This is a genomic window from Sphingobium chungbukense, from assembly GCF_001005725.1.
Taxonomy (GTDB): Bacteria; Pseudomonadota; Alphaproteobacteria; order Sphingomonadales; family Sphingomonadaceae; genus Sphingobium; species Sphingobium chungbukense.
On the sequence record NZ_LBIC01000001.1, the window covers coordinates 1 to 56670 of the forward strand.

Here is a 56670-nt window from a genome sequence, read left to right on the forward strand (position 1 = left end):
CGGCCGCGCCATGCCGCTTGCCCGCATGCTGGGCACGTCGCGCCTCGCCATGGCCAATCCCGACAGCGTGCCCGCGGGGAAATATGGCAAGGCGGCGCTGACCGCGCTCGGCATCTGGCCCTCGGTCGCGAACCGGCTGGCGCTGGGCGACAATGTCCGTTCGGCCCTGGCGCTGGTGGAACGCGGCGAGGCGCGGCTGGGCATCGTCTATGCGACCGATGCCCGGGCGTCGAAGGATGTGGTGGTGGCGGGAAGCTTTCCACCCGGCAGCCACGAACCGATCCGCTATCCCGTCGCGCGAATCGCCAAGAGCCCGAATCCCGACGCGGAAGGCTTCCGCCGCTTCCTGCTGTCCCATGCCGGGCAGAACATTCTCGCCCGCTACGGTTTCAGCCGGCCCTGAGGCCTCCCATTACTTCTGACAGGCGATGATGGCGTCGATCACCGACAGCGTTTCCTGCGGATCGCGCACCCGCACCGTGTCCAGCCCCAGCTCCTTTGCCGGATAGTCATTGCCGCCGGGAAAGATCGCATCGCCGATGAACAGCATCGCCTCCAGCGCGATTCCACTCGCATCGCGCAGTTTTTGAGGCCATAGGCCTTGTCCACCCCTCGCGCGTGATGTCGATGGAGGTCGCCCCGCCCATGTTGATCGACAGGCCCGGCAGGCGTTGGCGTAAATCGGCCTGGATCACCCTGCGCTTGGCGAAGTCGGGGTCCCAGACCTCCTTGGCATGGATCGGCGCCTGCTGGCCAAGGGCGGAAAAGGTGATCTGGCTTCCCCGGTCCTCGATCCGCTCGCCCCACACCTCTTCGGGCACGAAGCCGGTCGCTTCCAGCGAGGCGTCGAACGCCGTGAAGATCGCCTGCTTCTGCGCATCGTCGAACAGTTCGGCATAGACCGGCGCCCATTGCCCGTCGCGATGGGTGTAAAGCTTCGTCCCCGTGGTCGGCATCAGCCACAGTCGCGAACGGTCCGCCCGTTCCGGCAGGCGGCTCGCCACCTGCTTGTCGAATTGCGGCCAGTCGCCCCCCGAAATCACCGCGACATGCGCGACATGCAACAGGCCGGCCAACGCTTGGCCCATCGCTTCGCCCAAGGGCTGCTTGCTCTCGGCCAGGGTGCCGTCGAGGTCGAAGGCGATCAATTCTTTCATGTGGAGCGGCTCACTATCGGAAGGTCGTGGCTTTGCCCTGTGCGTCGGCGCAATGCAACGCTCATCACGAAGGCTGGTCTTTTCCTTCATCCTGTCCGAAAGAAGGGCCATGATCCTGTCCTCCGAAGAATGGGGTATCGTCCTGTTGTCGCTTCGGGTCAGCCTGGTCGCGGTCGGCCTGATGCTGCCCGTCGCCTTCGCCCTCGCCTGGCTGCTGGCCCGCGCCCGCTTCCCCGGCAAGCTGCTGATCGATGCGCTGGTGCACCTACCGCTGGTGGTGCCGCCGGTCGTCACCGGTTGGCTGCTACTGCTGCTCTTCGGCGCCAACGGGCCGATTGGCGGGCTGCTCGAACGGACATTGGGGATCAGCCTCATGTTCCGCTGGACCGGCGCCGCGCTGGCCGCCGCGATCATGGCGATGCCGCTGATGGTGCGTGCCATGCGGCTGTCGATCGAGGGCATCGATCACAGGCTGGAACTCGCCGCCCGCACCCTCGGCGCCGGGCGCTGGCGCGTCTTCCTCACCATTTCCCTGCCGCTGGCGCTGCCCGGCCTATTGGCGGGCCTGGTGTTGGGCTTCGCCCGCTCGATCGGGGAATTCGGCGCGACCATCACCTTCGTTTCCGACGTACCGGGCGAAACCCGCACCCTGCCGATCGCCATCTATTCCGCGTTGCAGATGCCAGGCGCCGAAACCGCCGTGACGCGGCTTGCCATCTTGTCGGTCATCCTGTCGCTGGCCGCGCTGGTGGCATCGGAAATGCTGGCCCGCCGCGCCGCAGGGGGCCGCACCAACCATGTCCTTTGACATCGATCTGGACCATCGCATCGGCGATCGCCGGATCATGCTCCAATGCCGCAGCGACGCGGGCCTGGTCGCGCTCTACGCTCCGTCGGGCGCGGGCAAGACCAGCATCCTCAACATGGTGGCGGGCATAATCACTCCCGACCAGGGCCGGATCGCCGTCGCGGGCGAGACGCTGTTCGACAGCGAAGCGGGCATCGACCTGCCCCCGGAGCGCCGCCGCGCAGGCTATATCTTCCAGGACGGACGCCTGTTTCCACATATGCGCGTGCGCGCCAACCTGCTCTACGGCCACCATGGCGAACCGCCCATGCCGTTCGAGTCCGTGCTCGGATTCCTCGGCATCGGCCATCTGCTCGACCGCTGGCCCGCGACGCTGTCCGGTGGCGAGGCGCAGCGCGTGGCGATCGGCCGGGCGTTGCTGTCGGGCCCGAATTTCCTGCTGATGGACGAACCGCTCTCCTCGCTCGATCCGTCGCGGCGCGAGGACATCCTCTCTGTCATCGAACGGATGAAGCACGACCTTGCCATGCCGATCCTCTATGTCAGCCACGACCGCGCGGAGGTCGAGCGGCTGGCCGACCGGATCATCCCATTATGAGCGGCAGGCCCACCTTCGCCAGCGCACCATCGAGATAGGCAAGGAAGGCCTTCCGCCGCACGGGCGCCCGCGCACGCAGCCAGGCCAGCGCCACCACCGCCCGCCACTCCGCCACCTGGACGAAATGGCCGGGCATGATGCGGCGATAATGCTCCACATATTGGCGCGCCGCCCAGTCCCGCGCCCGGTTGGTCAGCCAGTCCTGCGGCCCCTCGCCAAAGCGCATCAGCATCTCGGTCCGCATGATGTCCGGCGTGGCTGGCCCCCGCGCAGCCTTCGACCAGTCGATGGCGACCGGCCCGATCCGCGCCATCAGGATGTTGCGGATATGGAAATCGCCATGCAGCAGCCGGTCACCGTCGGACAAGCCGTCCAGCAGGCCGAGCGCCGCCTGCTGGACGGCCGGATCGGCGGGACCATGGAGGATATCCGTCCGCAACACCTCCCGCAGCGATCGCAGCCCCGGCGCCGGACAGTCGTGAATCCGCCGGTGGAATGCCGCCATGTCGCGCAACAATGCGCCGCTGCGCAAGGGACGCATGCGCATCCGCCGCATCATCGTCGGCCCCTCGATCTCCGGATAGAGGATCGCCCGCCCGGCCCGCAGCCGCAGTTGCTCGACCGGCCGCGCGACCGCGAGCCCGCAATCCGCCGCCAGCGTCGCCGCGGCGAATTCGCGGTCGATCATCTCCTCCGACACGGCGGCGTGGAAGATCTTGACGACATGGCGTTCGGCCGCGCGATAGACCCGCGCGCTGGCGCCCGATGCCAGAACCGAAAGATTGTCTTCCAGAAATTCGGAAAGGATCGACCGCACCCTCAGCGCGCGGCGGTTCGCACGGAATGGAGGTCATGGACCACCGCCTCGCGCCGGAGCGGCGCCCGGGCGGGCGGTCTGCGCGTCAACCGCTCGACCGCATTTTCGACCAGCATCGCCAGCCCCTCTTCGCTGAGCAGCCCGCCCCGGATCAGGCAGCGGTCGATAAGTACCCGGCGGAAGGCCGAATAAAGCGCCATGTCCGGCGCCCCCGGCGCCGGCCAGAATTCGTCGAGCGACCTTTTGTGCACCACGCCCGGCACCTTGTAGACCGCATGGCCCAGCACGACGACGGGCTTGCCCGCATTGAGCGCCAGCGTACCCACGGTGCTGTTGACCGTCACCACCCCCAACGACTTGCCGACCAGCTCGGCAATGTCCCAATCCGCAAGGTAGAAGACCCGGTCGCCCACGCCATAATGCGCCGCCAGCCGCCGCGTCAGCCGCCCCCAGGCGACCAGCCCCGGATCGAGCGGATGCCGCTTCACCACCAGCGCGGTGTTGGCCGGGGCGTGCGAGGCAAAGCTCTTGATCACGAAACGCAGCGCCGCCCGCATCGTGCCGAACGGCGAATGGACGCGGATCTGATAATCGGAATCGAGCTGAAGCGGCAAAGTGAAATAGGGCCGGTCCGCGACCTGTTCCCATTCCGCGCGGGACTTGCGGCGCTCGGCTTGGCGCAGGTTCAGCTTCTTGAACCAGCCCACCGTCTCCCACAGGAAGCTGTTGGGCCGGTGCGTCTTGTAGAAGGGAAAGGCCGGCCGCATCAGCGCCGACGCCATGCCGTTGCGCCCGGTGTTGAAGGCGCGCCGGCGGAAGGTGGAGGGGATTTGCGGTTCCCGCCCATTCTCCTCGGGCGGCAATTCCTTCGCCTGTTCCAGATACCATTCGGGGTCCAGCGGCAGGGTGGAATTGCCGTTCACCCCGTCTTCCTGCAACGTCAGGAAATCCGGGCGGATATAGCCTTCCTCCACCACATGGACGCGCAGGCCGCGCAAGCGCGCCATCTTGTGGGCGGACGCATGATAGGGGCGGCAGTCGCCGTAGAGGATCAGGTCGGTGACGCCATGGTTGACGATATGATCGTCGAAGAAGATCGGCCAGTTGCGGAAGGTCCCGCGATAGTCGGTCGCCCCCTCGCCCGGCCAGTCGACCTTGTCGCCGCCGTTGATGTTGATGCGCAGCGCCCGGTGCCCCCGCGCCCTCAGCGCATCGGCCAGCATCGCGAAATAGGGGCCGTGCGGTCCCTGAAGGAAAAGGAAGGTCTTGGACTGCGCGTCAACCATGAAGATACTCGGCGGACAAAGTCATAAATCTCTGCAACTTCCCCTGTAAGGTCCGCAGTCGGATCAACCATGACACCGGCGACGGCGCCCCGCTTGCCAAACGCTCCACCATGATTTCAGGTCCGCAAGGCAGGCGCGTAACCGGGTCCAGATAGCGTGGATAGAGAATCAACGCCCCGGCCACAAGCTGATCCAGGCTGAGTTGACGGCCCCGCCGCTCATTGGGTTCCGCCAGATCCCTGGTCAGCCCCCATCCGGCATAGAAGGGCATGCCATGCACCGTCACCGGCCGGTCGCGCATCAGCGCCTCGAACCCGGTCAGTGACGAGAGCACATGCACCTCGTCCACCGCCTGCACCAGCGCCATGAGCGGCGATCCGGTGTCGATGCCATCAGCATGGGCCAGCACCACGGCATCGCTCAGATGCCCCTTGCGCAAACCCGCCTGCACGTCGGGATGCGGACGATAGACGATCCAGGCATCGGGTTCGGCGGCGCGCACCCGCTTCAGCAGGTCAAGATTGCCCGCCACCCCGGCACCGCCATATTCGACCGACAGATCATCCTCCACCTGGCCCACGGCCAGCACCGTCCGGCGGCCCTGGGGCAGGTCGATCATACGCCCGGCGTCCTGGCCGTATTTCGTGACGGCCGAGGCCCGGATCGCCGCGCGCAGCCGCGCAGCCCGCGCCTCCAGCTCGGGAGAAAAGACATGGGTCGCGAGCAACGTCTCCATGTCGCTGGGGGAACGCGCGTCATAATAAATGCCCGACCGGTCGACCACCACCGACCCCGGCGGATGCAGCGCAGCGCCCAGCCCCCTGGACCTCAGGAAACCATCCTCGACGCGGGCGATGATGCCGCCGCCCTGGGCCAGAATATCGGCGGGCGCGCGCGAGGGCCAGACCGCCAGCGCGCCGCCCCGCTTCCTCGCCCGCCGCAAACCCCTCTCCGGCGGCAGGAAAGGGGGCGAACTTGTCCCGTCCCAGAGGAAATGGCGGATCGCCTCGCGCTTCCAGAAGGCCATGCCGCTGGCCGCCGCCAGGCCGCGATTGCCGTCCAGATGCCGCCGCCAGTCGGCGAGCTGGGCGACAGCCTGCGCCGCGTCGGCCTCGGCCCCATGGAAACAGTCGCGATAGCGGGCGGCGCCGATCGCCGCACGGGCGGCCTCCCGCAATCGTTCCGACGCAATCCTTTGCCCGTCCGGTCCAAAGACCGGCACGCCGAGCAGCCCGGCGATGATCGCCAGTTCATCGTCCGGCGTGGCATGAACCGACCGCGCGCCCGCGATCACCGTCCACAGATCGGTGGGATCGGGCAGGACGGTTCCGGCAACGCAGCCCCGCCCGCTACCGCGCACGACGCCGATCTCCGGCGGCGACAGGCCATCCAGAACCCCCTGTGGAACCGCCATGCCTTCCCGCACGACCAATTGGATATGATCCGGACGATGCCCCCAGAAAGTACCGCCGACGCGCGCCTGCGCCACGGCTTCGAGCAGCGCGTCGGGCACGGGCACCACCGCCTCGCCCTCCGGCCGCCAGGCGCTGATCGCCGCCGCCGCGGGCGTCACCCCCGGAAAGGGTGGAGAACGCAGAAAAGGTTGCGCATTCGTCAAAGCCGTTCCTGCCCCCGTCAGGCCCGCCGCGCAGGGAGCGAAGCGTCGACCATCCAAAAAACGCAATCCATACAAACGCTTCTGCGCACCCAACGAAAAGACGTCAAGCGAATGCCGAAGCCGTCAATTCCTCCAGCATGTCGCCTATGATGTCGAAATAGGCTTCCCATGTCGGCGCCCGCCAGGCCGCGATCCGCGCCAGTTGCGCGGCCCGCTCCGGCGAATCCGGCCTGCTGTAGGCCTCGATGGCGCGCAACCAGCCGAGGCCATCCAACGGATCAAGATAGTCCGGCGCATCGCCGCCGACCTCCCGATGCGCGACGATATCGCTGCAAATCACCGGCACGCCTGCCGATAAAGTCTCGATCACCGGCATGCCATAGCCCTCCTCGAAGGATGGCATCAGCATCGCCCGCGCCCCCGCGACCAGAGCGTTCATCTGATTATCGGGCACGCTGCCCGCCTCGATCACATGGCCGCGCAGGATTTCGGCACGCTCCAGCATGTCGACGACATTCTCATTCTCCCAGCCGCGCCGCCCGATCAGCACCAGCACCGGCGTCCGGTCGCCCAGCCTTTCGACCAGCCGCCGCCAGACATTCAGCAGCAGCAGATGATTCTTCCGCGGCTCGATGGTGGAGATATAGACGAAATAGGGTCGGTCGGGCACGTCATGACCGCCCTCCACCACCATGTCCGGCGCATCGGCGCCGAAATGCGCCACCCGGATCACGCGTCCATTCAGGCCGCGCGTCAGATGTGGCGCCAGTGCGTCGACCGTCGCCTGGCTGTTGCCGATGATACCGTCGGCATAGCGGTCGATCGTCCGCACCCGCTTCAAATGCTCCTCCGCCCCCTGAGGCCGGGCGAATTCGGGGTGGGTGAGCGGGATCACATCATGCACCAGCGTGACGAAACGCGCGCCCTCGGCCCGCAGGATCGCGCTGACCTGATCGGCATCGTCCAGATGATGGGGCGACACCTGCAAATAGATGCGCGGCCCTTCCGCCACCGGCACCGGACGAGGACGCAAGGCGATCAGATGGCGGATTACCGCCGCCTTGCTCTCCTTTTCATCCACCGGCCCCGTGTTGCGCCAGCGCGCCGCCGTGAAGGCCAGGAACTGGCGCACGGCCGCATCCTTCAGCCGCCCATAATAGCCGCCCGCCGGATGCACGGCGGCGAAGGCCAGCCGATCCGGCATCCGTTCCAGCAATTCGCGGGCATAGGTGAACTCGACCCGGTCGATCCCGGTCGGCGCGGCATGGAAGCTGCGCGAGAGCAGCCGCGAAATGTCGAGGATGACCTCCGCCGGTCGTTTGCCACCGGCAAAGCGCCGGCTTTCCCGCTTCGAACGCAGCGCCAGCCGCGCACCGGGAGCCTTGAAGGGCTTGAGCGCCATGTCAGAGCGCTTTCATCGGGATTGGCCGCATCAGAACTGGGCGCGAATCTCTTCGGCCAGCGCCTGCAAGGCCGCAGGGTCAGCGAAATCGCCCTGCGCATGGGCGACGAAGCCGCGCGGCTGTCCCTCCCAGCGCGGCACGATATGGAAATGCAGGTGGAACACGGTCTGCCCGGCGGGCGCGCCGTTGAACTGCGCGACATGGATGCCGTCGGGGTCCAGCGCCTTGCGCGTGGCATTGGCGACCTTCTTCACCGTCGCCATGAGTTGCGCCAGCACCTCATCCTCGGCCTCCAGGATGTTGCGCGCCTTCGACCATTTGGAAATGACCAGGCTATGCCCCTTGGACTGCGGCTGGATGTCGAGGAAGGCATAGGTATGCTCGTCCTCATAGAGCTTGGTCGAAGGGATTTTTCCCTGAAGGATCAGGGCAAAGACATTGCCCTCGTCATAGGTGCCGTCGAGGCTCATCGCACGTCCTTAAGCCAGATAATGCGCACTGGTCTTAGCGGCGACTTCCTCCGCCGTCACGCCCGGAGCGAGTTCGATGAGCTTGAACGGGCTGTCATGGTCGGGCCGCTGGAAGACGGCAAGGTCGGTGACGATCATGTCGACCACATTCTTGCCGGTCAGCGGCAGGGTGCAGGCCGGGATGAACTTGGGGCTGCCGTCCTTGGACGTATGTTCCATGACGACGATGATCTTCTTGACGCCCGCGACCAGGTCCATCGCGCCGCCCATGCCCTTGATCATCTTGCCGGGGATCATCCAGTTGGCGATGTCGCCATTTTCCGATACTTCCATCGCGCCCAGAACGGTCAGGTCGATATGCCCGCCCCGGATCATCGCGAAGCTGTCGGCACTGGAGAAATAGACCGACTGCGGCAATTCGCTGATCGTCTGCTTGCCCGCGTTGATAAGGTCGGCATCCTCCTCCCCCTCATAGGGGAAAGGGCCGATGCCCAGCATGCCATTCTCCGACTGGAGCGTCACCTCCACACCTGCCGGAATATGATTGGCCACCAGCGTCGGTATGCCGATGCCCAGGTTCACATAGAAACCGTCCTGCAATTCCTTCGCCGCGCGCGCGGCCATCTCATCGCGTGTCCAGGGCATATCAATTCTCCCCATTGGCGGGCGCGGTCCACCTTTTGTCCGCAGGAAAAACCTCATCGAAGCCGCCCTTGAGACCGCTTCCATAAACCGGATTGGGCAGGACGAACCAGCCATTGCCCCACATTTGCGCAATCGCCGGTTGCATCGTCGCGGCACGCCGCGCCGTCACCGACTGCCCACCATTGAACAGGTCGGAAAAGTCGCCCAGCTGGTCGCCGCCCATCGCAACGACGCAATATTTCGCCGCGATCACGGCCCGGCGCCCATCCTTGCGCGAACCCGTGGCATCATCGCCGCTCAGGAACAGCGTTTCCCCATGCACCGCATCGCCCAGCCCGGCCGCCTTGATGGCGCGGATGGTCGGCCCGGCATTCGCGGCGGCGCGGTTGGTGTTGAAGACCACCGTCACGCCCATCTCCCGCAACGCCCGCACCATCCGATCCGCGCCTGGAACCGGCGCAACCGCGTCCTCGCCGGTCTTTTCCCACGCGTCCCAGGCTGCCGCGTCGAAACCCCGCCCCGTCCGCGCGGCATGATATTCATAGCCGATGTTCAGCATCACCGTCTCATCGACATCGAAGACGGCGGCGAAGGGCTTTGTCCCGCAAGGCTCGAATCGCGGATCGTCGAGACTCGTCTCCTGGGCCAGCACGACGCTGTCCACCGGACGCGCCTTCACCTTCGCTGCGACATTCGCCAGCAATGCCCGATAGGCCTGGATCGAAAGCGCCGAAGCCTCCCCCGACCCGTAAAGATACTGCATCCCGGCAGGAGGCACCTCCGGCGCGACCGGAACCGCGGCGGGCCGTTCAGCCGAACAGCCTGCCAACATCACGAAAACCGCCAAGCCGATACTTCCCCTTCCATATGCAGAAGGGGTCAGGAGAGGGCATGTCACGTCAAACCGCCTCCCTCTGGCGAACGGTGCGGAATTCGATTTTCTTGTCATAGGGTGCGCCGACGATCATGCGCTTGACGTAGATGCCGGGCAGGTGGATGGCATCGGGATCGAGGCTACCGGTCGGCACCACTTGCTCGACTTCCGCGACGCAGACCTTCGCCGCCGTCGCCATGGGCTGGTTGAAGTTGCGCGCCGTCTTGCGGAAGATCAGATTGCCGCTCTCATCGGCCTTCCAGCCCTTGATGATCGCCACATCGGCGAAAATCCCGCGCTCCAATATATAATCCTGCCCGTCGAAGCTCTTGACCTCCTTGCCCTCGGCCACGGCGGTCCCGACGCCCGTCCTGGTATAGAAGCCCGGAATCCCGGCGCCGCCCGCCCGGCACCGCTCCGCCAGCGTCCCCTGCGGACAGAATTCCACCTCCAGCTCGCCCGCCAGATATTGCCGCTCGAACTCCTTATTCTCCCCGACATAGGAGGAGATCATCTTCTTCACCTGCCGTGTGCGCAGCAGCTTGCCCAAGCCTTCGCCGTCAATCCCGGCATTGTTGGAGGCGATGGTCAGATCCCTGACCCCCGAATCCCGGATCGCGTCGATCAGCCGCTCAGGGATGCCGCACAGCCCGAAACCGCCCGCGCACAACTGCATCCCGTCGAAGAGAAGACCCTCCAACGCGCTCGCAGCATCGGGAAAGAGCTTGTTTGCCATCGCTAGTCCTCCTGTCGGGGAATCCGCCCAAGGAATAGGAGGAAGCCGTCAAGCGGTCAATTTGCTGCGACAGCGAAAGTCGCAACCCAGGCGAGCGAATGCAACATGGCTCCCGCGCAGGCAGGAGCATGTCGACTTGGAAAAATCAGATCAAACCAGCCAGCGGGCTCGACGGATCGGCATACATGCGCTTGCCCATGCGCCCGGCGCGATAGGCCATGCGTCCCGCCTCCACCCCCGCCTTCATCGCGGCGGCCATCAGCACCGGGTCCTTCGCCTCGGCAATCGCCGTGTTCATGAGCACGCCCGTGCAACCCAGCTCCATCGCCTGCGCCGCCTCCGACGCCGTCCCCACGCCCGCATCGACCAGCACGGGCAATTTCGTGCCCTCGACGATCAGGCGGATGGTCACGCGATTCTGGATGCCCAGTCCCGACCCGATCGGCGCGCCCAGCGGCATGATCGCCACCGCGCCCGCATCCTCCAACCGCTTCGCCGCGATCGGATCGTCGACGCAATAGACCATCGGCTTGAAGCCTTCCTTGGCCAGGATCTCCGTCGCCCGCAGCGTCTCCACCATGTCGGGATAGAGCGTCCGCGCCTCGCCCAGCACCTCCAGCTTGACGAGGTCCCAGCCGCCCGCCTCGCGCGCCAGGCGCAGCGTGCGGATCGCCTCCTCACCCGTATAACAGCCCGCCGTATTGGGCAGATAGGTGATCTTCTTCGGGTCGATGAAGTCGGTCAGCATCGGCGCCTTGGGGTCCGACACGTTGACGCGCCGTACCGCGACGGTGACGATCTCCGCCCCTGACGCCGCGACCGCCGCCGCATTCTGCTCGAAATCCTTGTACTTGCCGGTGCCGACGATCAGGCGCGAACGGAAGGTCTGGCCCGCGACGGTCCAGCCGTCGTCATCCGCCGTCCAGTCGCCGCCGCCCACGAAATGCACGATTTCCAGCTCATCGCCGTCCTCGACGCACACATCGGCCAGGGTCGAGCGCGGCACCACCTCCAGATTGCGCTCCACCGCGACCTTTTCCGGCACGAAGCCCAGCTCGCTCGCCAGCTCCGCCAGCGTCAGCCCGGCGCGCACGCGGCGGTGCTCGCCGTTGATATGGATGGAAACGGTTCCGTCGACGCTCAATGCTCTGTCCTGTCAAACAAGGTGTCTCGACTTGGCGCGACACGAAGGGCTAAAGATCAGCGCGCATATAGGGGCGTCCATGCTCCGCTCGCAACCATAAGGGGGACCGTCATGGCCGAAACGCGCAAAATCTATGTCCTGAACGGTCCCAACCTCAACATGCTGGGCACCCGCGAACCGGAAATCTACGGCTATGACACGCTGGACGACATTGCCGAACGCATGGAGGACGCCGCCAATCGCGCCCATGTCGAGATCGATTTCCGCCAGTCCAACCATGAAGGACATCTGGTCGACTGGATTCAGGAAGCCCATGTCGAAGGCGCCCATGCGATCCTGATCAATCCCGGCGCCCTCACCCACACCTCCGTCGCACTGCACGATGCGATCAAGGGCGTCGCCGTGCCGGTGATCGAAATCCACCTGTCCAACCCGCATACGCGCGAGCCTTTCCGCCACAAAAGCTATGTCGGCATGGCGGCGAAGGGAACCATCGCGGGCTTCGGCGCGATGTCCTACATGCTGGCGCTGGAAGCGGCGCTCGAACTGTAGCTCATCGCTCAAAAGTTGCGCTTCGCCTGAAATGCGCATAGGCGCGAGCGTCAGAAACGCAATTACCGTCCAGGGACATGACATGAACGACAAGGCTGAAAAGGGCGCAATGCAAGTGGACGTACAATTGGTGCGCGATCTCGCCGCCCTTCTCGATGACACCAACCTGACGGAAATCGAAGTCGAGGACGGCGATCGCAAGATCCGCGTCGCGCGCAAGGTCGGCGGTGCCGCCGTGGCCTATGCACCCGCGCCCGTTGCCGCAGCGCCGGTCGCTGCGCCTGCCCCGGTCGCTGCCGCTGCCCCGGCCGAAGCTGCCACGCCCGCCATTTCCGCCAACGCGATCCGCTCGCCCATCGTCGGCACCGCCTATCTGGCGGCCGAGCCGGGCGCCGCACCCTATGCCGCCGTCGGTTCGACCGTGAAGGCGGGCGACACCGTGCTGATCGTCGAGGCGATGAAGGTGATGAACGCCATAACCGCGCCCAATGCCGGCACGGTCAAGGCCATATTGGTCGATAACGGCCAGCCGGTCGAATATGACCAGCCGCTGATCGTCATCGAATAAGGCGCGCCCATGGCCATCGAAAAGCTGCTGATCGCGAACCGGGGCGAAATCGCGCTCCGCATCCACCGCGCCTGCCATGAAATGGGGATCAAGACGGTGGCGGTCCACTCGACCGCCGACGCCGACGCCATGCATGTGCGCCTTGCCGACGAAGCGATCTGCATTGGGCCGCCCGCCGCCAAGGACAGCTATCTCAACATCGCCGCGATCATCTCCGCCGCCGAAATCTCCGGCGCGGACGCGATCCATCCCGGCTATGGCTTCCTGTCGGAAAACGCCCAGTTCGCGGAAATCGTGGAGGCGCATAACCTTGCCTTCGTCGGACCGAAGCCCGAACATATCCGCATCATGGGCGACAAGGTCGAGGCGAAGCGCACCGCCGGCGCACTCGGCCTGCCGCTGGTCCCCGGCTCCGACGGCGCGCTCGGCAGCGTCGAGGAAGCCAAGGAGGTCGCTGCGAAGATCGGTTATCCCGTGCTCATCAAGGCGGCATCGGGCGGCGGCGGTCGCGGCATGAAGGTCGTGCCCTCCGAAGACCTGCTCGAAACGTCGATGAAGCAGGCCGGGTCCGAGGCGAAGGCCGCCTTCGGCGACGACACCGTCTATATGGAAAAATATCTGGGCAATCCCCGGCATATCGAATTCCAGGTGTTCGGCGACGGCAACGGCAACGCCATCCATCTGGGCGAACGCGACTGCTCGCTCCAGCGCCGCCACCAGAAGGTGCTGGAGGAAGCCCCCTCCCCCGTCCTCTCCGCCGCCGAGCGCGACCGGATGGGCGAAGTTGTGCGCAAGGCGATGGCCGACATGGGCTATCGCGGCGCGGGCACGATCGAATTCCTCTGGGAAGACGGCGAATTCTACTTCATCGAGATGAACACCCGCCTTCAGGTGGAGCATCCGGTGACGGAGATGATCACCGGCGTCGACCTGGTCCGTGAACAGATCCGCGTGGCGGAGGGCAAGCCGCTCTCGGTCGAGCAGAAGGATCTCGTCTTCACCGGCCACGCCATCGAATGCCGCATCAATGCGGAAGACCCGCGCACCTTCGCGCCGTCGCCGGGTACCGTCACCAGCTATCACGTACCGGGCGGCATGCATGTCCGGGTCGATAGCGGCCTCTACCAGGGCTATAAGGTGCCGCCTTATTATGACAGCATGATCGGCAAGCTGATCGTCTACGGCCGCACCCGCGAAGGCTGCATCATGCGCCTCAAGCGCGCGCTGGAGGAATATGTGATCGAGGGCATGAAGACCACGATCCCGCTCCACCAGAAACTGCTGACCGACCCCGACTTCCTGAACGGCGACTATACGATCAAATGGCTGGAAGAGTGGCTGGCGAAGGACGGGCAGGCGTGAAGGCGACCATCTGGCACAATCCCCGCTGCTCCAAATCGCGGGCCGCGCTTGCGATCCTCGAAGCCACGCCGGGGGTTGAGGTCGAGGTGGTCGAATATCTCAAGACCCCGCCCAGCCGCACCGAAATCGAAACGGTGCTGGCCAGGGCGGGCGTCCGCCCGTCGGAAGCCGTCCGCAAGGGCGAGGGCGTGGTCAAGGAAATCGGCCTCGACGTGGGAGACGACAAGGCCATTCTCGACGCGATGGCCGCACACCCGATCCTGATCGAACGGGCCATCGTCATCACGGAAAAAGGCGTAGTGATCGCCCGCCCCCCCGAACAGGTGAGCCAAATCCTCTAGGCCCCCTCTCCCCGCCAATCTTCGGCACCGCTTCGGCACCGATTCAAACTTTTTGCGCCGGGGCGAAGAGCAACGACGACATCACCGGCTGCATTGAGCAGGAGAAGCGCCTGAAACGCTGGCGTCGTGAGTGGCAATTCAAGATCGAGCACCAACGCCGACGGGCCCTACCCGCCGACCTGCTCACCTGAAAGGCGGCGAGACCTCTGGTCAAGTCCGGGTGAGGCCGACGATGGGAAACGGCAAGGATGGATTTCCGCCGTTCCCGCTTCGTTACCCCGGCGAAGGGCTAGACCCGCATCGGCATAAGTACATAGAGCGCCGGGCTGCGGTCGTTCTCGCGGATCAACGTCGGAGCGGCTGCATCGGCGAGGTGCAGTTCGACCGTTTCGCTGTCGATCTGGTTCAATATGTCGAGCAGATAGCGGGCGTTGAAGCCGATGTCGAAACCCTCGCCCTGGAAGGCGCCGGGCACTTCTTCGGCCGCCGTGCCGTTTTCGGGGCTGGTGACGGAGAGGACGATCTTGTCCCGCTCCAGCGTCATCTTGACCGCGCGGGTCTTCTCGGTCGCAATCGTCGCGACGCGATCCACGCCCTCCTCGAAGCCGCGCGGGTCGATCGTCAGCAACTTGTCGTTCGCGGTCGGGATGACCCGGCTATAGTCCGGGAAGGTGCCGTCGATCAGCTTGCTGGTCAGGATCGCGCTGCCCAGGCCGAAGCGGATCTTGCTGGCGGACAGTGAAATCTGGACCGATCCCTCGACCTCGTCGAGCAGCTTGCGCAGTTCGCTGATGCATTTGCGGGGCACGATGATGCCGGGCATGCCGTCGGCGCCGTCCGGACGCGGCACGGTGACGCGGGCGAGGCGGTGGCCATCGGTGGCGGCGGCCTTCAGCACCGGCTGCCCCTCATCCGAGACATGGAAATAAATGCCGTTCAGATAATAGCGCGTCTCTTCGGTCGAGATGGCGAAGCGCGTCTTGTCGATGATCTGCTTCAGCGTCTCGGCCGGCAGTTCGAAGCTGGTCGGCAGGTCGCCTTCGGCGATCACCGGGAAATCGTCGCGGGGCAGGGTCGACAGGTTGAACCGGGCGCGGCCCGCCTGGATCAGCATCTTGCCCTCTGCCGCCTGGAGCGACACCTGACTGCCTTCGGGCAGCTTGCGGGCGATGTCGAACAGGGTGTGGGCGGAAATGGTGGTCGCGCCGGGCTGTTCCACCTGGGCGGAGACGCTTTCGACGATCTGGAGGTCGAGGTCGGTCGCCATCAGCTTGATCGCGCCGTCGGCCGACGCTTCGATCAGCACGTTGGACAGGATCGGAATCGTGTTGCGCCGCTCCACCACCGACTGGACGTGGCTGAGGCTCTTGAGCAGCGTTGCGCGTTCGATGGTGGCCTTCATGTCCCTGTTCTGTCCGTTTCTTTTCTTGCGAAGGCCCGGAGACGGTCGAATCCGGGCGACAATGATGGATGGTCCTTCATAGCCGCTGTTACGGCCCCTGCAAGCGTTCGGTGCGTCTTTCATTTCGATCGGGGTTGCAAAAGGGAACAGCATGGGCTTTGCCGGGAATGTGAAACGTCTGGCTGCCCTCGCCCTTCCCCTGTCGATGATCGGCATGGCGGCTCAAGCGCGCGATTCCCTTGGGGTTTTCGAGGCCTGGGGCGCGTTCCGCGATCCCGCCACACCGCGTTGTTATGCGATCGCCAAACCCGTTTCGGCAAAGTCGGAAGGCTTTGCGGCCGTCGGAAGCTGGCCGCGCCAAAAGATCCGGGGGCAGGTGCATTTCCGCTTGAGCCGGATGCGAGCGGGCGACGCCGCGGTGATCCTGAACGTGGGTGACCGGCGCTTCACGCTCGTGGCGGGCCAGGTCGACGCCTGGGCGCCCGATGCGCGGGCCGACGCGGCGATCATCGCGGCGATGCGGTCCGCCGGCAGCATGAGTGTACAGACGCGCGATGCGCGCGGAAGGGGTTTTGCAGACACCTATGCGCTGCGCGGTGCGGCGACGGCAATCGATGCCGCGGCGCTGGGGTGCGCAAGGCTGCGCTGACGTTCCATATGGCGCGTTTCCGCGAAGGCGGGGACATGAAGCGCACAGAATTCCGCCGCTTTAAAATTCCTGCAAAATCGGCTATGGGCGCGGCCATGCAGACAGCCGCCAACCCGTTGATGCCGATTCCCGGCCTTATCGATCCTGTGCCCGTACCTCGTGCGGTGACGCCTCGCGAGGATGGGCGCGTCGACCTGATGGGGCTGTCACGTCCGCAGATCAAGGGCGTGCTGGAGGAAGCCGGGCTCGATCAGAAGCAGGCGAAGCTGCGCTCCAAGCAGCTCTTCCACTGGCTCTATCATCGCGGTGAGACCGATTTCGACGCGATGACCGACCTCGCCAAGCCGATGCGCGGCTGGATGGCGGAGCGCTTCGTCGTCGGCCGGCCGGAAGTGGTCGAGGCGCAGGTATCGAGCGACGGCACGCGCAAATGGCTGCTGCGCTCGGACGACGGGCAGGATTATGAGATGGTGTTCATCCCGGACGCGGACCGGGGAACGCTGTGCGTGTCGAGCCAGGTGGGCTGCACGCTCAACTGCCGTTTCTGCCATACCGGCACGATGCGGCTGGTGCGCAATCTGACGCCGGGCGAGATCGTGGGTCAGGTGATGCTGGCCCGCGATGCGCTGGGCGAATGGCCCAAGGGCAGTATGGCGTCGGCCAATGACGATGAGGCCGACGATGCCTCGCAATATTCGCCCGACGGGCGGATGCTGACCAACATCGTGATGATGGGCATGGGCGAGCCGCTCTATAATTTCGATCATGTGCGCGATGCGCTGAAGGTCGTGATGGATGGCGACGGCCTGGCCCTGTCGAAGCGGCGGATCACGCTGTCGACCTCGGGCGTGGTGCCGATGATGGCGCGCGCGGGCGAGGAGATCGGCGTGAATCTGGCCGTGTCGCTGCATGCCGTGACCAAGGATGTGCGCGACGAGTTGGTGCCGCTCAACAAGAAATATGGCATCGAGCAGTTGTTGCAGGCCTGCGCCGACTATCCGAACGCGAACAATGCGCGGCGCATCACCTTCGAATATGTGATGATCAAGGACAAGAATGACAGCGATGACGATGCGCGTGAACTGGTCCGGCTGCTCCGCCAGTATAAGCTGCCCGCCAAGGTCAATCTGATCCCGTTCAATCCCTGGCCGGGTACGGATTATGAATGTTCGACGCCGGAGCGGATTCGCGCTTTCAGCACCATCGTGTTCGAGGGCGGTATCAGCGCGCCGGTACGCACGCCGCGCGGGCGGGACATCATGGCGGCCTGCGGGCAGCTCAAGTCAGCCTCGGAGAAGAAGAGCCGGGCGGAGCTGGACCGGCTGGCGGCAGAGAAGCAAGCCGCGCTCGGATAGAGCGGGGCCGATTGGGCGCGCCTTAAAGGGCGCGAGACGAAAACCCCGCCCGGAACGGCGGGGTTTTTCTTTTGAGGTTCGTCCGGGCGGCATGAAAGGGTGAATGAGAATGACGGACGAAGAGATGGAACGGATCGCAACCGGCTTTTGCGCCCGGACGCTGCCCAAGGAGGAATGGACCCATCTGGCCCATTTCGCGACGGCATTATGGCTGATGCTGCAGCGGCCCGACCTGGTGCCGGAGCGCGACATGCCGGGGATGATCGCCGCCTATAATGAGAGCGTGGGCGGCGTGAACAGCGACACCGCCGGCTATCATGAGACGATCACGCAGGCTTCGTTGCGCGCGGCCCGGGCTGTACTGGCGGGCTTGCAGGAAGGGGTGACGCCGGGAGCGGCCTTCGCGGCGTTGATGGCATCGCCCATGGCCGACAAGGACTGGCTGTTTGCCTATTGGTCGCGCGAGCGGCTGATGTCGGCGGAAGCACGGCGGGCCTGGGTGGCGCCGGACCTGAAGCCCCTGCCCTGGGCATAGAAAAAGGGCGGCCCCGCGAGGGACCGCCCTTCCCCTGTTCTATCCGAGAGGGATTAGAAGCGGAAACCGATGCCGACGACACCGGCGTCACGGCCACCGAAATTGTCTTCATATTCGGTGCGCTGATATTCGGCCGAGATGTAGGTGTTGCCGGTCACGGCGAATTCCACGCCGCCGCCATAACGCACGCCTTCGATCGAGAAGCCGAAGTTGCTGTTCGACGCTTCGATGCGGGTGTTGGCATAGCCGACCTTGCCGAAGGCCAGGATGCGCGGGGTCACGACATAGCCGAGACGGACCGAAGCGGCGAGATCACGGCTGATTTCCGTGCCACCGGCGCCGACGGTGGTGTCGCTGAGCGAGACTTCCGGGCCGAAGGTGATACGCGGAGCAAGCGCCAGGTCATAGCCGGTCGACACGCCGTAAGCGAAACCGTCTTCACCGCCGACCTTGTCATAGCCCAGCGTCACGCCAGCGCGCGGCCCGGTGAAGGGCGCAGCATCCTGAGCGAAAGCGGGAGCGGAAACGGCGGCAGCAGCAAGCGCTGCGAAAATCACAGTCTTCATAAAATCCTCATTCAATGAGTAACGCCGTTCCCAGAAAGAGGACAGACGTTTCGTTCTTTTTACGGGATGGCGTCGCGATTTATTCTGTCATCACCATTTGGCAGGCCGATCTATTCGGCTTGTCCTCCCGTCCTGCACGCAGCGATGTGTGTCGCTGACGGCGCGCATATGTAACGGGATTGTCATTGTTGCAAGTTGGATATGAACTTTACAAATGTATGATGCTTTTTCGCAACAGTCTGACTTTGCATGAAAAAGGGACGGCCCCGGTGGGACCGCCCCTTTCCCTCTGAACCAGCGCTTTTTCTAGAAGCGGAAGCCGATGCCGACAACGCCGGCGTCGCGGCCACCGAAATTATCTTCATATTCGGTGCGCTGATATTCGGCCGAGATATAGGTGCGCGGCGTCACCGAATATTCCAGGCCGCCGCCATAGCGCACGCCTTCCAGCGTCTGGTGGGCGCCGGGGATCTCGAAACGGCTATTGGCATAGCCGACCTTGCCGAACGCCAGCACCTTGGGCGTCACGACATAGCCGAGGCGCACCGAAGCGGCGAGATCGCGGCTGACATCGACGCCGCCGAACTTCGCGGTCGACTCGCTCAGCGACACTTCCGGACCGAAGGTGATGCGCGGAGTGACGGCCAGGTCATAGCCGGTCGACACGCCGTAGGTGAAACCGTCGCCACCCTGGACCTTGTCATAACCCAGAATAATGCCGGCGCGCGGGCCAGTAAAAGGCGCAGCATCCTGAGCAAAAGCGGGGACAGAAACGGTGGCAGCAGCAATAGCTGCGATAATCGCAGTCTTCATGGTATTCCTCATAACTTATTCGATACCCTGAACCGGGTGAGAATGATTTATGTTCTCAATTAGTTTTTAAAAGGGACTGATCTGTAAAAATTTTTTGATCATGCCTCTCTTGAAATATCAGGGAATCGATCCATAGGACTTTCAAAAACCTGGAACTTTACTTTGGTCCAGGCAGGGGCGCTTATGGACCCGGAAGCTGGCTCCCACATGAACGAAATCGGGAAAACCGGTTCATCCGCATGGATGGACATGATTTTTGACGCTTCTGGTGCAAAAGAGTAACAGTCGCCCATGGATGGCGCCCGATCAGAGCCGAAATCGGCGGAACCAAAGCCGGTGCTGCGTCACAGATGGCCCACCCGCCTGTGGCACTGGACGAATGCGCTGCTGCTTTATGTGCTGTTCACCAGCGGCCTTGGCATCTTCAACGCGCATCCCCGCCTCTATTGGGGCCAATATGGCGCGAATTTCGACCACCCCTGGCTGACGCTGGAGCGGTTCGGAAGCTGGATCACCCTGCCCGCTCATTATAATCTGGCGATGTCGCGGCACTGGCACCTGACCGCCGCGCCGGTCTTCGCCTTTGCGCTGCTCTTCTACATGCTCTGGAGTCTGTTCGGGCGGCATCTGGGGCGTGACCTCGCCTTCCGGCGCGGGGAACTGGCGCCGCGCCATGTCTGGCAGGACGTCAGGGACCATGCCCGGCTGCGCTTTCCCACTGGAGAGGCGGCGCTGCGCTACAATGTCCTGCAAAAGGCGAGCTATATCGGCGTGATCTTCGTCGCGCTGCCGCTGATCATCCTGACCGGCCTGACCATGTCGCCGGGCATGAACGCGGCCTGGCCCTGGCTGGTCGAGCTGTTCGGCGGGCGGCAGTCGGCGCGGTCGATCCACTTCATCACCGCCTTCGCGCTGGCCGCCTTCTTCCTGGTGCATATGCTGATGGTCATCCTCGCCGGCCCGTTGAATGAGGTCCGGTCGATGATCACCGGGCGCTACAAGGTGCCGGAGGCGCGGTCATGATCCTGAACCGCCGGACCCTGATAGTGGGCGCCGCGGCGACGCTGGCGGGTTGCGACCGGTTGGCGAAGAACGAGACGGTGCGGGAAGCGCTGTTTTCGGCCGAGAATTTCCATAGATGGGCGCAACGCAGCCTGATGGCCCGCGACGCGCTGGTCCATGAGTTCCGCCCGGACCAGATATCGCCCTTCTTCCGGCCCAATGGCACGGCCAATCCCAATACGCCCGAATATAAGGCGCTGTGGCGTACCGGCTTTGCCGACTGGCGGTTGCAGGTCGGCGGGCTGGTCGAGCGGCCGCTGTCGCTGTCGCTTGCGCAGTTGCACGCCTTTCCCCATCGCGAGCAGATCACGCGGCATGATTGCGTCGAGGGGTGGAGCGCGATCGGCAAATGGCGGGGCGTGCCGTTGAAGCGCGTGCTCGACGCGGCGCGGTTACGGGACGGCGCGCGCTATATCGTGCTGCATTGCGCCGACGACATGGGCGGCGGCAACGGCTATTATGAAAGCATCGATCGGGTCGACGCCTTCCATCCGCAGACCATCCTCGCCTTCGCGCTCAACGACCAGCCCTTGCGCGTCGCCAACGGCGCGCCGCTGCGGCTGCGGGTGGAGCGGCAATTGGGCTACAAGCAGGCGAAATATCTGATGCGGATCGAGGCGGTTACGTCGCTCGACGGGATCGGCGGGGGCAAGGGCGGCTTCTGGGAGGACCATGCCGGCTATGACTGGTATGCCGGCATTTGACGCGGACAGAATGACCTGACAGGTTGCGCCCCATGAAATTGTTCGATCGGGTCATCAAGCGGCTGGTCACGCGCGGCCAGCTTTCCATCTATTATCATGACGGCCGGAAGATCACCGTCGGGACGCCCGAACCGGGCTTTCCGTCGCTGGCGCTGAAATTCCACGATGCGCGGGTGCCGTTCGACATCATCAAGGACCCGCGCCTTGGCATGGCCGAAGCCTTCATCGACGGGCGCGTGTCGATCGAGGGCGGCGGGATCATGGAACTGATCTCGCTCATCCGCATGAACAATGCCTGGGAAACGGGCAAGTCGATCAGCGACCTGGGATCGGTCAAGCGCGGGTTCAAGACGATCCGGCGCAAGCTGTGGGCGGCCAATCACCGGGCGCGGTCCAAGGCCAATGTCGCCCATCATTATGATCTGTCGGGCGCGCTCTACGCCCTCTTCCTCGACCGCGACCGGCAATATAGCTGCGCCTATTTCCCCGATGCCGGCAATGAGACGGGCATCAGCCTGGAACAGGCGCAGGAGGACAAGAAGGCGCATATCGCCGCCAAGCTGCACCTGAAACCCGGCATGAAGGTGCTGGACATCGGTTGCGGCTGGGGCGGCATGGCGCTGTACCTGCATCGCACCTGCGGGGTGGACGTCACCGGCATCACCCTGTCGGAGGAACAGCTCAAGGTCGCGCGGCAGCGGGCGGCGGATGCGGGCGTCGCTGACCATGTGCGCTTCGAACTGATCGACTATCGCGACATAGCGGGGCCGTTCGACCGGATCGTGTCGGTCGGCATGTTCGAGCATGTCGGGACCAAGGATTACCGGACCTTCTACAACAAATGCCGCGACCTGCTGACGCCCGAGGGCGTGATGCTGATCCACACCATCGGCCGGGTCGACGGGCCCGGCATCACCGACGCCTTCACCCAGAAATATATCTTCCCCGGCGGCTATATCCCCGCCTTGTCGGAGATGATCCAGGGCAGCGAGGGCACACGGCTGATGGTCACGGATGTCGAGGTGCTGCGCATCCATTACGGCCTCACCATCCGCGAATGGTACAAGCGGACGCTGGCGCACAAGGCGGATATCGTGGCGCTCTATGACGAGCGCTTCTTCCGCCTCTGGACCTTTTATCTGGCGGGGGCGGCCACGGTGTTCGAGCATGGCGGCATGGTGAATTACCAGGTCCAATATGCCCGCGACCGCCGATCGCTGCCGATCACCCGCGACTATATGCTGGAGGCGGAAAGCGCCCTGCGGGGCCGCTGATGGATTGCGGGTTCCGGCCATGAACATAGGCTGACGGCACCGTTCCCGCACGGTTCAGTCAGGCCAGTGCATCTTTCCCTTCATGGCCCCGGCGACGGGCGTGCATGTCGAGGAGAGACGAACATGAATATCTTGTGGAAGGGCGCGGCGGCCCTGGGCTTGGCGATCACCGCCATGGGTGTGAGCGCGGCCCCTGCACAGGCGCAATATTATGGCGGCGGCTATGGCTATCGCGACGGTTATCGGGGCGATTGGGATCGCCGCTATGACGATCGGCGTTGGGACGACAGGCGTGGCTGGCGCGACGACGACCGCCGTCATTGGCGCGGCGACCGGCGTTCCTGGCGTGGCCATTATCGCCAGCGCTGCTGGACCGAGTGGCGCTACAACCATTATCGCGACCGGCGCGTGAAGGTGCGGGTCTGCAACTGAGCTGAATATTGGGCGGCACATGGTGTAGGGAAAATGCGCAGGTCGTGCCATATTCCCCTCCACCTGCCTTCGGCTGGTCCCCCTCCCTGTCTCACGATGGGGAGGATGGGCATTCCCCCCTCTGCATCCATTTCCGCCCATGGGGCATCCACCCCGGACGATTGCGTCATGCAAAGGCTTGCGGCATTTTGAGCGGCATGACCGATCCCATGCCCGTCATCCAGAGTCTGCTCTCAGGCCTGCCGATCTTCCTGCTGCATCTGGCCTGCGCGACGCTCGCCTGGGTGGCGGCGCTCGCGCTCTATATGTGGATCACCCCCCATGACGAATTCGCGCTGATCCGCGCCGGCAATGACGCGGCCGCCATTTCGCTGGGCGGCGCGGCCATCGGACTGGCGGTGCCGCTGGGCTTCTGCCTCGCGGGATCGGTCAATGTCTGGGACATCATGATCTGGGGCAGCCTGACGCTGATCCTGCAACTCATCGCCTTTCGCGTCGTCGATTTCCTGCTGGGTCGGCTTTCGACCCGGATCGAGGCCAATGAGCGCTCCGCCGCCATCTTCCTGGCGATGATGAAGGCCGCCATCGCCTGCCTCACCGCAGGCGCGATCGCGGGTTGATCCGGTGGGCCGGCGGCGCCTTGGCTGTCTGCCCGCGCTGCTCGGCTTCATCCTTGCGTTGCTGTGGATCAGCGAAGTTACAAAGCCAACGCCGTTGCATGTCGAGATTTTCGATCCCCGAACCCCCCGTCGCCCCATGCCGCAGTGGAGCGACGAAAGCTTCGTGATCGAGGAACGGACCGAAGCGCCCGCCGACAGCATGGGAACGACCTTCGCTGTCGATCGCAACGGCGCCTGGCTGACCGCCGAGCATGTCACCCATGGCTGCGCGCGCGTCGGCATAGAGCAGGGCGGCTTCGCCCGGCCCGTGTCGCGATTGGTCGAGAGTCGGGAAGCCGACGCCGCGCTGGTCAGGGGAGGCGTGGCGAGCGACCATGCCCTGCCGCTGTCAGACCAGATGCCGCCGCCCGGTTCGGTCGGTTATCATATGGGTTTTCCAGGGGGACAGCCGACGCTCGTCATATCCGAACTGATCGGCGCCGCCCGCGCCCGGCGCGGCACGGGGGAGGAGACGCAGCCCGTACTGGCCTGGGCCGAACATGGACGCATCCCGATGGGCGACGGCACGCTGTCGGGCATCAGCGGCGGGCCGGTCTTTGCCGAGGACGGCCATGTCGTCGGCGTCAACAGCGCCGCCACCGACCGACGCGGGCGCATATTGACCACGGCGCCCGACGCGATGATGCGGCTGGTCATCGCCAGCCGAGCGGTGGGCGACCGGCCCGTCGCCTATCCCTTCGTCGACCTGGCCGACGCACGGGCACGCTTCGAATCCTGGCTGGCGCAGGGGGTGATCCGCCGCATCTTCTGCGATGTCGACGATCGGCCGGGACAGTTGACGGCGGGCCGGCCAAAGCGCTAGGTCGCGCGCCAGACCTTGGCTTTTCGTGATTTGCGAGCCGTGAAATGTGCCATTTCACTCGAAATCACTCGTTTGACAGGATTTGGACCAACATGAGCGATACGCCCCCCGACCGCCTTTCCACCAACCCGAAAAGCCCCTTTTTCGATATCGACGTGCTTCAGCGCGGCATCGGCATCAAGTTCAAGGATCGGGTCCGCAACGATGTCGAGGAATACAGCATTTCCGAAGGCTGGATTCGCGTTGCGGCCGGCAAGACCCGGGACCGCCACGGTCAGCCGCTGACGATCAAGCTGTCAGGGCCGGTCGAGGCCTGGTTCGAGAACCCGGCCGAAGGCGCCGAGGAAGCGGCGGACAAACCGGAATAAGCTTTCGCCGGAGGTAAAGAAGGCGCTGCCTCTTGGATGAGGCGGCGCCTTTTTGCTTTCATGCTGAACTTCAACGCAAGGCTGCGTCGCGCTTCACGTCCGCGATGATGTCACGCAGCGAGCGGGCCGACGGCGTCGCGTCGGCATAGCGGACGGCGCGCAGGTCCAACGCCAGGCGCGGCTGCGCGGCAGCAGTCCTGCGGGGCGGAGCGGCATCGGGTCCCGGATCGTCGCTGGTGATGTTCAGGCTGGCAAGGCGCGTGCTGGCCCCCAGCGCCGGATCCGGCCGGAACGCCCGCAATTGCGGCCTGTCGGGATAGATGAAGCCGAAGGTCGGGTTGCTGCGCGCACCCATCTGGTTCGTCGGACTGTGCCAGACGCGCACCTCGCTCCAGTCGCCCTCTTCCGACACGTCGACCGCCAGCACATCTTCCTCGATCGCGCCGGGCACCGACCAGTTGGCATGGCGGATCAGCACGCGCCGGTCGTCCAGCACCCTGCTGACCACCGCGACATGGCCCAGCACCATCGGTCCCACCGGACGAAAGGCCAGCACCGCGCCTTTACGGGGCATATGGCCGCGCCTGTAGTGATTTTCCGCCTGGTCCCACCAGGTCAGCGCGTCGCCGTAAAGCTGCACACCGGACACGATGCGCGCATAGGGCACGCATTGCAGCACGGTCGCGCCCAGCACAGGCGTCGTCGTCAGACTGGCCAGCAGCAAGGCCGCCCAGCGCATCATTCCCAATTTCATGCGACCCCAGTCCCAGAATCGCCCCACCGCCGATCAGACTAGGCGGCAGCCCTTAGGAACTGGTTAAAATGTCAGAAAGCACCGCGGGCAGAGTCGCTGCCAGCGGTCACGCGGTCGGCCATGGCGATCTGCACGGGGGCGTCGCGGGCCTTGTCGGCGTAGATGAAGCCCCTGGCGGCGTTGGGACGCAGGCCCAGACCGCCGGTCGGGCCGTACCACACGCGCACGTCGGTCCAGTCATTGTTGGGCGATACGTCGACGGCGCGAACATTGCGCTCGATCCCGCCGCGATAGGACCAGTTGGCGTGGGTCAGCAGCACTTCGCGATCGCTGATCACCTTGCTGACCATGGCGACATGGCCAACCGGCATGGAACGGCTGGCGGCGAAGGCCAGGACGGCGCCGACGCGCGGTTCATGGCCACGGTCATAGCGGCCCTCGGCCTGACCCCACCAGGTGTTGGCGTTGCCGTACAGCTCGATACCGGAAATCTGGCGGGCGAAGGGCGCGCACTGGAGCGTGCCAGCAGCGGCCGGGGTCGTGATCAGGGCGCCAAGTGCGAGCGTTGCCGCTGCGACAAAAGCGCGAAAACCAACGATCATGGAAATGCGACCCCCGACTTCTTTTTGAACGACTTAACCCCGTGAGGCTTCTTAGGGCAGACGCCGGACGAGTTGCAAAGCAGCCAGCGACGAGTCGTTGTTGCGGTGCGTCAACCTGCGGAACGAAAGACGTGGCCCGCCGTTACGCCAAACCGGCTCGCGACCGGCAATTCATTGAAAAGACTGTCTTCCGTTCCGGTCATCCAGACCTGCCCCCCGGTCTCGCGCAACCGGTCGAACAGCGCGGCTCGCCGCGACGGGTCAAGATGCGCCGCCACTTCGTCGAGCAGCAGCACAGGCGGCTGACCGCGATGAACCGTGACCAGCGCCGCATGGGCGAGCAGGATGGAGAGCAGCAAAGCCTTCTGCTCGCCGGTGGAACAGAGCGCTGCGGCCTGGCCCTTGGCGGCGTGGGCGACGGCCAGGTCCTGGCGATGCGGGCCTGACAGCGTGCGCCCGGCGGCGGCATCGCGGCGGCGTTCGCGGGCAAGACGCGATCCCAACGGTTCATCGCCCTCCCCTTCCCCCTCGATCGCCAGCAACGGTCGGGCGAAGGGATGGTCGGGCTGATCCTCCAATGCCCCGCCAAGACGCGTGACCAGATCGGCGCGGGCGGCGGCAAGCGCTACGCCATGTTCGTCCATCTGCGCTTCGAGGGCGCTCAACCAGGAGGGGTCGGCGGCGGACAGGTCGTTCAGCAGCCGGTTGCGCGCCCGCATCGCCGCTTCATAGCGGGCGCTATGCGCGGCATGGGCGGGATGGAGCGCCAGCGTCAACCGGTCGAGGAAACGCCGACGCCCGCCGGGGCTGTCCATGAACAGCCGGTCCATGGCGGGCGTGAGCCAGACGATGGAGAGATGATCCGCCAGCGCATTGGCCGATGAGGAGACGCCGCCGATCCGCACCTGCCGCCGGTCCGGCGCGGAGGCGAGCACGCCGGTCCCCAGCATCACGCCGTCCACTTCCGCCGCTATGCCGAAGCCGCCCGCCCCGTCCTGCCGCACCATGTCGCGCAGGGCCGCGCCGCGCAGACCCCGGCCGGGGGCCAGCATCGACACCGCTTCCAATATGTTGGTCTTGCCCGCGCCATTGTCGCCGGTCAGCACGATGAAGGCATGATCGGGCACGATCAGCGCATCCGCATGGTTGCGGAAATCGCTCAAGGTAAGACGGCCGATCATGGGGTGGCTCTAGCCAGTGCGGCGGCTTTGGGGAAGCATGGAGTATGACGCGCCGCATCGCTGCCGTCGCAGGAACGGGCCGAAGATCAACTACAGCGTTTCCGCGTCACCGCCCTGCCGTCATCGATCACCGTCAGTTCGCGCCCGCCGGCAGACGGACGCAGTTCCAGCCTGCGGTTCCAGCTCTGCCCTTCGCCCGTGAAGGCAGCATCGATGCGGATGCGACCGTCCGGGCCGTGGGACACACCGGTCGCCTTGCCTTCGCTTTCCAGGAACACCAGGCTGGTGGGGGTGATCGTCAGTTCCAGCTCGGTCGCGCGATCGGCACAGCTTTCGTCAAGACCCGCCCAGCGCCCCTGTATGCTGGCGGGGATGATCGCGCCGGCCGGCGCTGGCGGGCGCGGAAGGTCCGGCGCGGGTTCGGCGGCCTGAATGCCGTTCGTGCCCTGCGGCACTTCGCGGACCTCGTTCGTCGCCGCATCGACGATATTGGTGGCGACGCCGGACTGGTCGCCTTTCCGGTCGCCACAGGCCGCAAGGGCCATCAGCGGCAGCAAAATCATCGCACGCATGGGAAGAAAACCGGCCTTTCGCCAAGGGGTTCCGATCGGCGCGCGCTCCTGCTTCATTCCTGCTATACTCCTCTTCCACAAGGGAGATATGCCATGGCCGTGTCGGGAATGGGTGGATTTTTCTTTCGCGCGCCCAATCCCGAAGCGCCGTCCGCCTCTCCCGTCCGAAAGGGCTTCTGGCGGACTTGCGCGCCGCAAACGTTGCAGTCATCACCAAAGACGAATGAAATCGCACTGCGGGAGGCTCCCGCAACCGCCTGAACGAAGAGGAAGTCGATGATGAGGAAACTGAAGATCGCCCTTGCTCTTGCCGCCGCCACGCTGGGTTCGCACGCCGCCATGGCGGCGCTGGCCATCGGCGCCAAGGCCCCAGACTTCACCACGCGCGGCGCGCAAGCGGGCAAGACCTTCACCCTGACGCTGTCGCACCAGTTGAAGCGTGGGCCGGTGGTACTTTATTTCTTCCCGAAGGCGTTCACGCCGGGCTGCTCCGCCGAGGCGCGCGAATTCGCCGAGCATATCGAGGATTTCAGGAAGGCTGGCGCGACCGTGATCGGCATGTCGGCCGATCCGGTGGACGATCTGGTCGCCTTCTCCACCAAGGAATGCGCGGGCAAGTTCGCCGTGGCGTCGGCCGGCCCCGCCATCGTGTCGGGCTACGACGTGGCGCTGAAGATGCGGCCGGGCATGACCGATCGCACCTCCTATGTCATCGCGCCCAGTGGCCGCATCGCCTTCGTCCATAGCGAGATGAGCTATGCCGGCCATGTGAAGAGCACCCTCGCCGCCGTCCAGGCGATGCAGCAGAAATAGGGCATGGGGCTTATGTTGGCCCGCAAGCGGCACTCTTCTGCGCTTCCGTTGCGCCCATATTGATGCACGCTGCGCGGCGGCTCTCGAAGACCAGCCGTTTCGGCTCAGCCTCAGCCAAATGATTGTTATTTTTTCACATATTTGCCGAACCAGCCGAGCGTCGCCTGCCAGGCGGCCTTGGCGGCGGCTTCGTTGTAGCTGGGGCGATAGTCCGCCATGAAGCCATGGTCGGCGCCGGGATGGACAGTGATCGCGTCGGGTGGCGCCTTGCCCGCGATTTTCAGGGCGGCCTGCATCTTCTCGACGTCGGCCACCGGAATCCCCTTGTCCAGCGCGCCATATTGGCCAAGCATCGGGGCCTTGAGGGCACTCACCTGCTCGATCACGTTCAAGGGTTGCAAGTCGGTCTTCTCGCTGATCAGGCGGCCGTAGAAAGCGACGCCCGCGTCCAGTTCCCTGCTATGGGCGGCATAGAGCCAGACGACCCGCCCGCCCCAGCAAAAGCCGGTGATGCCCCGCCGCCGGCCGTCGCCGCCATGGCCACCCGCCCAGCCATAGGTGGCATCGATGTCCTTCAAGACCTGCGCGTCGGACGCCTTGGACACGATGGTGGCGATCAATTGCTTGAAATCCGCGACGCTGGTCGCGTCGCCATGACGCGCGAACAGATCGGGCGCGATAGCATAATAGCCCGCCTTGGCGAAGCGGCGGCACATGTCGCGAATCCATTCATGCACGCCGAAAATCTCGTGCACGACCACGATGATCGGTGCGGCCTTGGCATGGGCGGGCCGGGCGACGAAGGCGGGCATGGCAAAGCCGTCGCTCGCCCTGATCGACACGGTTTCCTCCTTCAATCCGTCGCCGGAGGTCTGGACGGCGCTGCTGGACACGGGGCGGCAGGCAGCGGCGAAACCGGCAGCGAACGCCCCGCCGACCAGCAGCCTACGCCGATCGAGGCCGGTCGAATCGATCCAGTTGCGATCTTCGGCCAGGCGGTCGGGGGGCAGGCGGTCGGGAGCCGAATATTCGGGCTGATCCTGCGTGTCGGTCATGCGCGTCTCTCCTCGAACCATGGTGGAGGAGCCTAATCCCGCCAACGCCCAGCGCAAGCCATTCTCACGCAAGGAAATCGCCGCTCTCGATCCGCTCCAGCGCGCTGACGTCGCGGTTATAGATATAGGTCCAGACCTCGATCGGCCCGTCCCCGCCCCGCACGGTCAACCGGGCACGGCGATATTCATGGGGCGAAGGGAAATGATCGGCGCATTCCTCATGCTCGTCCAAAACCGCCAGGATCGCCGCCGCATCGGGCAGCAGGAACAGATCGCCCTTCACCATGCCCGATCCGCCCGGCACGAAGGCAGGGTAGCCGTCCACGCGATAAAGCCAGCCCTGCGCCGTCGCGCCGCCGACATGGCATGCCACACCCTTGAGCCAGTCCGCCATCGGCCCGTCGAAACCGGGTCGAAGCGTTCCATAAACGAAGAGGCACGGCTCGGTCACGGCTCCTGAAATATTCCCCATTTTCGGCAAATCCAACCAATTTGCGGAGATTTTTGCGGGGCAATCTTGCTTCTGGACCCGCGAAATTCCCCGAAACCCCACAAAAATAGAAGTTGGCACGGCTCCTGCAATCTTCCCTGCATCACGGCCGGATCGTCCGGCCTCGCACATTCCAGGGAGTCCATCATGTTTGCCAAGCTTCAAAACGCCGCTTTCGCCCTGACCGGTGCGCTGCTGGTCGCCGGCCTTTTCATTGCCGCCGCGGTCCCGGTCACGCCGATCGCCTGATCCTGCACAACAGACTCAAGAAGGCCAGATTCATGAACAACAGTTTCACCCTCGACCGCCGTAACGGAAAGATCATGGGCGTGTGCGCCGGACTTTCCAACCGTACCGGCATGGATGTCACGCTGATCCGCATCGCACTCGTGCTGCTGACGCTGTGCGCGCTGGGGCCGGTCGGCGTCGTCGCCTATCTGCTGGCGGGCTGGCTGGCTGAGGGGTAATGATCGAGCATGATAAAAAGCCGCCCTGGGATATGTCCGGGGGCGGCTTTTTCGTGGTCCGTCAGGGACGGTATGGATCGGCGCATGTTGCGTTCAGACAAACAGCACCGAATAGAAGGTCAGCACCTGTGCACCAACCGCAACCATGAGGGCAACGCCCTGAACCGTGTGTCGCATATCGTTCTTCCTGCAAGTTGTTGTTTTATCATTGCCGCTAGGGCGAGCGAGCCTATGCGCCCGACATCATATTGTAACAATCGCAAAAGACGATTTCGCAGTTGCAGCAAATGCAACAGTCACTGTTACCCCAAAGCCACGATCAGCGCTTGCGCGGCGGCAGGCGCCCGGACCTTCGCACCGCTGATGAAGAAGATATAGGCGTCGCCCCGCGCTGCCCGCTCCTTCGCCATGGCAGCCCAATCGGTGATGTGTTCGGGCGCATAGCCGGTCGGCTCCTCCTCCCGCGTGCGCATCAGCCGGGCATAGGAAAAGCCGGCATCATGGCCGCGCAGCGCCGGATATTCGGGATGATCGGCATAAACGACCGCTGCCCCGGCCTCCCGCGCGAGATCGAAGAAGGCGGGATCGTCGAAACTCTCATGCCGCACCTCCAGCGCATGGCGCAGCGGGACGCCGTCGACACCGGCGGGCAGAAGATTGAGGAAAGCGCCGAAATCCTCTGCATCGAATTTCTTGGTCGGCATGAACTGCCAAAGGATCGGCCCCAGACGGTCTCCCAGTTCGACCAGCCCCTGGTTGACGAATTTCGCGATCGAATCGCCGGCATCGGCCAGGACACGACGATTGGTGCAGAAGCGCGACGCCTTCACCGCGAACTGGAAACCGTCCGGAACCGCCTTGGCCCAACCGGCGAAGGTCGCAGGCTTCTGCGTGCTGTAATAGGTGGCGTTGATTTCCGTCGCGGTCAGATGCTCGCCGACATAGGCCAGCTCATCCTTCTGCCGCAGCCCTTCGGGATAGAAAGTGCCGCGCCATGGTTCGAAAACCCAACCGCCGATCCCGACCCTGATCCTTCCGCTCATGCCGCGCTCTCCTTTCCGGCCATCCTGATCGGCAAAGACGATCAGAGCCAGAGGGAAAAGCGGTTGGCGATTTTTGCGAACGACTCTTAATTGGGCCGCAACAGGAATATGCCATGTCGACCGACCTCATCAAGACCGCCACCTATCTGAGCATCCACCTGACCGTGGGCTTTTCGGTCGCCTATCTGATGACCGGATCGGTCGCCATGGCGGGCGGCATCGCGCTGATCGAACCGATGATCAACGCCGTCGCCTTCTTTTTCCATGAACAGGCCTGGAAGAAGATACTCGCACGCCCTGCGCGCGATCCGGAACGGGAATGGACGCGCGATAGGACAGTGGGCCCGGCCTAGCGTTTCCGGTTGAGGCCGATCAGCCACGGCTTCACGCCGCGCGTCGGATGCGGTGTGCCGTCCAGCCTTTTGACGCGGATGATGGTGATGGGCTTGACGATCATCTGCCCGCGCATCGGCCCTTCGCCGCAACAGGTCGGGACGGCGAGGATCTTCTTCACCACATCCATGCCCGCGACCACATGGCCGAAGGCGGCATAGCCGATATAATCGCCCCGCGCGTCCATATTGGGCGTCGGCCCCACGGTGATGAAGAAATTGCCCATGGCCGAATTGGCGCGGTTGGGCCGCGCCATGGACAGCGTCGCGTCGAGATGCCGAATGCCGGTCTGCATCGTGGATTCATGCCGGATCGGCGGCAGCGACCGGCGCGCATCCGTGTCGATGCCGCCCTGGATGAGCCCCAGCTTCGGATCGCTCTTGCGCCGCGCCGCCCGATAGAAGGTCACGCCGTCAAAGCGTCCATCATCGACATAGGTCAGGAAATTGTTGGATGTGACCGGTGCCCGGCGATTGTCGGCCGCCACGATGATCGTACCGACCGAGGTTTCGATGGCCACGCGCGTATAACCCGGCGTCTGCCGGTTGGCAGGTTGCGCAAGGGCAGGACCGGAAACAAGGAGGCTGAGGCAGGCAAGGTAACGCAGGACAGCGGCAGGCATCGGTAAGGGCGCGCACTCACAAGGGCAGGATATAGAAGGCTAGAGTGCCTGGACGTTTGATGCAACCGAGCGGCGAAACGGTCGTATTGCCGATGCGCGGGGGGATGCCTCCCCCCCGCGCATCGGCAGGCGCGAACATCTGCTCAAAAGATGGAGAAATCCGTGTGGTCCAGATGGGTCCCGATCAGCACCACGGCCAGTTGAACCGGCTGCGCGCGGCCGGTGCCGTCGGGATCGTAGGAAACAACCCCCGTCGCCGGATTGTAGATGATGTGATCATTGGCATCATGCGCCCGCGTACCTTCCCAATAGGCGCTGTCGGGCAATTGGCCGATGGCGCCGGCCGCCCCGAAAATGCCATGGTCCAGGGCGATCTTGTCGATGCCATGCTCAAAATCCATGATCTTGTCGACATTCTTGCTGCCCGAGGCGTTGAACACGAAACTGTCCGCGCCGCTGCCGCCGATGAGCACGTCATTACCCTTGCCACCGTCGAGCCGATCCGCACCGGCATTGCCCGATAATGTGTCGTTGCCGCCCATGCCGTAAAGCTTGTCATTGCCCGCCTGTCCGGTGAGCGTGTTGGCATAGCTGTTGCCGGTCAGCACCAGATCGACAGGCGCGGTCGGAGGAGGAGGCGGAGGAGCGGCTGTCGTCGTGCCCCAGTCCGCGTGGATATATTGCCCCGGTTGCACGCCGGTATAGCTGATCCCGTTCAGATCGATATCGGCCGTATAATAACCCACGCCGTCATGGGCGGCCTGCGCCTCCACATCGGCCACCGCGGCCGCGCCAGAGACATATTCGATGGCGATCACGTCCTTGCCGGCATCGATCATCTTTTGCAGCAAGGCGAGACTCGCCTGCGTTTCGCTTACCGGCTGCTTGGACCCGCTGTCGGTATAATAGAGGTTTTCCTTGTACATGCCGTCCAGGTGGGAAAAATACGTGTTGTTCGACAGCAATTCCTCGGCGTTGTTGGCCCAGATCTTGAAATTGGGATTCTTCGCGTGCGCATAGTCCGCGAGATAGGCGACCAGATCGGCCATGGCCTGCTCCGCCCCGGCCGCGCCACCGGGGGCGTTCGCCTTGGCCCAGGCCTGCTGATATTCGTCGACGACGTCGAAATAGACGCCGTCATATCCGGCACTGATGATCCTATCGATATAGGCGGTGGCGACGGCACGCCATTCCGGCGTCCAGTAGGCGACCTGATAGTCGCCGGCCCATTGCGGATTTTCCGGCCCAAGAGCCGCCTGAGGGATGGTCTTGAAATAGTCCCGGTAATCTTCGGCTTCACCGATACTGAAATAACCCAGCAACAAGGAGCTTTGTGGACCTCCACCCATCTGGGCAACCTGCGTCGGTGTAAATGCATTGCCATTATCGTCGTAGATGTCGACGACCTTGACATCGAATGGTGCCACCGCAATCTCGGATGGAACTATACCCTGCAAAACATACATGCCTGTGTGCGTCATATTCACTCCTGATACTTATTTTCTGGACCCGAAGATGAAAGATAAGGAAATTGAAAACTGTACAGCGGTCCTATTTCCGCCGACTCATATTTCACCACGACTGTAATTGATGTTTCGCCACCTCGCCGAGGAGGAGCGTCGGCACGGCCACGCGACGGTGTTGACAGGCTGTCTCTTTGATTTTAAAGAAGAATGCCGAAGATGTGCGCAAGGACACTATTGAACCGCTGTTGCGCAGGAAAACCATATCAGAATGCCCCCGTACCGATCACTGACCGGGGGCATGTTTGTGGTGTCGAAAGCTTTCTCCCACATTAACGACCGTCGCCGCCCTGCGCGGGTTACGGCGAGCAGAGCCCTGTATCCGATGATCGGAGGCAATCCCCTTGCTGCCGCGAGGGGCCGCTTGGGAAGCCAGAAGGGGCCTGCTTCGCATCGATCTTAAGGCGGCGACACGGGAGACACCGGACCGCCATATCTCTGGCAAATGCTCGGCGAAGGGTCAGACCGACCTTTGGCACCACCATCTGGGGGGGTGGGACCGAATCCTTCAGAATTTCCAAGAATTATCACGCCGGATCAAAGCGATAAAATCGCCTGATTGGTGACCCCTACGGGAATCGAACCCGTGTTTCAGCCGTGAAAGGGCCGCGTCCTAGACCGCTAGACGAAGGGGCCACATGCAGTTCCGCTTGGGCGTCGCTGCGAAGCGAGGCGGGCATTAGGCGGTGGCTCCGGAACGGTCAACCCCCTTTTCGTCATGAAAATGACGCGGAGCAAAATTTTGCCTATACCCGCCTCAATCGGCCCAGGCGGCATCCTCCAGATGCAGTTCGGCGGCCGGGCGCGGACCCCAATCGTCGATCTTCGCGCGCCCCGCGATCCACAACCGCCGATCGCGGGGCGCACCCAATATCGCCTGGCCCAGATCCGTTTCCGCCTGTCGAAAGGCGATGGTCTTGATCGACCGGCCGTCGTCCCCCGCCATGATCGCGCGCAAATGACCGTTGCCCACCACGTCGGCCTTGATCACCCGCATCGGCCCGGAGGCGATGAGCGGCGCGGGCCAGCCCGCCCCATAGGGGCCGCCCGCATCGATCGCGGCGACGAAATCCGGATTGACCCCCGCCGGGGCCAGCACCGCGTCGATCAGCAAAGCGCGGTCGTCACGCGCCCTGGCCACAGCGCTGGCAAGCCGTTCATCGAGGAAATCGGCCAGCGCATCCACCTTGTCCGCCGCGACCGTCAGGCCCGCCGCCATGGCATGGCCACCGCCCGCGACCAGCAGGCCGCTGTCCTTCGCCGCCAGCACCGCCGCGCCCAGATCGACGCCGGAGATCGAGCGGCCAGACCCCTTGCCGGTGCCGTTCTCATCGACGGCGACGACAATGGCGGGGCGGCCCGCTTTCTCCTTGAGGCGCCCCGCCACGATACCGATCACGCCCGGATGCCAGCCCGCGCCTGACACCAAAGCCACGGCGCGGTTATCCTGCGCGCCGAGCAATTCCTCCGCCTCGGCCTGCACCGCCGCTTCGATGGCGCGGCGTTCCTCGTTCAACAGATCGAGTTCGGCGGCGATCTTCGCTGCCTCCGCCGGGTCCTCGGTGGTCAGCAGCCGCACGCCCAGATCCGCCTTGCCCACGCGCCCGCCCGCATTGATCCGAGGGCCGAGCGCAAAGCCCAGGTCGTGGCAGAGCGGCGCGCGCGTCAGCCGGCTGGCGTCGATCAGCGCGGACAGGCCGATATTGCGGCGCTTCGCCATGATCTTGAGCCCCTGCGCGACGAAGGCGCGATTGAGGCCCTTCAATTGCGCCACATCCGCCACCGTGCCGAGCGCGACGATGTCGAGCAGTTCCATCAGGGGCGGCTCGGACCTTTGGGCGAACCAGTTGCGCTTGCGCAGCACCCGGATCAGCGCCGCGCCGAGCAGGAAGGCCACGCCCACCGCGGCCAGATGACCGTGCGCGGCGGCCTCCACATCCTCGTCGAGCCGGTTGGGATTCACCAGCGCCAGAGCTTCGGGCAGGGCCGCGGCGCATTTATGATGGTCGACCACCACCACGTCGACGCCCACCGCCTTCGCCATGGAAAGCGCTTCGAAAGCCTGTGCGCCGCAATCCACGGTGACGATCAGGGTGGCGCCTTCGCCCGCCAGCCGCACCAACGCCTCGCCCGAGGGGCCATAGCCCTCCATCAAACGGTCGGGGATATAGGGCCGCGCAGCCAAGCCGAGGTCGCGCAGCAGGCGGATCAGCAGCGCCGCGCTGGTGGCGCCGTCGACGTCATAATCGCCGAAGATGCGCACATCCTCACCCTTAACCACCGCGTCGGCCAGCCGTTCGGCGGCGGCGTCCATGTCGCGGAACAGGCTGGGATCGGGCATGAAATGGCGGATGGTGGGATTGCGATGCGCCTCCACCGCGTCGCGCGGACAGCCGCGCGCCAGCAGCAATTGCGTCACCAGATCGTCGGGCCGATAGCCCGGATCGCGCCCATCCCCATTGCCGCCACGCCACCGCCAGGGCTGGCCAAGGATCGAACGGGTGATGTTGAGCGCGATGGTCATGGCTCCGCTCTAAACCCGTTGCGATTCGGAGGGAAGCGCCCGCCGTCATAACGCAGGCGGAACCGAAGCAATTCCTTGCGCGTATTGCTATTCCCGCCCTAGGGGCGAGGGACGAAGAGGGGCAAAGCGGTTTCCATGGGTTCAAGGCAGGCGAAGCGGGTTCGGCGAGCCTTGGGTCCGATGATGATGGCGGCATCCCCCCTCCCCCTGATGGCCCAGACGCCGCCGCAGCCCCCACAGCCGCAGGAAGAACCGATCCTGCCGGACAGCGAATTCGAGGCGCGCCTGCCTCGAACCATCCCCCAGACGGGTCAGCCGCCCCTAAACAGCAGCGCTCCCCTCCCCTCGATCGATGAATGGATCGATCGCCAAATGCCGCAGCCCAGCGTCGCGCAGGAACTGCCGCCCGCAGTCGAACCGCAGGAGGAACGCGAACTTGCCGCCCCCCTGCCGCCGCTCGACAGCGTGCAGGTGCCGCCCCAGGTGGCGACCGACGCCAACCCGCAGGAAAAGACCGAAGCGGTGCGCTACTCCGTGGCGATCGAGGGTTTCGGCAAGACGGGGCTGGAGGATGAATTCCGCGATTCCTCCTCGCTGGTCGGCGGCAAGGGAAAGGCCGACACGGCCGCCATGCTTCAGGCGCGCGCGCATGAGGATGAGGCGCTGGCCGTGCGGCTGCTATATTCGCAGGGCTATTATGACGCCACCGCGCTCGCCTCCCTCGATCAGGCCGGCGACGGGGCGTTGAAGGCGATCGTCTCGGTCACGCCCGGCAAGCGCTATAGCATCGGGACCATCGTCATCCATGCCGGGCCGACCGTTCCGCCCGGCCTGATCCGCGACAGCCTGCCGCTCAGGACCGGCGATTTCATCGTCGCGACGGCGGTCGAAGGCGCGGAGGCCAATGTCGGCGTCAAGCTGCCGGAAAACGGCTATCCCTTCGCCAAGGTGGGGGAACGCGACATATTGCTCGATCCCGCGATGGCGACGGGCGACTATACTCTGCCGGTCGAAACGGGGCCGCGCGGGTCGTTCCGGGCGATCACCACCACGGGCGGGAAACAGGCCTTCGGCGCCGACCATATGACGGTCATCGGCCGCTTCAAGCCGGGCGAACTGTACGACAGCCGCAAGGTCGACGATCTGCGCCGGGCTTTGGTGGCGACCGGCCTGTTCTCCAGCATATCGGTCGATCCGGTCCGCACCAACCAACCCGGCCCGGACGGCACCGAATATGTCGACCTGAACGTCGCGCAGGAGGCAGGCAAGCCGCGCACGCTGGCGGGCGAACTGGGCTATGGCACGGGCCAGGGCTTCCGCGCAGAGGGGACGTGGACGCACCGCAACCTCTTCCCGCCCGAAGGCGCGGTGATCGCCAGCGTCATCGCCGGTACGCAGGAACAAGGCGCATCGGGCACCTTCCGCCGGTCCAATGCGGGCAAGCGCGACAAGAGCTTCCAGACCGGCATTGCGGTAAACCACCAGAATTACGACGCCTATGAGGCCTATACGCTGGGGCTGAATATCGGCTGGTCGCGCCAGTCGACGCCGATCTTCCAGAAGCGCTGGACTTACAGCTATGGCGCGGAGGTGCTGCTGACCAACGAACAGGTGGTGGTCGATCCGGCGACGGCGGACAAGACGCGGCGGACCTATTTCATCGGCGGCCTACCGGTACAGATCGGCTATGACCGGTCCAACGATCTGCTCAATCCCACCAAGGGCTTCCGCGCGAACCTGCGCGCGGAACCGGAAGGGTCGCTGCACGGCAGTTTCTCACCCTATATCCGCGCGACCTTCGACCTTACCGGCTATTATCCGGTGTCCGGCAGTCTGGTCATCGCGGGGCGCGCACGGGTCGGCACGATCAGTGGGGTGAAACGCGACGATGTGGCGCCCTCCCGGCGCATCTATGCGGGTGGCGGCGGATCGGTGCGCGGCTATGGCTATCAGGAACTGGGGCCGAAGGACGCGAACAACGATCCGATCGGCGGCCGGTCCGTCAACGAGTTCGCGGTCGAGGGACGGTATCGCTTCGGGGATTATGGCGTGGTCGCCTTCGTCGATGCGGGACAGGTCTATGAAAGCGCCATGCCGCAATTTTCAAACATCCGGTACGGCGTCGGCCTGGGTGGACGCTTCTACACCAATTTCGGTCCCTTCCGCGCGGATATCGCCATGCCGATCAACCGGCAGCCGGGTGAGTCCAAATTCGCGCTCTATATCGGCATCGGGCAGGCATTCTGATGGCCGAAGACACCCCCGTCACCGAAACGATCGTCGTCCGTGAGAAGCGGCCGCTCTGGCAGAGGATCGCGCTGGGTGCGACCGGCCTGCTCGTCGCGCTGTTGGTGCTGGCCGCCGGGCTGCTGCTGTTCCTCGACACCCAGCCGGGCAAGACATTCCTGATCCGCCAGATCGCCGCGCTCAAGCTGGAATCCGGCATGGCGATCGAGGTCGGCCGGATCGACGGGTCGATCTACAGCGACATGACGATCCGCAATCTGGTGCTGCGCGACCCCAAGGGTATCTTCGCGGTCAGCCCGGAAGTCCATGTGGTATGGAATCCCTTCCGTTACATCGACAACCATATTTCGGTGCGGCTGCTGGAAAGCCCGCTGGTGGTCCTCGCCCGCAGCCCGCAATTCAACGTCACCTCGACCGACCCCAACGCCCCGATCCTCCCCGACCTCGACATCGACGTCGACCGGCTGAAGATCGCGAAGTTCCTCGTCGCCAAGCCCGTCATCGGGCAGAAGCGCGAAATCGCCATCGACGGCGTGACGCATATCGCCGATGGCCGCGCGATCCTGTCGGCCAATGCCGTGGTCGACAGCGGCGATCGCTTGCAGGCCAATCTCGACGCCGTGCCCGCGCAGAACCGCCTGTCCATGAAGGGCACGCTGACCGCGCCCAAAGGCGGCGTGATCGCGGCGATGAGCGGCCTGACCGACGGCTTCATCGCGACGCTGGACGGCAAGGGAACATGGCAGGCGTGGGACGGACGGCTGGTCGCGGCGTCGGACAAGGGCGAACTGGCGAACATTGCTCTGGCCGCCCGCGACGGCCATTTCACGGCGAAAGGGCCGGTGCGGCCGGGGTTGGTCTTCGCCGGAACGGTCGACCGGCTGACGACGCCGCAACTGGATGTGGATCTGCTCGCTGGCCTCAACGAACGGCGGGTGAACCTCAAGGGATCGCTGAAATCCCCGGCCCTTTCCGCCACGGCGAACGGCCTGATCGACCTGGGCAAGAGCCGGTTCAGTGCACTCCGGATCGATGCCGCGCTGCTCACCCCCGGCGCGATCATGGAGAAGGTGAAGGGCCGCGACATGCGCGCGTCGGTGATCCTCGACGGGCCGATGGCGACGCCGTTCGTCGACTATGACATCACGGCGAAGCAACTCGCCTTCGATGCTACCGGGATCGAGAATCTGAAGGCCAGTGGCCGCGCGGTGATCGATACCGACCGCATCCGCATTCCGGTCAGCGCCACCGCCAGCCGCGTCACCGGCCTCAATGCGGCGGCAGGCGGTCTGCTGCACGATCTTCGCGTGAAGGGCGACTTCGCCTATGCGGCGGGCAAGCTGATCAGCGACAATCTGAAGATCGACAGCGACCGGGTGGACGCCACCGCCATCGTGCTCGCCGATCTCGACCATGCGATTTATCGCGGCGCGCTCAAGGGCCGGGTCAACGACTACAGGATCGACGGCGTCGGCATCGTCAATCTCAACACCGATGTGCATCTGGTGCCAGGGCCAAGGGGGGGATTCGGACTGGATGGCCGCTTCGGCGTCCGCACGGCACGGTGGGAAAATGCCTCGGTCCGCGATTTCCTGGGCGGCAATGCGGTGATGTCCGGGCGCATCGGCATGACGCCGGAAGGAAAATTCACCCTCGCCGGACTGAAGGGCGCAGCGCCCAACTTCCAGGTGCATTCCGGATCGGGCAGCTATGATATGGATGGTGCGATCAGCTTCGACGCCAGGGCATCGTCCCGCCAATATGGCCCGCTGGCGCTGACCGTGCGTGGCACGATGGAACGTCCCCAGGCAGTACTGCGCGCCGCCCGCCCCAATGTCGGCGTGCCGTTGCACGACGTCGTGGCGAAGCTCCATGGCGAGCCGGCGGGCTACCGGCTCGAAACCACCGGCGGCTCACCCTACGGCCCCTTCTTCGCCAATGTGCTGATCCGCACCGCCAAGGGCCCGCTGACCATCGACATCACGAAAGCCCGATTCGCCGGAGTCGACATGCACGGCATGGTGCAGCAGAGCGCCGCCGGTCCCTTCACCGGCCAACTGGCGATGAACGGTTCGGGCATTACCGGCACCGCCCGGCTGACAGCGGTGGGCAAGGCGCAGGGCGCTGAGCTCCACGCCGCCGCCAGCAATGCGAAGCTGCCCGGCGAGGCGGATGTGGTGATCGGCCGGGCGCTGCTCACCGCGAACATGGTGATGACCGACCAGCCGCAGATCAGCGCCGACGTGCAGATGGCCAATGCTGCCTATGGCGACTATGTGGTGCGCAAGGCGCGCGGGCGGATCGACTATCGGGGCGGGCGTGGGCGCGCGCAACTGGTCGCGGACGGATCGACCGGCGTGCCCTTCTCCCTCGCGATGAACGCCGCGCTGCGTCCGACCCTCTATGCCGTCGCGCTGGAGGGCAAGGCGAGCAACATTCCCTTCCGCTTCGCCCAGCCCGCCATCATCCGCATCGAAAAGGCGGGATACCGCCTCGAACCCGCCACGCTGGTCCTGCCGCAGGGCCGTGTCGACCTGGCGGGCCGCTTCGGGCAGCAGACGGCGATGCAGGCCCGCTTCAGGGATTTCGACCTCGCCATCGTCAATATGGCGATGCCGGGTCTGGGGATTGGCGGCAAGGCCACCGGGACGCTGGACTATGCGCAAAGCGGCACCGCCTTTCCCACCGCGACCACGCGCCTGGCGATCAGCGATTTCCGCCGCTCCAGCCTGACCGCCGTGTCCGCCCCCGTGTCGATGGCCATCGAGGGCAAACTGTCCGGCGCGGGCGGCGACATGCGCGGTCTCATCCGGCGCGGCGATGCGACGCTGGGCCGCTTCGTCGCGACGCTGGCGCCGCCGGGACCGGGCGCGCGCTGGAGCGAGCAGTTGCAGTCCGCACCGCTCGGCGGCGGCATCCGCTATGCCGGGCCGGCCGACGTGCTTTTCTCTTTCGCGGGGCTCGCCGACCAGCAACTGACCGGACCGATCGCGGTCGCCGCCGACTTTGGCGGACGGCTGACCGCGCCGCGCCTCAACGGCATCGTCCGCGCCAATGCGCTGACTTACGAGAATGAGACGTTCGGCACGCGCGTCACCCAGATGCGCCTCGACGGGCGATTCACCAACGACCGGCTCGACCTGCGCGACTTTTCCGGCCGCGCGGGCGACGGGACCGTGCAGGCGAGCGGGTCGGTGGGTCTTGCGGCAGAGAGCGGCTATCCGATGAATATAGCCGTCAAGCTGGATCGCGCCCGTCTCGCCCGCAGCGAAGCGATCACCAGCGTCGTCAGCGGCACGCTCGCCATCACCAACAGCCCGGCCAACGGCGGACTGATAAAGGGCGACCTGTCGCTCCCCGAGACCCGCTATCGCGTCGCCTGGCAGGGCGGGACCGAGATACGGCAGCTCACCGGCGTCCGGCGCAAGGGCGAAGGAACCGATCTGCTCGACCAGCGCCTTGCCGCGCGACAGGCGGCGGCCAAACCGACAAACTGGAAGCTGGACGTGCGCGTGCGGGCCGACAATGAGATCTATGTGACCGGCATGGGCCTCGATTCCGAATGGAAGACGAACATGCGGGTTACCGGCACCGCCACCGATCCGCGCGTGGTAGGCAAGATCGAGGTGATCCGCGGGCGCTACAGCTTCTCGGGCCACCAGTTCGATCTGGAACAGGGCGTCATCACCTTCAACGGGCCGATGATGAACCCGACGCTGGCGATCCGCGCCGAAACCAAGATCAGCGACGTGACGGCAGGCATAGCCGTGGGCGGCACGGCGCAGCGGCCCGATATCGCCTTCGTCTCCACCCCCACGCTGCCGCAGGACGAAATCCTCGCGCGCATCCTGTTCGGCGACAATGTAGCCAATCTTTCCGCCACCCAGGCGATCCAGTTGGCCGCGGCGCTCAACGGGCTGCGCGGCGGCAGCGGCGGGCTCAATCCCATGGGCAAGCTGCAAAACGCCTCGGGCGTCGACCGCATCGGCATCGTCGGCGGCGACGAGGCGACCGGACGCGGCACTTCGCTGGCGGTCGGACAGCATATCTCCAACAATATCTATGTGGAGGTCATCACCGATCCCAAGGGCTTCACCGCCACCCAGCTGGAGATTTCCCTATCCAGGACGCTGAGCCTGTTGTCGAAGACCGGCACCAATGCGGGATCGTCGGCCAATCTGCGCTATTCGAAGGATTATTGAACATGCTGGGCGCAGGGGTGCGATTTTGGGGGTGGTCTGCGGACTGACAGCTTTTGTAACCTCGGTTCGCCGTGGGCTTGTCGAAGGGCTTCACTTCTTCTTCAAACGCAACGCTTGGAAAGAAAAGAAAAGCCCTTCGACAAGCCGAGGGCGAACGGAGGTTGGACGTCCACAATGGGCCGATACCCGTCCTTTGGCATTCCCCGCCTACCCAACAAACGATAGGCTGCCCCTTCAGGCGCGGGCATTGGAGCCCGCGCGCCATCCCACATCGGAGAAGCTCCCATGTTACCCGCCCGCACCTTCAGCATCTCGATCGATCATGAATGGCAGGCGCTTTACGACAGGATCTGGCAGCCGGAATTTTTTCCGAAATGGGCTTCGGGCCTGGCGGAATCCGGACTGCGGCAGGAAGGGGAGCATTGGTTGGCGGATGGTCCGGAAGGGCCGATCCGCATCCGATTCACGCCGCATAATCCGTATGGCGTGATGGACCATCATGTCGATCTCGGTCAGGGCGAGGAAATCCATGTGCCCTTGCGCGTCGTCCGGAACGGCGATGGCGCGGAGGTCATGCTGACGCTCTTTCGCCAGCCGGACATGGATGATGAACGTTTCGCCGCCGACATCCGATGGATCAATCGCGACCTCAAGGCGCTGAAAAACCTGATCGAAGGGCAGAATATATCCCGATAATATGGATTATATTCTTATAGTTGGTATTTTTCACGATAAAAATTCATCACCTTCCCCAAAAATGGGCAGAAAAAACGGCTTTTCCAGGAATTGGCACGCCCCCTGCAATGCTCCGGGCAGACCCATCTGGGTCCGTTCAGAGAAATCAGGGAAGGAACAACATATGAAGATCGCCACCATTTTTGCCATCGCCGCCGCCATGACGATGGCCGCCACCCCCGCCTTCGCCAAATCCGAAGGGCGCTTCGGCGAAGGGAAGGTCACCTACAACCCGAAGTCGGGCAAATATTGCATCCGCTTCGCCGATCCCGGCTCGATCATGCTGCATAGCATTTGCCGTACCGCCGACGCCTGGGCCGACGCCGGCCTGACGATCACCCGCAAGCCGGCCACGCAACTCGCTGAACGCTGAAGGCGATCCGGGTCGGCCGAAGCGCGCCTGATCCGGGGCCACCCCATGATCTGACGCCTCCCGGTCCCCGTCACACCGGGAGGCATTCCCTTAATGGAAATCCCGTGATTGCGGGAGTATCCGGACATTGCGCGGATGGCTGGCGGAACGCGGGCGGGCACGCGAAGCGTCCGCAGCCGGCCCCTCCGACAGGCGCGACAGTTCCGTCGTCCGGTCGTGCACCCGGCTCGCCATCAGGTGCACGACGCCCTCCTTGCTCCGCTGCACTTCGCCCTCCACCAGCACCAGCCGCGACGCCATCACCGGCCGCCGCTGCATTTCGAACAGCCGCGCCCAAAGCAGGATGTTGGTGATGCCGGTTTCATCCTCGATGGTGATGAAGACGGCATTGCCCTTGCCTGGCCGCTGCCGCACCAGCACGACCCCGGCCGTCTTCACCAACGCGCCATTTTTCGCGGCCGATGTCTGCGCGCAGCTCAACACCCCTTCGGCGGCGAAGACCGGGCGCAGGAACTGCATCGGATGTCCCTTGAGCGACAGGCGCGTCACGGCATAATCGGTGACGACCTGCTCGGACAGGGCCATGGCGGGCAGCATCGCGTCGGGCTCCTCCCCCAGTTCGCGGACCTGATTGTCGCGTGTCCGCGCGGCCGCGAACAGGGGCAGCTCATCCGAGGGCGTCCGCCGCGCCTCCCACAAGGCCGTCCGCCGGTCCTGCCCCAAGGACCTACAGGCGTCCGCATCCGCCAGCAGGCGTAAGGCCCGCGCGGGCAGCCCAGCCCTCCGCGCCAGATCCTCGACACTGGAAAACAGCTCGTCCGCCCGCACCGCGACCAGCCGTTGCGCCCAATCCTCGCGAAAGCCGTCGACCTGGCGCAACCCCAGCCGCAGCGCCAGGGCGCGCCCCTGCCCCTCGCCCCGCCGGCTGTCCCGCGAACGCAATAGCGGTTCAAGGCTGTTGTCCCACCCGCTCATGTTCACATCGACATCATGCACGCTCACGCCATGGTCCCGCGCATCCCGCACGATCTGCGCAGGGGCGTAGAAACCCATGGGCTGCGAATTGAGCAGGGCGCAGGCGAACACGGCGGGCTGATGGCATTTGATCCAGGCCGACACATAGACCAGCCGCGCAAAGGACAAGGCATGGCTTTCCGGGAAACCATAGCTGCCGAACCCCTCGATCTGCTTGAAGCAACGCTGAGCGAACTCGGCCTTGTAACCGCGGGCGACCATGCCGTTGATCATCTTCTCCCGGAAATGATGGATGGTGCCGACATTGCGGAAGGTCGCCATGGCGCGGCGGAGTTGATTGGCCTCCGATGAGGAAAAGCCCGCCGCGACGATCGCCAGTTTCATCGCCTGTTCCTGGAACAGCGGCACGCCATAAGTCTTGCCCAGCAATGTCCTCAATTCGTCCCGTGGGCCGTGGGCCGGATGCGGGAAGGGAAATTCGATCTCTTCCTCCCCGCAACGCCGCCGCAAATAGGGATGGACCATGTCCCCCTCGATCGGTCCCGGCCGCACGATCGCCACCTGCACGGTCAGGTCGTAAAGGTCCTGCGGCTTCAAACGCGGCAGCATGTTGATCTGCGCCCGGCTTTCGACCTGAAAGACCCCGATGCTGTCGCCCTTTTGCAGCATTCGATAAACGGCCGGATCGTTCGATTCGATATCGACCTTCAGATCATGATCGCCCAAGCCATGGCATCGCATCAGTTCATAGGACCTGCGGATACAGCTCAACATCCCCAGCGCCAGCACATCGACCTTCATCAGGCCGAGCGCATCGATATCGTCCTTGTCCCATTCGATGAAACTGCGATCGGGCATGGCGGCATTGTGGATCGGCACGGTTTCGTCCAGCCGGTTCTGCGTCAACACGAAGCCGCCGACATGCTGGGAGAGATGCCGTGCGAAAGGCGCGCGGATCAACTGTTCCACCAGGGATCGCAACCGCACCATTTCCGGATTGTCGAGGCCGAATCCCGCTTCCACGAACCGCGCATCGCCCAGATCGCCGGAATAGCTGCCCCATACCGTACTGGATAATCGCGCCGCGACATCTTCGCTCAACCCGAGCACCTTCGTCACTTCGCGCAGAGCGCTGCGGGATCGATAATGAATGACGGTCGCCGCAATGCCCGCGCGTTCCCGCCCATAGCGGCGGTAGATATATTGCATCACCTCTTCGCGCCGCTCATGCTCGAAATCGACATCGATATCGGGTGGCTCGTCCCGCTCCTCCGACACGAAGCGGGAAAAGAGCAGATCGTGATGCATCGGATCGATGGAGGTGACGTCGAGCAGGAAGCAGACGATCGAATTGGCGGCGGACCCCCGCCCCTGGCATAATATCGGGGGCTTTCGCGTGCGGGCGAAACGCACCAGATCATGCACTGTCAGGAAATAATAGGCGTAATTCTGCTTGCGGATCAGCCGAAGTTCCTGCCCGATCAACGCTTTCACCTTGGGCGGCAACCGTCGTCCATAACGCCGCTTCGCCCGGCTTCGCACCAGATGTTCCAGCCAGCCGTCGGGCGACCAGCCCGGCGGAACCGGCTCATGGGGATATTCATATTGGAGATCGGTCAGGCGGAAACCGATCCCTTCGACAAAGCGGATCGTTTCCGCCACCGCCTGCGGACAGGACGCAAAGAGCCGCGCCATTTCGGCAGGCGATTTCAGATGACGCTCGGAATTCGCCTCCAACCTTCGTCCGGCTTCCTTCAGCGTCACGCCTTCCCGGATGCAGCTCAACACATCCTGAAGCGGCCTTGCCGACTCTTCGGCATAGAGCGCGTCATTGGTCGCCAGCAACGGCACATTCAGCTCTGCCGCCACACCCTGCATTCGCGCCATATGGCGGGCGTCGCGGCCCTGATAACGCAGACAAAGCCCAAGCCACACACGCCCCGGCGCCTTGCCCCGCAAAAGGCGAAGCGTCCCGGTCCAATCCATCGGCGGAAGGGAAGACGATACCAGCCGCAGATGCGGAGCATCCCCCTCCGGCTGCCGATCGTCGAGAGGATAATCGGGTGGCGAAGCATGCCCCCGCTGCAACCGCGCCGTGGAGAAAGGCATGACGACAAGCTGCATGTCGTCCAGATGCGCGATCAGGTCGCCCATGCGGAGAATACAATCCCCTTTGACAGCCAGCATGTTTCCGCGAGTCAAAAGGCGGGTCAGCCGTCCCCAGCCGAAGCGGCTGGTGGGATAGGCCAATATGTCCGGCGTCCCATCGACGAAAACCAGCCGCGCACCGACGACCAGGCGCAGATCGGTTTCGCAGGCGGCCTGCTCCCCGGCCGTCAGCGCCGGTGCCTCCCCCTTTTCCTTCTTCGCATCCATCCATGCCTGTCGCGCCTTCTCGGGCGCATCACGCAACGCGACATAGGCGCGCACGACGCCCGCCACGCTGTTCCGGTCGGCGATGCCGATCGCATGCAGGCCGAGTTCCATGGCCCTTGCGATCAGGTCGGAGGGATGAGAGGCGCCATGCAGGAAGCTGTAATTGGTCATGACGCCAAGCTCGGCAAAGAGCGGCGCTTCAGGCGGCTTTCCGGTTTGCCGATGCCTATGCCCTCGCTCGGCCTCCAGCCTGTCCAACTCCCGCCGGTCGGTGGACTTGGGCCGGGACGGATCGGGTCCATGCCGTTTCATGCGAACAGGCCGTGGATATACCAGCCCGGATGCGCCGCTTCCGTACCATAAAGGCCATGGCGGAATATCCAGTAGCGGCGCCCCCGCGCATCCTCCACCCGGTAATAGTCGCGCGTAAGGCCAGCGCTTTCGCCCTCCAGCGCGCCGTCCTTCGCCTTCCACCATTCGGGCGCGATCCGTTCGGGACCTTCGAAGCGGATGATCTCATGCAAGGCCCGGCGCCAGCGGAAGCGGTGCGGCGGACCATCGGGCACCTCCGCCACCACCTCGACCGGCTGGGGCGGGTCGAACAGATGCAGCGGACGGAGCGGTGGATCGCCCTTCTCCTCCTGACTGGGCCAGTGGGCCGGCGCACGGCTTTCGACGGCGGGCAGGGCCAGTTGCGCCTGTTCGGGAATATGGCTGTCATTGGGGTGAAGCCGCTGAATCCGGTTTCGCCCCGCCCGGATCGACAGCCGGTCGACCAGTGCGGCCATGCCTTCGCCCCGGCGCGCCTCGCCGCCTTCCAGCGCCAATTGAGTGGGCGCCATCGGTTCGGCCTGCGGCACGGTGAGGCGCAGCATGTCGAAGCCGAAGCCGGGATCGAGCGGATCGGACAAGCCGTCGATCCGCTCCTGCACCAGCCGCATGATCGTCGGCGCGTCGCGGACCGGCAGGCTGGTTTCGACCCGCAGCGGAAAGGCGAGGCCATCGCTGCGGAAAAAGACCGCCTCGAACCGGCGGCCGCCCTGCCCCCGTTCGGTCAAACCTTCCCCGGCCTCGGCAGCCATTTCCTCCAGCGTCCTGAGGGCAAAGGCCGTGCTGCCGATCGGTTCGGCGAAGCGCCGCTCGATGCGGACGACCGGACGGGGACGCCGCGGCGCCAGCGGTCGCCGCCCCAATCCCAGCAGATTGCCGAGCGCGTCGACCGCGTCCTCGCCGAACCGTGCCGCCAAGGCCGATGCCGGTCGCGCCGCCAGATCGCCCACAGTGCGCAACCCCGCCCGGCGCAGCGCCACGGCGCTCTCCTCCTCCAGCCGCAACACCTCGACCGGCAGCCGCCGCAACGCCGCATTCTCGTCCGCCGCCGCGCCCGCCGGGAACCGGCACAGCGCATGGGCCCCCTCCGCCGTCCCGGCCAGGGCATGGCGTACACCCATGCCGTGTCGCTCCAGCCGGTCGACCGCATCGCGCGCCAGCACCTCCTCCCCGCCCCAGAGATGCGCGCAACCTGTGATGTCGAGGATCAGGCCGAAGGGCGAATCGAGCGCTGCGATCGGCGTGTAGCGCGTACAACCGTCGCACAGCCGCTCCAGCCAATCCTGATCGCCATGGGGATCGGCGTCGAAAACCCGCAGAGCCGGCTCCCGGGCCCGGGCATCGGCCAGCGTCATGCCGGGCGTCAGCCCCAGCGCCAGGGCATCGGCGTCCAGCGTCGCCAACCGCATCGCGCCGCGCACCTGTTCGACGACCACCGCCGGACCCTCACCCCCCGCTCCCCCAGCTTTGGTCGCCCAGAGGTCAGGCCGCGCGATCCGAAGCCGATCGATCGGCAGAAAGGGGAACCACAGCGCCAGATAGCGCCGCCTGTCCGTAGCCTCCTGCACTGTCTTGTCCATGATCATGGCGTTCATCGCGCGCCTCTTCATCCGCCTTTGCAAAGCTGCTCCGCCCGCTGTCCCATGTGAGCCGCCAGTGGAAGCCATCCGGTCCCGCCCGTTGGCGCAGCAGGGACAGATCGAAGGCGCTCATCCCCGGCGCATTGCCCGGCAAGGGGATGGAGGGCGCCGCCCTCACCTGCCAGCGCGTATCGGCGGCGCTCGGCACCGGTTCTCCACCGATCCGCAGGATGACGGCCGTCACGCCCGATCCCTCCGCCGCCAGTGCCAGCCGCCGGCTGGCCGTGAGATCCAGCAGCGGCGCCCGGCCCCGCAGTTCGATCATCAGCGCACCGAGCGCCGGACATCGCAGCGCATCGACCGCCGCGCGCAAAAGCATGGCCTCCTCCGTCATGACACCGATCAGCAACCGGTCAGGCGCCATGCCCAACGCCGCCAATCCCGGCCCATAGGCCATGCCGCCAGCCCGCTCCGCCGCCGCGGTGCGCAGCCAGAGCAACGGCTGCTCGCCCGCCAGCAATTGTGCGAAGCCGAGCGCCAACCCAGCCGCAGCGCCTTCGTCCTCGATGCTACCGAACAGCTCATGCAACCGCCCACGGGAAAGGCCGCCACCCAACGCCCGGTCGAGCTGCACATGCCCCGTCGCCACCCGCGGGACGGCTTGCCCCGCAGGAATGCGTTCCAGCGATGCGATGCGCCGCCGCAGGGCAGCCAGGGTTGTTACCGACTCGATCATATCTTTTGTTCCCGATATGTTCTTTTGACGCAACTATGGTGGCTGTCAATTGCTATGGCAGTGCGGCCTTGGGTGGAAGGCAGACCCCTAGAGCGCGCTGCGCTAAATCGTACGCGAGCCGCACGCTCTAAGCTTTTGTTGTCGCATCGCTTTAAGCGCAAAACCGGTTCCCACTTTTGCGCACGATGCTCTAGTTTGAATGCTTGTGTTCCTGCGAAGGCAGGATTCCAGTCCCACTGTCCGACCTGACTCCTGCCTTCGCAGGAATAGGTCGCGTTCAATGAGCGAGAATAGCCAAAACCCTCAACGCCCACGGTAAAAGGCCCGCCGCGCCAATGGCGCAGCGGGCCTTTTCAGTGCGTGAAGCAGCAGGTGGGCAGTGCCGCGCTGAAACTCTCCGGTTGATCTGGCCGGAGGGCTGTCAGCGCTTATTCGCCATCATCCTCCGCTTCGGGTCCGGCCATCATCCCTTCGGCGACTTCCTCGGTCTTGCCGCGGATCGCCTTTTCCAGGCGTTCCGCCATTTCGGGATGTTCTTTCAGATAGGTTTTCGCATTCTCACGCCCCTGGCCGATGCGGACGGAGTCATAGGAGAACCAGGCGCCCGATTTCTCGACCAGACCGGCCTTCACGCCGATGTCGAGCAGTTCACCGATCTTGGACACGCCCTCGCCATACATGATGTCGAATTCGACCTGCTTGAACGGCGGGGCGACCTTGTTCTTGACCACCTTCACGCGGGTCGCGTTGCCCACAATGTCCTCGCGATCCTTGATCTGGCCGGTGCGGCGGATGTCGAGGCGGACCGAGGCGTAGAATTTGAGCGCGTTACCGCCGGTCGTCGTTTCCGGATTGCCGTACATCACGCCGATCTTCATGCGCACCTGGTTGATGAAGATCACCAGACAGCGCGAGCGCGAGATGGAGCCGGTCAGCTTGCGCAGTGCCTGGCTCATCAGACGGGCTTGCAGGCCGACATGGCTGTCGCCCATCTCGCCCTCGATTTCCGCGCGCGGCACCAGCGCGGCGACCGAGTCGATCACCAGCACGTCGATCGCATTCGACCGCACCAGCGTATCGACGATCTCCAGCGCCTGCTCGCCGGTATCGGGCTGCGACACGATCAGCTCGTCGATATCGACACCCAGCTTCTTCGCATATCCGGGATCGAGCGCATGTTCCGCATCGACGAAGGCCGCGACGCCGCCGGTCTTCTGCGCTTCGGCAATGGCGTGCAGCGCCAGGGTGGTCTTGCCCGAACTTTCCGGACCGTAAATCTCCACAATGCGCCCGCGCGGCAGGCCGCCGATGCCGAGCGCGATATCCAGCCCCAGCGATCCGGTCGAGATCGCTTCGATCTCGATCTTCTCGCGGCTGCCCAGCTTCATCGCAGAGCCTTTGCCGAAGGCACGGTCGATCTGGGAAAGGGCCGCTTCCAATGCTTTCTGTCTGTCCATTGTTCCTGTCTTCTTGGAATCGATGAGTGAGAGCATTGCTGTCATCGGCCTATCCCCTGTCAAGCGGAACGCGCCGATTTATGTGGCGCGTGGCCACCATGTATCCTGTTTGTTCTCATGGAACAAGAGGGGAACGAATTTTTCTTATCGGGTTCCCAGCGCTTTGTTCAGCGCCCGTTCGACCGCGCCGATGGTGAAGGGCTTGGCCAAGGTCGGCCGGTCGGCATGGCCCGTCGGCAGGTCGTCCGCCATGCCGCCGGTCGCAAAGACGAAGGGAATGCCGCTCTGCGCCAATATGTCGGCGACCGGCCAGCTTTTCTCGCCATGCAGGTTGCAGTCGAGCAGCGCCGCGTCGAAACCGCCCTCCCGCGCCTTGGTACAAGCCTCATCGACCGATTCGGCAATCGCATGCAGCCGGTATCCGAGCGTGTCGAGATAATCCTCCAGCATCATGCCGATCATGGCCTCGTCTTCGACGATCAGGATGGTCTTGCCGTCAGACATGCTTGCGGTCCCCAATCATACCGTCGCCACCCCGGACGGATTTCCGGCCAGTATAATCACCGAACCGCGCAGAAGTTCATTCCCCAAATTCATTCCGGCGCCGGCCGCGTTGCCAGCGCATCCCGCGCCGCTTCCGCCAACTGGCTGACGGAAAAGGGTTTTGGCAGGAAGGCCACATTGGCGATGTCGATCGATTTGCGCAACTGTTCCTCGGCATAGCCCGACATGAACAGCACCGGCAGGTCGGGATGGCTGGCCCTGGCCCGCGCCACCATGGCGGGGCCGTCCATGTTCGGCATCACGACGTCGGAAATCAGCAGGTCGATCTTCTCATCACCGGCCAGCACCTCGAGCCCCTGTTCGCCGTCGTTGGCGGTCAGCACCTTATAGCCCTGCCGCGTCAATGCCCGTTCGGCGACGGCGCGCACCATATCCTCATCCTCCACCAGCAGAACCGTGCCCGTGCCCCAGGTCTCGGTGCGGCGGACCGGCGCCTTGGGCTGGGCGGCCTGATCGGCATCGGCGCCCTGATAGACGGGCAGATAGATGACGAAGCTCGCCCCTCGTCCCAGTTCGGACTCCGCGAAGATGAACCCGCCCGACTGCTTGACGATGCCGTAGACGGTCGAAAGGCCAAGCCCCGTCCCCTTGCCCAGTTCCTTGGTGGTGAAGAAAGGCTCGAAAATCTTGGACAATATGTCGGGCGGGATGCCGAGGCCCGTGTCCGACACCCGCACCGCCGTATAGTCGGCGGGCGGCATGATGTCGGTGCGCATTTCCCGCACCTTGGCGGCGGGCACGGCATAGGTCTGGATGTTGAGCGTGCCGCCGTCGGGCATGGCGTCGCGGGCGTTGACGGCGAGGTTGACGATCACCTGCTCCAACTGGCCGGGGTCCGCCCGGACCGCGCCCAGATTGCGGCCATGGGTGACCTCCAATTTGACGCTTTCGCCCAGCAGGCGCTTCAACAGATTGGAGACGTCCGCGACGATATCGGGCAATTGCAAGATCTGCGGCCGCAAGGTCTGCTGGCGCGAGAAAGCGAGCAACTGCCGCGTCAGCCCCGCCGCACGGTTGCTGTTCGACTTGATCTGCTGAATGTCGTCATAATCGCTGTCGCCGGGCGTATGGCGCATCAGCATCAGGTCGCAATGGCCGATGATCGCGGTCAGGATATTGTTGAAGTCGTGCGCCACGCCGCCCGCGAGTTGGCCGATGGCCTGCATCTTGGTGGCCTGCGCCACCTGCCGCTTGAGCTTGCTCTCCTCGCTATTGTCCTTGAGGCTGAGCAGCACCGCCGCCTCGCCCAGCCCGCGCACGCCCGCCAGGCTGAGCGCGATCGGCTCGTCCGGCTGCTCGCGCATGCGCACGGCGACATCGCCCGACATTTGCGGGCCGACGGCGAAACGCCGCACCGCGTCCGCCACCGCCGCCTGATCCTCCCGCACGACCAGATCGCCGGGATAGCTCGGCTTGTCGCCTTCCTTGAGGCCCGCCGCGCGCGAAAAAGCCTTGTTGAGAAACAGCACCCGCCCATCACGATCCGCCATGGCGAGGCCGAAGGGCAGCAGCGACAACAGGGTCTCGATATAGGATAGCGCCGACGTCCCGCCCGCATTGCCTGCCGGCTCGTCGATCAGCAGCAGCAGCATCGGCCCGTCCTGCGCGCCCGATTGCGCACCGACGGGCTGCGCGGCGCGCTTCAACGGCACCTGCAACAGCCGCAGCGGAATGCCGCCCGATTCCTCCCGCGCCAGGAACAGCCGCGCCTTGTCGTCCACCCGCATATGCGCGGCGAAATCGCGGCCGGTGATATTGGCGTCGATCCGCCCTGCGGCGCGCAGCAGAAAGGCGCCATTGGCCGCGCGGATGCGCCCCTCGCCGCCGATCATCACCGCCATGATGCCCGCTTCGCCCAATTGCCGACCGGCCTCCCCGGTCAGCAGGCGATGCACATCGTCCAGCGCGCTGGGCTGGCGCACGGGGGAAAAGCGCCACAGCAGATAATCTTCCGACCGTCCCGTGCGGCAGACGAAAGCGTCCAGCCGCAGCGCGCCCTGTACGATCCCCTCGACCCGCGCCTCGCCATCGCGCCAGGCGGCGCGGGCGGCGTTACCCAGGCTGTCGGACAGGGCAGCGTCGCCAGTGACGTGCGGCGGCGCGGGGAAGCCGGGAAACCACTCCCCGAACAGATCGCTGGCGCAGACCAGCCGCCCGGCGCGATCGGTGACCGCGATCGCCATATTGGATGCATCCGCCGCCGCCCGCGCCACCGTCCAGTCGGGCACGGCCTCCCCCACCGCCATTTCCTGCGGATGAAGCTTGCGATACCAGCTCAAAAGCGCCGCCCCGGCCAGCACCGCCGCGGCGAAACCGGCGCCCAGCGCCCAGTTCCCGGCGGCATAGACGACCAGCCCGGCGGAAATCAGCGCCAACAGGATCAGCAGAGGCAGGGCCAGCGGCGACGGCCGATCAGCGCCCCAAGCATCTCCATCCCTGATCACACGCGCGGACACGGCCCGGCTATCCCCCTGCATTCACAATGGACTTGCCGCCCCACCCGTCAGGCCGAAGCGGCTTCCTCCAATGCGCTGCTTTCGCCTGCCTTGCCAATCCTCAATTTGCGCGCATGCCATTTGCGGCCCATGCGATGGCGCCAGATCCAGTCGGCCAGGAAATAACCGACCACCGCGAAAGCCAGCGAAATCAGCGCCAGCCCCAGCAGCATGGCGGGCGCCGCTTCGGAAAAAAGCCAGGCGCACCAGTCGCGGATCGAGGCATGTTTGTCGACCAGCGCCATGAAGCCGGAAGCGTCAGCGGTGCGCCCCAGCATCCAGTTGCCCATCCACACCGACGCCATCAGGAACAGCGGCGTCGTCGCGGGATTGGACAGGAAGGTCATCGCCGCCGCCAGCGGGATATTCGCCCGGAAAGGCAGCGCCAGAAGCGCCGCGCCCGCAATCTGCACGCCGGGGATCAGCAGGAAGATACCGACCAGCAGCCCCAAGGCCACGCCACGCGGCACCGACCGCCGGGTAAAGCGCCACAAGGACGGCTCCAACACCCTATGCGCCACAGGGGCCAAAAAGCGGTTATGTTCCAGCGACTCACGGGTCGGGGCATTGGCATGCCACCAGCGGGAGAGGCGCCCCATGCTTTCTTTCGGCCCCATCAGCGATGCGCCTTCATGATGCGCTGCTGATCGCGCTTCCAGTCGCGTTCCTTGATCGTGTCGCGCTTGTCATGGGTCTTCTTGCCCTTGGCCAGCGCCAGTTCGACCTTCGCCTTGCCCCGGCTGTTGAAATAGATGCTCAGCGGCACCAGCGTCATGCCCTTGCGCTCCACCGCACCATGCATGCGGGCGATCTCCCGCTGGTGCAGCAGCAGCTTGCGGGGGCGCTTGGGCTCATGGTTGAAGCGGTTGCCATGGCTGAATTCGGGGATGTTGCTGTTGACCAGCCACACCTGCTCCCCCTTCACCTCGGCATAGCTTTCCGCGATATTGCCCTCCCCAAAGCGCAGCGACTTGACCTCGGTGCCTTGCAGGGCGATGCCCGCCTCGAACACATCCTCCAGGAAATATTCGAACCGCGCGCGCCGGTTCTCGGCGACGATCTTCTTCTTGTCGAAGGCTTCGGGACGGGGGCGGGCCATCAGTCTTTTCTAAACTTCCGTTCGTGTCGAGCGCAGTCGCATCCTGTACGCGCCGCGCCCGATCCTTATTCCAGGCACGCGGCCCGAAAGCAGGGAATATGGGGACGGCCCGGCCTTATACCAGCCCGGCGATCTCCAACGCCCGGTCGACGGCGGCGCGGCTCGATTCCGACGGCCAGGTGATCGGCAGGCGGACGTCGCCGGGCATGTCGGGACGGACCCGCGTAAGGGCGTATTTAACCGGGCCGGGTGAAGAATCGCTGAACAGGGCATCATGCAACGGGTAGAGACGATCCTGGAGCGCCAGGGCGCCATTCCAATCGCCCACCGCGATCGCTTTCTGGAAATCGGCGCAGAGGCGCGGCGCGACATTGGCCGTGACCGAAATGCAGCCCTTGCCACCCATCGCATTGAAACCCAGCGCCGTCTCGTCATTCCCGG

At 64.7% G+C, this 56670-nt stretch carries 55 protein-coding genes, 1 tRNA gene and 1 pseudogene (1 of these 57 only partly in view); 24 read left to right on the top strand and 33 right to left on the bottom strand.

The features are described from left to right. Window positions 1-403, top strand: a 403-nt coding sequence (modA, locus tag YP76_RS00005) for a molybdate ABC transporter substrate-binding protein (protein ID WP_046761607.1), incomplete at its 5' end; no start/stop codon positions are given. 9 nt (window positions 404-412) lie between these two features. Here modA and YP76_RS00010 read toward each other — a convergent pair. Then, window positions 413-1157, bottom strand: a pseudogene (locus YP76_RS00010) (HAD-IIB family hydrolase). A gap of 109 nt (window positions 1158-1266) precedes the next feature. Between YP76_RS00010 and modB the strand changes: the two are divergent. After that, the gene (modB, locus tag YP76_RS00015) at window positions 1267-1965 is read left to right on the top strand and encodes a molybdate ABC transporter permease subunit (protein WP_046761608.1); all 699 of its coding nucleotides are present in this window, start codon (window positions 1267-1269) and stop codon (window positions 1963-1965) included. After that, window positions 1955-2563, top strand: coding sequence for an ATP-binding cassette domain-containing protein (locus YP76_RS00020; RefSeq protein ID WP_046761609.1), 609 nt, complete (start codon window positions 1955-1957; stop codon window positions 2561-2563). Before modB ends, YP76_RS00020 begins: the two co-directional genes overlap by 11 nt. Here YP76_RS00020 and YP76_RS00025 read toward each other — a convergent pair. The 9 genes from YP76_RS00025 to thiS form a co-directional block, all read right to left on the bottom strand. Continuing rightward, window positions 2550-3380: a phosphotransferase family protein gene (locus YP76_RS00025; protein ID WP_232307405.1), complete on the bottom strand. Its 831-nt coding sequence runs from the start codon at window positions 3378-3380 to the stop codon at window positions 2550-2552. The two genes, YP76_RS00020 and YP76_RS00025, sit on opposite strands and share 14 nt — an antisense overlap. A gap of 2 nt (window positions 3381-3382) precedes the next feature. Continuing rightward, window positions 3383-4666, bottom strand: a complete 1284-nt coding sequence (locus YP76_RS00030; protein WP_046761610.1) for a capsule biosynthesis protein — start codon at window positions 4664-4666, stop codon at window positions 3383-3385. After that, window positions 4659-6284 carry a capsular polysaccharide export protein, LipB/KpsS family gene (locus YP76_RS00035; RefSeq protein WP_046761611.1) on the bottom strand — a complete coding sequence of 542 codons (1626 nt, stop codon included), beginning with the start codon at window positions 6282-6284 and terminating at the stop codon, window positions 4659-4661. The genes YP76_RS00030 and YP76_RS00035 overlap by 8 nt, the downstream gene beginning before the upstream one ends. 103 nt (window positions 6285-6387) lie before the next feature. Beyond that, entirely contained in the window at window positions 6388-7686 is a 1299-nt protein-coding gene (locus YP76_RS00040; protein ID WP_046761612.1) for a glycosyltransferase family 4 protein, read from the bottom strand. A 30-nt stretch (window positions 7687-7716) separates the two neighbouring features. Then, entirely contained in the window at window positions 7717-8157 is a 441-nt protein-coding gene (locus tag YP76_RS00045; protein WP_046761613.1) for an HIT family protein, read from the bottom strand. 9 nt (window positions 8158-8166) lie between these two features. Further along, a complete protein-coding gene (locus tag YP76_RS00050) occupies window positions 8167-8802 on the bottom strand; it encodes a CoA transferase subunit B (protein ID WP_046761614.1) in 636 nt (211 codons plus the stop codon). A 1-nt stretch (window position 8803) separates the two neighbouring features. Further along, complete coding sequence (locus YP76_RS00055) at window positions 8804-9634, bottom strand: 5'-nucleotidase, lipoprotein e(P4) family (protein ID WP_084733035.1); 831 nt, start codon at window positions 9632-9634, stop codon at window positions 8804-8806. Between the two features lie 67 nt (window positions 9635-9701). Continuing rightward, a complete protein-coding gene (locus tag YP76_RS00060) occupies window positions 9702-10412 on the bottom strand; it encodes a CoA transferase subunit A (RefSeq protein WP_046761615.1) in 711 nt (236 codons plus the stop codon). A 145-nt stretch (window positions 10413-10557) separates the two neighbouring features. Beyond that, window positions 10558-11556: a sulfur carrier protein ThiS gene (thiS, locus tag YP76_RS00065; RefSeq protein WP_084732988.1), complete on the bottom strand. Its 999-nt coding sequence runs from the start codon at window positions 11554-11556 to the stop codon at window positions 10558-10560. Between the two features lie 111 nt (window positions 11557-11667). Here thiS and aroQ point away from each other — a divergent pair, with 111 nt between their 5' ends. From aroQ to arsC, 4 genes are all read left to right on the top strand, one after another. Then, window positions 11668-12108 (top strand): type II 3-dehydroquinate dehydratase, encoded by a 441-nt coding sequence (aroQ, locus tag YP76_RS00070; RefSeq protein ID WP_046761616.1) that lies wholly within the window; start codon window positions 11668-11670, stop codon window positions 12106-12108. An 82-nt stretch (window positions 12109-12190) separates the two neighbouring features. Next, window positions 12191-12676, top strand: a complete 486-nt coding sequence (gene accB / locus YP76_RS00075; protein WP_046761617.1) for an acetyl-CoA carboxylase biotin carboxyl carrier protein — start codon at window positions 12191-12193, stop codon at window positions 12674-12676. 9 nt (window positions 12677-12685) lie between these two features. Next, a complete protein-coding gene (gene accC / locus YP76_RS00080) occupies window positions 12686-14038 on the top strand; it encodes an acetyl-CoA carboxylase biotin carboxylase subunit (protein WP_046761618.1) in 1353 nt (450 codons plus the stop codon). Next, on the top strand, window positions 14035-14379 hold the full coding sequence (gene arsC, locus YP76_RS00085; protein WP_046761619.1) for an arsenate reductase (glutaredoxin): 345 nt from the start codon (window positions 14035-14037) through the stop codon (window positions 14377-14379). Before accC ends, arsC begins: the two co-directional genes overlap by 4 nt. 289 nt (window positions 14380-14668) lie before the next feature. Here the strand turns inward: arsC and dnaN are convergent, their stop codons facing one another. Continuing rightward, the gene (gene dnaN / locus YP76_RS00090) at window positions 14669-15781 is read right to left on the bottom strand and encodes a DNA polymerase III subunit beta (RefSeq protein ID WP_046761620.1); all 1113 of its coding nucleotides are present in this window, start codon (window positions 15779-15781) and stop codon (window positions 14669-14671) included. A gap of 151 nt (window positions 15782-15932) precedes the next feature. Between dnaN and YP76_RS00095 the strand changes: the two genes are divergently transcribed. The 3 genes from YP76_RS00095 (at window position 15933) to YP76_RS00105 (ending at window position 18320) form a co-directional block, all read left to right on the top strand. After that, entirely contained in the window at window positions 15933-16430 is a 498-nt protein-coding gene (locus tag YP76_RS00095; protein ID WP_197707393.1) for a hypothetical protein, read from the top strand. Window positions 16431-16525: 95 nt separating this feature from the next. Then, window positions 16526-17785 carry a 23S rRNA (adenine(2503)-C(2))-methyltransferase RlmN gene (rlmN, locus tag YP76_RS00100; RefSeq protein WP_046762530.1) on the top strand — a complete coding sequence of 420 codons (1260 nt, stop codon included), beginning with the start codon at window positions 16526-16528 and terminating at the stop codon, window positions 17783-17785. Window positions 17786-17894: 109 nt separating this feature from the next. Continuing rightward, a complete protein-coding gene (locus YP76_RS00105) occupies window positions 17895-18320 on the top strand; it encodes a hypothetical protein (protein ID WP_046761621.1) in 426 nt (141 codons plus the stop codon). 53 nt (window positions 18321-18373) lie between these two features. On the opposite strand, the gene YP76_RS00110 is transcribed toward YP76_RS00105, so the two are convergent. Together YP76_RS00110 and YP76_RS00115 are read right to left on the bottom strand one after the other, a co-directional pair. Further along, complete coding sequence (locus tag YP76_RS00110) at window positions 18374-18886, bottom strand: porin family protein (protein ID WP_046761622.1); 513 nt, start codon at window positions 18884-18886, stop codon at window positions 18374-18376. 306 nt (window positions 18887-19192) lie between these two features. Further along, window positions 19193-19699 carry a porin family protein gene (locus YP76_RS00115; protein ID WP_046761623.1) on the bottom strand — a complete coding sequence of 169 codons (507 nt, stop codon included), beginning with the start codon at window positions 19697-19699 and terminating at the stop codon, window positions 19193-19195. Window positions 19700-19990: 291 nt separating this feature from the next. On the opposite strand from YP76_RS00115, the gene YP76_RS00120 reads away from it, so the two are divergent. From YP76_RS00120 to YP76_RS00150, 7 genes are all read left to right on the top strand, one after another. Beyond that, window positions 19991-20722, top strand: coding sequence for a cytochrome b/b6 domain-containing protein (locus tag YP76_RS00120; protein ID WP_046761624.1), 732 nt, complete (start codon window positions 19991-19993; stop codon window positions 20720-20722). Then, window positions 20719-21465 carry a molybdopterin-dependent oxidoreductase gene (locus tag YP76_RS00125; RefSeq protein WP_046761625.1) on the top strand — a complete coding sequence of 249 codons (747 nt, stop codon included), beginning with the start codon at window positions 20719-20721 and terminating at the stop codon, window positions 21463-21465. The genes YP76_RS00120 and YP76_RS00125 overlap by 4 nt, the downstream gene beginning before the upstream one ends. Before the next feature lie 32 nt (window positions 21466-21497). Further along, window positions 21498-22739 (top strand): SAM-dependent methyltransferase, encoded by a 1242-nt coding sequence (locus YP76_RS00130; RefSeq protein WP_046761626.1) that lies wholly within the window; start codon window positions 21498-21500, stop codon window positions 22737-22739. 123 nt (window positions 22740-22862) lie between these two features. Next, window positions 22863-23171: a hypothetical protein gene (locus YP76_RS00135; protein ID WP_046761627.1), complete on the top strand. Its 309-nt coding sequence runs from the start codon at window positions 22863-22865 to the stop codon at window positions 23169-23171. A 197-nt stretch (window positions 23172-23368) separates the two neighbouring features. Further along, complete coding sequence (locus YP76_RS00140; protein ID WP_046761628.1) at window positions 23369-23791, top strand: DUF350 domain-containing protein; 423 nt, start codon at window positions 23369-23371, stop codon at window positions 23789-23791. Window positions 23792-23795: 4 nt separating this feature from the next. Beyond that, window positions 23796-24653: a S1 family peptidase gene (locus tag YP76_RS00145; protein ID WP_046761629.1), complete on the top strand. Its 858-nt coding sequence runs from the start codon at window positions 23796-23798 to the stop codon at window positions 24651-24653. Window positions 24654-24745: 92 nt separating this feature from the next. Continuing rightward, a complete protein-coding gene (locus YP76_RS00150) occupies window positions 24746-25021 on the top strand; it encodes a DUF3297 family protein (RefSeq protein ID WP_046761630.1) in 276 nt (91 codons plus the stop codon). 70 nt (window positions 25022-25091) lie between these two features. Here the strand turns inward: YP76_RS00150 and YP76_RS00155 are convergent, their stop codons facing one another. From YP76_RS00155 to YP76_RS00170, 4 genes are all read right to left on the bottom strand, one after another. Further along, window positions 25092-25763, bottom strand: coding sequence for a CHAP domain-containing protein (locus YP76_RS00155; protein WP_046761631.1), 672 nt, complete (start codon window positions 25761-25763; stop codon window positions 25092-25094). Window positions 25764-25846: 83 nt separating this feature from the next. Beyond that, on the bottom strand, window positions 25847-26377 hold the full coding sequence (locus tag YP76_RS00160) for a CHAP domain-containing protein (RefSeq protein WP_046761632.1): 531 nt from the start codon (window positions 26375-26377) through the stop codon (window positions 25847-25849). Between the two features lie 110 nt (window positions 26378-26487). After that, entirely contained in the window at window positions 26488-27558 is a 1071-nt protein-coding gene (gene recF, locus YP76_RS00165) for a DNA replication/repair protein RecF (RefSeq protein WP_046761633.1), read from the bottom strand. An 86-nt stretch (window positions 27559-27644) separates the two neighbouring features. Further along, window positions 27645-28187: a hypothetical protein gene (locus YP76_RS00170; RefSeq protein ID WP_046761634.1), complete on the bottom strand. Its 543-nt coding sequence runs from the start codon at window positions 28185-28187 to the stop codon at window positions 27645-27647. A 219-nt stretch (window positions 28188-28406) separates the two neighbouring features. Between YP76_RS00170 and YP76_RS00175 the strand changes: the two genes are divergently transcribed. After that, window positions 28407-28943, top strand: coding sequence for a peroxiredoxin (locus YP76_RS00175; RefSeq protein WP_408640415.1), 537 nt, complete (start codon window positions 28407-28409; stop codon window positions 28941-28943). Window positions 28944-29068: 125 nt separating this feature from the next. Here YP76_RS00175 and YP76_RS00180 read toward each other — a convergent pair whose 3' ends face one another. Continuing rightward, window positions 29069-29998 (bottom strand): dienelactone hydrolase family protein, encoded by a 930-nt coding sequence (locus YP76_RS00180; protein ID WP_046761636.1) that lies wholly within the window; start codon window positions 29996-29998, stop codon window positions 29069-29071. A gap of 64 nt (window positions 29999-30062) precedes the next feature. Continuing rightward, the gene (locus tag YP76_RS00185) at window positions 30063-30449 is read right to left on the bottom strand and encodes a gamma-glutamylcyclotransferase family protein (RefSeq protein ID WP_197707392.1); all 387 of its coding nucleotides are present in this window, start codon (window positions 30447-30449) and stop codon (window positions 30063-30065) included. A gap of 320 nt (window positions 30450-30769) precedes the next feature. On the opposite strand from YP76_RS00185, the gene YP76_RS00190 reads away from it, so the two are divergent. Beyond that, complete coding sequence (locus YP76_RS00190) at window positions 30770-30955, top strand: PspC domain-containing protein (RefSeq protein ID WP_046761638.1); 186 nt, start codon at window positions 30770-30772, stop codon at window positions 30953-30955. Between the two features lie 302 nt (window positions 30956-31257). Here YP76_RS00190 and YP76_RS00195 read toward each other — a convergent pair whose 3' ends face one another. Next, window positions 31258-31998 (bottom strand): DUF72 domain-containing protein, encoded by a 741-nt coding sequence (locus YP76_RS00195; protein ID WP_046761639.1) that lies wholly within the window; start codon window positions 31996-31998, stop codon window positions 31258-31260. Between the two features lie 113 nt (window positions 31999-32111). Between YP76_RS00195 and YP76_RS00200 the strand changes: the two genes are divergently transcribed. Next, window positions 32112-32351 carry a DUF2061 domain-containing protein gene (locus tag YP76_RS00200; protein WP_046761640.1) on the top strand — a complete coding sequence of 80 codons (240 nt, stop codon included), beginning with the start codon at window positions 32112-32114 and terminating at the stop codon, window positions 32349-32351. Here the strand turns inward: YP76_RS00200 and YP76_RS00205 are convergent. The 4 genes from YP76_RS00205 to recJ form a co-directional block, all read right to left on the bottom strand. Continuing rightward, complete coding sequence (locus YP76_RS00205; protein WP_046761641.1) at window positions 32348-33013, bottom strand: peptidylprolyl isomerase; 666 nt, start codon at window positions 33011-33013, stop codon at window positions 32348-32350. The two genes, YP76_RS00200 and YP76_RS00205, sit on opposite strands and share 4 nt — an antisense overlap. 143 nt (window positions 33014-33156) lie before the next feature. Continuing rightward, window positions 33157-34440 (bottom strand): endo alpha-1,4 polygalactosaminidase, encoded by a 1284-nt coding sequence (locus YP76_RS28995; protein WP_269748600.1) that lies wholly within the window; start codon window positions 34438-34440, stop codon window positions 33157-33159. Between the two features lie 656 nt (window positions 34441-35096). After that, a tRNA-Glu gene (locus YP76_RS00220) sits at window positions 35097-35172 on the bottom strand. A gap of 121 nt (window positions 35173-35293) precedes the next feature. Then, entirely contained in the window at window positions 35294-37060 is a 1767-nt protein-coding gene (gene recJ, locus YP76_RS00225; RefSeq protein WP_046761642.1) for a single-stranded-DNA-specific exonuclease RecJ, read from the bottom strand. 135 nt (window positions 37061-37195) lie between these two features. Between recJ and YP76_RS00230 the strand changes: the two genes are divergently transcribed. The 4 genes from YP76_RS00230 (at window position 37196) to YP76_RS00245 (ending at window position 44617) form a co-directional block, all read left to right on the top strand. Continuing rightward, on the top strand, window positions 37196-39307 hold the full coding sequence (locus tag YP76_RS00230; protein WP_046761643.1) for an autotransporter assembly complex protein TamA: 2112 nt from the start codon (window positions 37196-37198) through the stop codon (window positions 39305-39307). Continuing rightward, window positions 39307-43509 (top strand): translocation/assembly module TamB domain-containing protein, encoded by a 4203-nt coding sequence (locus YP76_RS00235; protein ID WP_046761644.1) that lies wholly within the window; start codon window positions 39307-39309, stop codon window positions 43507-43509. Before YP76_RS00230 ends, YP76_RS00235 begins: the two co-directional genes overlap by 1 nt. A 285-nt stretch (window positions 43510-43794) precedes the next feature. After that, window positions 43795-44205, top strand: coding sequence for a hypothetical protein (locus tag YP76_RS00240; RefSeq protein WP_046761645.1), 411 nt, complete (start codon window positions 43795-43797; stop codon window positions 44203-44205). Between the two features lie 163 nt (window positions 44206-44368). Further along, on the top strand, window positions 44369-44617 hold the full coding sequence (locus tag YP76_RS00245) for a hypothetical protein (protein WP_046761646.1): 249 nt from the start codon (window positions 44369-44371) through the stop codon (window positions 44615-44617). A gap of 90 nt (window positions 44618-44707) precedes the next feature. Here the strand turns inward: YP76_RS00245 and YP76_RS00250 are convergent, their stop codons facing one another. The 9 genes from YP76_RS00250 to dapA all read right to left on the bottom strand — a co-directional run. Further along, window positions 44708-48280: an error-prone DNA polymerase gene (locus YP76_RS00250; RefSeq protein ID WP_046761647.1), complete on the bottom strand. Its 3573-nt coding sequence runs from the start codon at window positions 48278-48280 to the stop codon at window positions 44708-44710. Then, entirely contained in the window at window positions 48277-49884 is a 1608-nt protein-coding gene (locus YP76_RS00255) for a Y-family DNA polymerase (protein ID WP_046761648.1), read from the bottom strand. Before YP76_RS00255 ends, YP76_RS00250 begins: the two co-directional genes overlap by 4 nt. Beyond that, on the bottom strand, window positions 49781-50614 hold the full coding sequence (locus YP76_RS00260) for an ImuA family protein (RefSeq protein ID WP_046761649.1): 834 nt from the start codon (window positions 50612-50614) through the stop codon (window positions 49781-49783). The genes YP76_RS00255 and YP76_RS00260 overlap by 104 nt, the downstream gene beginning before the upstream one ends. Window positions 50615-51042: 428 nt before the next feature. Next, a complete protein-coding gene (gene recA, locus YP76_RS00265) occupies window positions 51043-52116 on the bottom strand; it encodes a recombinase RecA (RefSeq protein ID WP_046761650.1) in 1074 nt (357 codons plus the stop codon). A 99-nt stretch (window positions 52117-52215) separates the two neighbouring features. Continuing rightward, window positions 52216-52575: a response regulator gene (locus YP76_RS00270; protein ID WP_046762533.1), complete on the bottom strand. Its 360-nt coding sequence runs from the start codon at window positions 52573-52575 to the stop codon at window positions 52216-52218. Window positions 52576-52664: 89 nt separating this feature from the next. After that, complete coding sequence (locus tag YP76_RS00275; RefSeq protein WP_046762534.1) at window positions 52665-55091, bottom strand: PAS domain-containing sensor histidine kinase; 2427 nt, start codon at window positions 55089-55091, stop codon at window positions 52665-52667. A gap of 47 nt (window positions 55092-55138) precedes the next feature. After that, the gene (locus YP76_RS00280; protein ID WP_198147400.1) at window positions 55139-55747 is read right to left on the bottom strand and encodes a DUF2062 domain-containing protein; all 609 of its coding nucleotides are present in this window, start codon (window positions 55745-55747) and stop codon (window positions 55139-55141) included. After that, on the bottom strand, window positions 55747-56229 hold the full coding sequence (smpB, locus tag YP76_RS00285) for an SsrA-binding protein SmpB (RefSeq protein ID WP_007683053.1): 483 nt from the start codon (window positions 56227-56229) through the stop codon (window positions 55747-55749). The genes YP76_RS00280 and smpB overlap by 1 nt, the downstream gene beginning before the upstream one ends. 115 nt (window positions 56230-56344) lie before the next feature. Further along, window positions 56345-56670, bottom strand: the end of a protein-coding gene (dapA, locus tag YP76_RS00290; protein WP_046761651.1) for a 4-hydroxy-tetrahydrodipicolinate synthase. The gene runs 553 nt beyond the window's last position; only the last 326 of its 879 coding nucleotides appear in the window; its start codon lies beyond the right edge, outside the window; its stop codon occupies window positions 56345-56347.

Excerpts from the sequence above, each read along its gene's own strand:
- modB (WP_046761608.1), top strand. The coding sequence starts at position 1,267 with ATGATCCTGTCCTCCGAAGAATGGGGTATCGTCCTGTTGTCGCTTCGG.
- YP76_RS00020 (WP_046761609.1), top strand. The coding sequence starts at position 1,955 with ATGTCCTTTGACATCGATCTGGACCATCGCATCGGCGATCGCCGGATC.
- YP76_RS00030 (WP_046761610.1), bottom strand. The coding sequence starts at position 4,666 with ATGGTTGACGCGCAGTCCAAGACCTTCCTTTTCCTTCAGGGACCGCAC.
- YP76_RS00040 (WP_046761612.1), bottom strand. The coding sequence starts at position 7,686 with ATGGCGCTCAAGCCCTTCAAGGCTCCCGGTGCGCGGCTGGCGCTGCGT.
- YP76_RS00045 (WP_046761613.1), bottom strand. The coding sequence starts at position 8,157 with ATGAGCCTCGACGGCACCTATGACGAGGGCAATGTCTTTGCCCTGATC.
- YP76_RS00050 (WP_046761614.1), bottom strand. The coding sequence starts at position 8,802 with ATGCCCTGGACACGCGATGAGATGGCCGCGCGCGCGGCGAAGGAATTG.
- YP76_RS00055 (WP_084733035.1), bottom strand. The coding sequence starts at position 9,634 with ATGTTGGCAGGCTGTTCGGCTGAACGGCCCGCCGCGGTTCCGGTCGCG.
- YP76_RS00060 (WP_046761615.1), bottom strand. The coding sequence starts at position 10,412 with ATGGCAAACAAGCTCTTTCCCGATGCTGCGAGCGCGTTGGAGGGTCTT.
- aroQ (WP_046761616.1), top strand. The coding sequence starts at position 11,668 with ATGGCCGAAACGCGCAAAATCTATGTCCTGAACGGTCCCAACCTCAAC.
- accB (WP_046761617.1), top strand. The coding sequence starts at position 12,191 with ATGAACGACAAGGCTGAAAAGGGCGCAATGCAAGTGGACGTACAATTG.
- accC (WP_046761618.1), top strand. The coding sequence starts at position 12,686 with ATGGCCATCGAAAAGCTGCTGATCGCGAACCGGGGCGAAATCGCGCTC.
- dnaN (WP_046761620.1), bottom strand. The coding sequence starts at position 15,781 with ATGAAGGCCACCATCGAACGCGCAACGCTGCTCAAGAGCCTCAGCCAC.
- YP76_RS00095 (WP_197707393.1), top strand. The coding sequence starts at position 15,933 with ATGGGCTTTGCCGGGAATGTGAAACGTCTGGCTGCCCTCGCCCTTCCC.
- rlmN (WP_046762530.1), top strand. The coding sequence starts at position 16,526 with ATGCAGACAGCCGCCAACCCGTTGATGCCGATTCCCGGCCTTATCGAT.
- YP76_RS00105 (WP_046761621.1), top strand. The coding sequence starts at position 17,895 with ATGACGGACGAAGAGATGGAACGGATCGCAACCGGCTTTTGCGCCCGG.
- YP76_RS00110 (WP_046761622.1), bottom strand. The coding sequence starts at position 18,886 with ATGAAGACTGTGATTTTCGCAGCGCTTGCTGCTGCCGCCGTTTCCGCT.
- YP76_RS00115 (WP_046761623.1), bottom strand. The coding sequence starts at position 19,699 with ATGAAGACTGCGATTATCGCAGCTATTGCTGCTGCCACCGTTTCTGTC.
- YP76_RS00120 (WP_046761624.1), top strand. The coding sequence starts at position 19,991 with ATGGATGGCGCCCGATCAGAGCCGAAATCGGCGGAACCAAAGCCGGTG.
- YP76_RS00125 (WP_046761625.1), top strand. The coding sequence starts at position 20,719 with ATGATCCTGAACCGCCGGACCCTGATAGTGGGCGCCGCGGCGACGCTG.
- YP76_RS00130 (WP_046761626.1), top strand. The coding sequence starts at position 21,498 with ATGAAATTGTTCGATCGGGTCATCAAGCGGCTGGTCACGCGCGGCCAG.
- YP76_RS00135 (WP_046761627.1), top strand. The coding sequence starts at position 22,863 with ATGAATATCTTGTGGAAGGGCGCGGCGGCCCTGGGCTTGGCGATCACC.
- YP76_RS00140 (WP_046761628.1), top strand. The coding sequence starts at position 23,369 with ATGACCGATCCCATGCCCGTCATCCAGAGTCTGCTCTCAGGCCTGCCG.
- YP76_RS00150 (WP_046761630.1), top strand. The coding sequence starts at position 24,746 with ATGAGCGATACGCCCCCCGACCGCCTTTCCACCAACCCGAAAAGCCCC.
- YP76_RS00155 (WP_046761631.1), bottom strand. The coding sequence starts at position 25,763 with ATGATGCGCTGGGCGGCCTTGCTGCTGGCCAGTCTGACGACGACGCCT.
- YP76_RS00160 (WP_046761632.1), bottom strand. The coding sequence starts at position 26,377 with ATGATCGTTGGTTTTCGCGCTTTTGTCGCAGCGGCAACGCTCGCACTT.
- recF (WP_046761633.1), bottom strand. The coding sequence starts at position 27,558 with ATGATCGGCCGTCTTACCTTGAGCGATTTCCGCAACCATGCGGATGCG.
- YP76_RS00170 (WP_046761634.1), bottom strand. The coding sequence starts at position 28,187 with ATGAAGCAGGAGCGCGCGCCGATCGGAACCCCTTGGCGAAAGGCCGGT.
- YP76_RS00175 (WP_408640415.1), top strand. The coding sequence starts at position 28,407 with ATGATGAGGAAACTGAAGATCGCCCTTGCTCTTGCCGCCGCCACGCTG.
- YP76_RS00180 (WP_046761636.1), bottom strand. The coding sequence starts at position 29,998 with ATGACCGACACGCAGGATCAGCCCGAATATTCGGCTCCCGACCGCCTG.
- YP76_RS00190 (WP_046761638.1), top strand. The coding sequence starts at position 30,770 with ATGAACAACAGTTTCACCCTCGACCGCCGTAACGGAAAGATCATGGGC.
- YP76_RS00195 (WP_046761639.1), bottom strand. The coding sequence starts at position 31,998 with ATGAGCGGAAGGATCAGGGTCGGGATCGGCGGTTGGGTTTTCGAACCA.
- YP76_RS00200 (WP_046761640.1), top strand. The coding sequence starts at position 32,112 with ATGTCGACCGACCTCATCAAGACCGCCACCTATCTGAGCATCCACCTG.
- YP76_RS00205 (WP_046761641.1), bottom strand. The coding sequence starts at position 33,013 with ATGCCTGCCGCTGTCCTGCGTTACCTTGCCTGCCTCAGCCTCCTTGTT.
- recJ (WP_046761642.1), bottom strand. The coding sequence starts at position 37,060 with ATGACCATCGCGCTCAACATCACCCGTTCGATCCTTGGCCAGCCCTGG.
- YP76_RS00230 (WP_046761643.1), top strand. The coding sequence starts at position 37,196 with ATGGGTTCAAGGCAGGCGAAGCGGGTTCGGCGAGCCTTGGGTCCGATG.
- YP76_RS00235 (WP_046761644.1), top strand. The coding sequence starts at position 39,307 with ATGGCCGAAGACACCCCCGTCACCGAAACGATCGTCGTCCGTGAGAAG.
- YP76_RS00240 (WP_046761645.1), top strand. The coding sequence starts at position 43,795 with ATGTTACCCGCCCGCACCTTCAGCATCTCGATCGATCATGAATGGCAG.
- YP76_RS00245 (WP_046761646.1), top strand. The coding sequence starts at position 44,369 with ATGAAGATCGCCACCATTTTTGCCATCGCCGCCGCCATGACGATGGCC.
- YP76_RS00250 (WP_046761647.1), bottom strand. The coding sequence starts at position 48,280 with ATGAAACGGCATGGACCCGATCCGTCCCGGCCCAAGTCCACCGACCGG.
- YP76_RS00255 (WP_046761648.1), bottom strand. The coding sequence starts at position 49,884 with ATGATCATGGACAAGACAGTGCAGGAGGCTACGGACAGGCGGCGCTAT.
- YP76_RS00260 (WP_046761649.1), bottom strand. The coding sequence starts at position 50,614 with ATGATCGAGTCGGTAACAACCCTGGCTGCCCTGCGGCGGCGCATCGCA.
- recA (WP_046761650.1), bottom strand. The coding sequence starts at position 52,116 with ATGACAGCAATGCTCTCACTCATCGATTCCAAGAAGACAGGAACAATG.
- YP76_RS00270 (WP_046762533.1), bottom strand. The coding sequence starts at position 52,575 with ATGTCTGACGGCAAGACCATCCTGATCGTCGAAGACGAGGCCATGATC.
- YP76_RS00280 (WP_198147400.1), bottom strand. The coding sequence starts at position 55,747 with ATGGGGCCGAAAGAAAGCATGGGGCGCCTCTCCCGCTGGTGGCATGCC.
- smpB (WP_007683053.1), bottom strand. The coding sequence starts at position 56,229 with ATGGCCCGCCCCCGTCCCGAAGCCTTCGACAAGAAGAAGATCGTCGCC.